The organism is Pseudomonas flavocrustae (assembly GCF_029872515.1).
GTDB classification, from domain to species: domain Bacteria; phylum Pseudomonadota; class Gammaproteobacteria; order Pseudomonadales; family Pseudomonadaceae; genus Chryseomonas; species Chryseomonas aestiva.
Genome location: NZ_JAPDIQ010000016.1, coordinates 1 through 56,490, shown reverse-complemented (window position 1 = coordinate 56,490; position 56,490 = coordinate 1). Strand labels below are relative to the sequence as shown.

The window sequence follows — 56,490 nt, the reverse complement described above, 5'->3', positions numbered from 1 at the left end:
CGATGCCCCCACGCAGGGCTTTTCCGCCTGGATCAACAACATGCCGCTCGGAGTGCTCTTCGTGCTGGTCGGCCTGGGTCTGGTCCGGCGCTTTCGCAGATCGCGCTTGGCCTGCCTGAGTGCAGCCCTGATCCTGCTGCATGGCCTGGCCAGCTTCGCCACCGGGCTTTTTCCGTGCGACCAGGGCTGCGCCCCGGTGCAGCCGTCGCGCTCGCAAGCGCTGCACAACCTGGCGGGCCTGGTGATGTTCCTGTCGCTGACCCTCGCCAGCGCACTCTGGGGCTGGCTCGGCAGGCGCCTGCTGGCCTCGCCGGGCTTTGCCTGCTTCTCGATCCTCTGTACCGGCATGGCGCTGGTCACCGCGGCCCTGATGGCCGGAGCGGTCACCGACGGCCAGGGCTTCGGCCTGTACCAGCGCCTCAATTACGCCGCGGGCGTCTGCTGGCTCGCGGTCCTGGTCTGGCTGGCCCGGCGCGAACGCGGGTAATCGACGACCCGCGGCGAGCGCCACAGCGGACGCCTCAGGCCTGTACGGTCAGGGCGACCAGCCGCGCCACCAGCGGTCGTACCAGCAACACGCAGACGAACGCCGAAGGCATCGCCACCTGATAGGCATTCATCACATTCCTCAAGTAATGGGCATCGAACCCGAACTCGGCCAGGGTGATCACCAGGCACATCAGCAAGGCCATGATGGTCGACATATAGAGCGCGAACACATAGGGCGTCACACCCTTGGGCAGGCGTCGTCTGGCGGGAAGCGCTGGAGTCTGGGAATTCATCGGCTAGTCTCTGGTGGATGAGCGAGGCCAAGCTAACAAGCACCGGAACCGGCCGGTAGCCGCCTCGTCGTTGGTTCACCTTCAACAGAAATCAACGAATACACCGACAGGAATCTCGTGGACATCCTGGGTTTGATCAGTACCTACATCAAGGTCGTGGAAGCCGGCAGCATCGCCGGGGCTGCCCGTGGCCTGGGCCTGAGTGCGGCCGCGGTGAGTCAGAGCCTGACCCGGCTGGAGGCCCATCTGGGCGTGCGCCTGCTGTCGCGGACCACGCGCCGCCTAGCCATGACGGAAAGCGGCGCCCGCTATTTCGACAAGGTCCGGCACATCCCGCAGGAGGTCGAGAGCGCCGCCCAGTCGGCGACCCTGGAAAGCGAACCCCAGGGCGCGCTGCGAGTGGCGACCACCGCCGCCTTCGGCCGGCATCTGCTGGCGCCGCTGCTGCCGACATTCAAGCGCCGCTATCCCGGCATCGACATCGAACTGATCGGCTCCGATTGGCGCCTGGATCATCGCCTGGAACAGATAGACGTCAGCCTGAGGATCAAGGCGCAGCTCAGCGACAGCCTGGTCGCCCGGCGCATCGCGTCCCGCGCCTTCCTGTTCTGCGCGGCGCCCGCGTATCTGGCTCACGCGGGCACGCCGCGCACTCCGGAAGACCTGCAGCAGCACGCCTGCCTGCTGTTTCGCTACCCTACCGACGGTCGCTATCTGCCCTGGCGGTTCGAGCGCGACGGCCAGGTCTTCGAGGCGGCCACGCGCCCCGGCTTCGTCTGCGACGACATCGACATGCTGGCGCAGATCGCGGTGAACGGTGGTGGCATCGCGCGCCTGGCGGACTTCGTCGCCCTGCCGCTGATCGAGGGCGGGCAGCTGGTACCGCTGTTCGGCGCAGAGGGCCAGGGCGTCACGTCGGCCCGGTCGGAAGCCATGGATATCTATGCCTGCGTCGCCGAACGCTCGGCGCTGACCGGCAAGGTGCGGGCCTTCATCGACTTTCTCGAACAGGCCTTGCAGCCGAAATCCGGCCAGGGCCCTGGTCGCGATCCTGACCAGGGCCGCGCGCTCAGGCGCGGAGTACCAGGATGTTGATGTCGGTGTGCCGCAGCATGTGAGAGGTCTGACTGCCCAACAGGAAGCGCCTGGCGGCGGAATGGCTGTAGGCGCCCATCACCAGCAGATCGGCCCGGGTAGCCTGGACCCGATTGGGAATCACCTCTTCCGGATGCCCGGGAACGAGCTGCGTCGTCACCACACTGCCACAGGACCTCAAGAGATCCGCGGCGGCTTCCAGTCCGGCCAGCCGGGCCGGAGTGGCGTCGCCGACCTGCAGGACCTCGCCTTCGAGCCCAGACAACAGCAGGCTCTTCGCGACACGCAACAAGCCCTGATGGGTGGCTTCGCTGCCATCGTAGGCGACCAGAAAGCGCCGGGGCTCGGTGAAGTCGGTAGCGCAGACCAGGATGGGTTTGTGCAGCGTCCGCACCACCGTTTCCAGCTGGCTGCCGATGCCACGACTGCCAGAATGCTGCCCGCGCTTGCCGATCACCAGCACACCCAGCTCCGCCTCCAGCTCGTGCAGGGTATCCGCCAGATAGTCATGGCGCTGGAGCGTCGTTGGGACCGCCGCCATGCCTCGCTCGCGCAACCGCTGCAGAGCCCCATCCAGCAGCGCCGCGCCGTCAGCCCGCGCCAGACGGGCACGCTGCTCGTCCAGGCGGGCCAGCTCTTCGAGCAGGTGCTCGCGCGAGCCGAGACCGATGGCGCCGCTGGTGTCGGGTGAGCTCGGATAGAGGCTGCGTTCCAGGACATGCAGCAGGGTGATGGGTAGCGTTAGGCGGTGGGCCAGCCAAGCGCTGTGGTCGCAGACGCTGCCCGCCAGGGGCGAGCCGTCGATACAGGCGATGATCTTGCTCATAGGTGTCTCTCCTCAGTGGCCCAGCAGTTCACTGCCGGCCCCCGGCTTGTCGTGGATGCCGAAGCGATCGACCAGGGTCGCGCTGGCCTGGTCGAGGTCGAGGACCTGCACGGTCACGCCTTCCCGGCGATACCTGAGCACGACCTTGTCCAGGGCGGCGACGGCGGTGATGTCCCAGAACTGGGCCGCCTTGAGATCGATGCGGACCTCGTCCAGCACCTCCTTGAAGTCGAAGGCGTCGATGAAGGCCGCGGTGGACGAGAAGAACACCTGGCCACGCACCTCGTAGACACGAATGCCGGGCGCTTCCAGACGGGACGTCAGCCTCAGCTGGTGCCCCACCTTGTTGGCGAAGAACAGCGAGGCCAGCAAGACCCCGACCAGCACGCCGAGCGCCAGGTTGTGGGTAGCGACCACGACCACCACGGTGGCCACCATCACCAGGTTGGTGGAGAGCGGATGGCGCCGCAGATTGCGGATCGAATCCCAGCTGAAGGTGCCGATGGACACCATGATCATCACCGCGACCAGCGCCGCCATGGGGATCCGCGCGAGCCAGTCGCCAAGGAACACCACCATCAGCAGCAGGAAGACACCCGCACAGAGGGTGGACAGCCGGGTTCGCCCGCCGGATTTCATGTTGATCACCGACTGGCCGATCATGGCGCAGCCCGCCATGCCGCCCAGCAGGCCGGCGGCGATGTTGGCGATCCCCTGCCCCTTGCACTCGCGATTCTTGTCGCTGGGCGTGTCGGTGATGTCGTCGACGATGGTGGCCGTCATCAGCGACTCCAGCAGCCCCACCACGGCCAGTGCCAGGGAATAGGGCAGGATGATCAGCAGGGTGTCGAGGGTCAGTGGCACCTGGGGCCAGAGCAGCACCGGAAGGGTATCGGGCAGCTGTCCCATGTCACCCACCGTGCGGATATCCAGCCCCAGGGCAAGGGAGACGCCCGTCAGCACCAGGATGCACACCAGCGGCGACGGCAGCAGCCGGCCCACCATCGGCAGCAGCGGGAACAGATAGATGATGCCCAACCCGGCGGCGGTCATGGCGTAGACCTCCCAGCCGACATGGGTCAGCTCGGGCAACTGGGCCAGGAAGATCAGGATCGCCAGGGCGTTGACGAAGCCCGTCACCACGGAACGGGACACGAAGCGCATCAGCGCGCCCAGACGCAGGTAGCCGGCGGCGATCTGCAGCACCCCGGTCAACAGGGTCGCGGCGAGCAGATACTGCAGGCCGTGCTCCTTGACCAGGGTCACCATCAGCAGCGCCATGGCGCCGGTAGCCGCCGAGATCATCCCGGGGCGACCGCCGACGAAGGCGATCACCACGGCGATGCAGAAGGAGGCATAGAGCCCCACCTTGGGATCGAGTCCGGCGATGATGGAAAAGGCGATGGCTTCGGGGATCAGCGCCAGGGCGACGACCAATCCGGACAATACATCGTTCTTCACATTGGAAAACCAATGTGTTCTGAGGGTATTCAACATAGACAACTCGCACCTGTGCCTGACCCGTCAAGCGAGTGGCAGACGCCGGATCAGGCGTGTATTCCAGGGTTGGCAGCCGCCAAGTCGCGGGCGCGACAGGACGGCAGAGGTCCTTGCAGCGAGGCAAGGACGAGGGAGGCGCGAGCTATGGGGGACTGGGTTGCCAGTCGCGGGAAGGGAAATGCATGCGCCGAGGGTATCACGAAAGAACGAGCGCTTGTAGACCGTGCCCGCCGGTGTGGCTGGGCGTCAACCTGCCCTCACCGGCTACCGCCATCGCTGACAAGGTAGGTAGCCCGGTCGATCCCACGCGGCAACCGGTCCGGCGTCCGGGTGATCAAACCGATGTCCTTGGCTGCGTCGTAGCCCAATCGTCGTCTGTTGCTTTCGGAGGACAGCAGGGTGGTGAGCTCCTCCGGGGTCAGCTTGAGACAGCCCTTGTAGATCTCGCGGAACTTGAGGTTCTCACGCTCGACGTCCTCGAACGCCTGCTTGGCCTGGTCCGGCTTCATGTAGCCGTTGACGGCGATGGCCGCCGCGGCCGGATGCAGGAGAAAGCTGGCGAGTGGCGCGGCATAACGATCTTCGGCCGCGCAATAGATCATGGTGGCGGATGAATCCGTCGCAGCGGCGTCGATGGTATTGATGTGCAGCGGATAGTGGCGGATGAACTCGTAGGCGACATAGCCCGCCTCCATGCTGCCGCCAGGGCTGTTTAGGTAGAGATTGACGTTCTTGGTCGCGGGATACTTGAGGGCGATGTCGCTCAGGGCAGCCAGCAGGGAGCTGACCGAGCGGTCGTTGATACCGCTGTTGAAGTACACCGACGCGGTGTCGGCACTGGCAGCAGAGCCTTCTCCGCGGATGACGGTCATCTCGGCGGAGGCCTCCGTCAGGCAGCCTGCGGCCAGCAAGGCCAAGGCCCCGGCGGACAATCGCTTCGCAACGTTCGAACGTCTCATCCCTGCTCGCTCCCAGGTCGGCAACCGGCCAAAGACCTGAAACGCTAGAGCGTGAGACTTAAGATCGGCTTAAGGCAGGGCGACCTGCCTTGATCGCCGCGCACTCAGTCCTTTTTCAGCAGCCCGGCCAGCCCGGCGAAGGGGTTGTGGGTGGCCTGGGCCACCTTGGGCGTGCTCAGCGAGCTGTCGCTGAAGTACTGCTGATCGGTGTAGCGGCTGTGCTCGTTGTCGTGGCAGTACAGGCAGAGCAACTCCCAGTTGGAGCCGTCCTGGGGATTGTTGTCGTGGTTGTGGTCACGATGGTGCACGGTCAGTTCGCTCAGGCGCTTGCCGGCGAACTCGCGGGCGCAGCGACCGCAGACGTGGGGATACATCTTCAGCGCCTTGTCACGATAGCCGCGTTCGCGCTCGCGCTGGGTCTCGGCGAGGATTCGATCCAGCTTCGAGGTATCGGTAGCCATGCTGCACCTGGGTAGTCGGGTAGAAAGGCCCAGTATAGCCCGGGCCCGGCCTGGCCTGTGAGCGCCCGTCATTGACTCCGACTGCCGAGCGCCCTGCCTGCCGGGAGCGCAGCGAAGTCCGGAAATCGTCCTTCGCTGCGGCCTGCCTTCGCCTAGAGGCGCATCCCCACTGCCAGCCGGTTGAAAGCATTCATCAGCGCCACCGCGAAGGTCAGGTCGGCGATTTCCGCGTCGCTGAACTGCGCCTTGAGTGGTTCGTAGGCCGCATCGGGCGCGCCCTTGTCGGCGACGGTGGTCAGGGTCTCAGCCCACTCCAGGGCCGCGCGCTCGCGGGCATCAAAGAGGTTGCTGATGCGCCAGCCGGCCAGACGATCCAGCTTGGCCTGGCTGACGCCCTGCTCGCGCAGGGTTTCGGCGTGCTTGCCCAGGCAGAAGGCGCAGCCATTGATCTGGGAGATGCGCAGATAGATCAGCTCCACCAGCTCCAGGCCCAGCGAACTCTGCGCCAGGGCCTGGCCCGTGGCGATCAGGCCCTGGTAGGCGGCGGGTGAAAGGGTGGAAAACGGCAGTCGCAGTTGGCTCATGGCTTACTCCAGGGTAGCGGTCACAGGGTTGGCGAGCGCGCGAAAGGGCACCTCGCGGGAGAGTTGTTCACGGACAGACGCCAGGGTGTCGGCCACATCAGCCGGGTCGCCGACCAGGCCTTCCAGATAGATGAAGTTCAGGTCGAACAGCCCGAGCGTGCCCAGGGCATGACGTAGGTAGGAGGTGAGGAAGTCCGGCTGCCGCGCCTGGGGGCCGCGGTGATGACCACCCGAGCCGACCAGCAGGTAGACCGGCCGGTCGGCCAGCAGACCGCGCTTGCCCTCCGCAGTGGACGCGAAGGTGCGGCCGATGCGCAGCACGTAGTCGAGCCATAGCTTGAGCGCCGCAGGCAGGGTGAAGTTGTGCAGCGGCGTATTGATCAGCAGCAGGTCGCTGGCCTCCAGTTCGCCAATGAGGGCTTCGGACAGGGTGAATACCGCTGCCTGCGGTGGCGTGCGCCGGGTCAGGGCCTCGGCATAGTCGGTGCTCAGCGGCGGCAGCGGCATGGCGGCCAGATCCCGCTCCAGTACTTCCAGGCGAGGCCAGCTCAGCCTCAGCGCGGCCCGGAGTTCACCGGCCAGCCGATAGCCCTGGGAGGTGGCCGGACGTGGACTGGCGTTGACATGGAGGGCGGTCTTCATGGCGTCACCGCCCCCGTCAGCCGCTCGGCGAAATGCAGGCCGCGGGCGAGCAGGCCCTGGCGGAAATAGAAGCGCTGGGCCAGCGGCATGTGCAGACCGGTATCCAGGATCAGGTGGGAGCAGCCGCGATCCAGGGCTTCGCTGCGGACCGCCGCCAGCAGCCGTCCACCCAGGCCGTCGCGCTGACGAGCCGGCTGCACGACCAGATCATCGACATAGAGGAAGCGGCCGTAGAGCAGATTCTCCAGCTCGCGATACCCGGCCAGGCCGATCACCTCGCCCTCCTCCAGGGCGGCCAGCAGCCGGTAGCCCTGGGCCGCCTGGCGCTGGAGTTGCGCCTGGTAACGTTCGGCATCGTCCAGATGCGGGCGCAATATCCGCATCAGCGTCAGGCTGGCCAGGCACAGCGGATGATCGGGCAACAAAGGCTGGAAGGTCAGGGGCATGACGGCTGTCTCCGGGAAAGATGACCCACTCTAGGCAGCCGATGGCCTAGGCTATAGAGCCAAGAAAGATACAAACGACCAGGCCATGACCCTCACCGCTGCCCTCGACAGTCGCCTCGCCCTGCCGCTCTACCGGCAGCTCTATCAGCGCTTTCGCCAGGCGCTGGACGAAGGGCGCCTGCGACCCGGTGACCGGGTGCCTGCGGTGCGCGCCCTTGCGGCGGAGCTGAACGTGGCCCGGGGGACGGTGGAGATGGCCTATCAGCAGCTGATCGCCGAAGGCTTTCTGCTGCCGCGCGGTCCGGCCGGGACCATCGTCTCGCCCCAGTGGCGTTGCCCGGCCGCTCCAGCACCGGCCGTACCCTCCTCACCGGACGCCGCGGCGATCCATGCCGGTGGCGCGCCGCTGCCCCTGCAGCTGGGCCTGCCGGCGCTGGACGCCTTTCCACGCAAAGGCTGGACGCGCCTCGCCGCGCGGCAGTTGCGCAGCCAGGGCCTGGAAGGACTGATCTATCCCGATGCCCGGGGTCACGCCGGTCTGCGCGCCGGCATCGCCACCTACCTGGGCCTGTCCCGCGGGATTGCCTGTCGTCCGGAGCAGGTGTTCGTCTGCGCGGGCTATCGCGCCTGCCTGGACCTGGTCGTCCAGACGCTGCTGGCACCTGGCGACGCCTGCTGGTTCGAGGAGCCCGGCTATTTCATCGCCCGCCAGGCGCTGCAGGGCGCCGGCCTGGATCTGGTGCCGGTGCCCGTGGACGCGGCGGGACTGGACGTCGCCGCCGGTCTCGCCCGGGCCCCGGCCGCCCGGTGCGCCCTGGTCACCCCCAGTCACCAGAGTCCGCTGGGCGTGTCCCTCGCCCTGCCTCGGCGGCTGGCACTGCTGAACTGGGCGATGCGGCAGAACACCTGGATCATCGAGGACGACTACGACAGCGAATACCGCTACCAGGGCAAGCCGCTGCCCGCGCTCAAGAGCCTGGATGACGGCGGTCGGGTGCTCTACACCGGGACCTTCAGCAAGGTGCTGTTTCCCGGTCTGCGCCTCGCCTACCTGGTGGTACCGCCCGCGCAGGTCGCCGCCTTCGGTCGCAGCGCCGACCGGCTGCACAACCATGCGCCCCTGCTGCTGCAGGCCACGGTGGCGAGCTTTCTGGAAGAAGGGCATTTCGCCCGCCATCTCAACCGTATGCGCAGTCTCTACCGACAGCGCCGCCAGTGGCTGGCCGAGGCGCTGGCGAACAGCCTGGGTGAAGCGGTGCGGATCGACCTGCAGGCCGGCGGGCTGCACCTGCTGGCGCGCCTGCCGCAGGGCGGTGATCGCCGCTGGGCGGAGGCCGCCCGGGCCGACGGCCTGGGGGTTCAGGCCCTGTCGCGCTGGTATCTGGAAACGCCCCAGGCCCAGGGGCTGCTGCTGGGGTTCACCAATGTCGCCAGCGCGGTGGAAGCCGGCGAACTGGCTCGCCGGCTGGCCCGCCTGGAACGCTGACGGCACCTTCTTCGCGCCTGTCCTTCGCGGCGGACCGTCCGCCAGTGCCTCTGCGAAGCGCAAAAATGTTTATTGCGTCACACAAAACTTTTTCAGGAGTGACCGCTCAAAGACCAGGCTCGGAGGCTCTAGCCTGCCACTCTTGCGCGGATATCGGCCTTTTTCGGCCTGCATTCGGCTAGGCGCGGCGCGACTGGAGTCATCCGCGGTATCGGCACTATCAGGAGCCACGCGTCCCCACCGTCGACGCAAGACACGGATCAGTCGCGTTCCCCTCCGCTAGCTTGCTGTACCCCAATCCTTTGCCCCCTGGGCGTGAGTCGACAACCTGGCGCGTGAGGCCTTCCCATGCTGCAACAGCTGACCATCGCGAACAAACTCAGACTCGGCTTCGGTGCCATTCTGGTCATCATCCTGGCGCTGATCCTGGCGGCCTGGCAGGGCTTCAACCAGGTCAACCAGGCTGTCCGGCAGAACATCCATTCCTACCACGTCCTGCAGGATTCGGATGCGGCCCTGCTGGCGCTGGTCAACATGGAAACCGGGATGCGCGGTTTCGCCCTGACCGGCAAGGAAGAATTTCTCGATCCCCTGAACAAGGGCGAGCAGCAGTTCGCCGAGCAGTTGCAGGAACTCACTCAACTCACCCGCGACAACCCTGAGCAGCAGGCCGGCCTGGCTCAGCTGGGCCAGGCCAAGCAGCAGTGGAACTCCGAGTCCGTGCAGCAGATCCTGGCCCTGCGCCGGCAGGTCAATGCCGGTACCCAGCCGCTGGACGCTCTGACCGCGCGCATCGCCACCGCCCAGGACAAGGGCAGGATGGATGGCATGCGCGAATTGCTGGCACAGCTCAAGACCCGCGAGAATCGCCTGCTGGACGGCCGCACCCAGTCGATGGACGACGCCAAGCAGCAGGCCCTGACGATCCTGATCAGTGGCGGCGTGCTCGCTACCCTGCTGGCGCTGGGCATCGCCTGGTCGCTGACCCGCACCATCGTGGGCCGGCTGGCCCAGACCGTCGCCGTCGCCCGTACCATCGCCGCCGGCCAACTGGATTCACCGATTCCCGCTGGCGGGCGCGACGAACTGGGCCAGTTGCTGACCGCCTTCGCCCAGATGCAGGACAAGCTGCGCGGCATGATCCAGGGGATCAAGCAGGGCACCGATCACCTGGTCGCCGCCTCCCATAGCATCTCGGCCAATTCCCAGCAGCTGTCCGCCGCCGCCCAGGAACAGTCCAGCGCCGCCTCCAGCATGGCGGCTACCGTGGAAGAGCTGACCGTCAGCATCAACCATGTCTCGGACAATGCCGGGGAGGCTCATGACCTCTCCAGCCAGTCGGGCCGGCTGGCCCAGGATGGCGGCCAGACCATCCAGGCCTCGGTGGACAGTATGAGATCCATCGCCGGTACCGTGCAGTCCTCGGCCACCCGCATCGGCGAACTGGGCGAGCATTCCGAGCGGGTGTCCTCCATCGTCAGCGTGATCAAGGGCATCGCCGACCAGACCAACCTGCTGGCGCTGAATGCCGCCATCGAGGCGGCGCGGGCCGGCGAACAGGGACGCGGCTTCGCCGTGGTGGCCGACGAGGTGCGCCAGCTGGCGCAACGCACCACCAATTCCACCCAGGAGATCGCCGCCATGATCGAGAAGATCCAGGCGGCGACCCAGGCGGCCATGAGCGACATGGAGGTGGGCGTCCGCCAGGTCAATGGCGGGGTCGACCTGGCCAACCAGGCGGGTGAGGCGGTGGTCAGCATCAACACCGCCTCGGACAAGGTGGTGCGGGTGGTCAACCAGATCTCCCTGGCCCTGCGCGAGCAGACCGCTGCCAGCCACGACGTCGCCCGTACCGTGGAGCGTCTGGCGCAGATGGCCCAGCAGAACAGCGAAGCCATCGGCGAGACGGTGCAGACCGCGGTGTCCCTGGACGCCCTGGCCAACGACCTGAATCGCCAGATCAGCCAGTTCCGCTGCTAGCGCCAGGCCTCCCCGTAGCCTGTCCCCTAGATCCCGGCACCTGGCCGGGATCGACTTGCCGAAACACCTCGCAACATTCATCCAGCGCAACGGTCACAAAGGCGTCTCCCTCAAGGCCTGCGCCCTGCATGAAAACCCCGCGTCCCGTCGATCGTCTCCCCCGCCTCAACCAACTGCGCAATCTGAAAATGGCCCGTTCCGCCCACGCCTATGTGCGCGGCAGCACGGTGCAGTTCTACGAGTGGCTGCACAGCCAGCCCGGCCGCAACCTGCCCAATGGGCCGGCGGTATGGATCTGCGGCGACTGCCATGCCGGCAACCTGGGCCCCACCGGCGACCTGCACGGTTCCACCGACGTCAACATCCGCGACCTGGACCAGACCGTGGTCGGCAATCCGGCCCATGACCTGGTGCGCCTGGCGCTGTCGCTGGCCACCGCGGCGCGCGGTTCCGACCTGCCGGGGGTGACCACGGCGCGGATGCTCGAAGAGATGATGCGCGGCTACGAGATAGCCTTCGAGGACGATCTCGAGCGCGAGGTGCCGCGGCCGGCCCAGGTCAAGGCCGGCATGCGCAGCGCGGTGCAGCGCACTTGGAAGCACCTGGCCAAGGAGCGCATGGAAAACACTCGACCCAAGCTGCCGCTGGGCAAGCACTTCTGGCAGCTGAGCAAGGCCGAGCGCCAGGCCATCGCCGAGTTGTGCGAGACGCCGGGCATCCATGCCCTGGTGACCTCGCTCAAGGGCCGCAGCCACGACAGCCGCGTCGAACTGCTCGACAGTGCCTACTGGGTCAAGGGCTGCAGCTCCCTGGGCCTGCGCCGCTACGCCGTGCTGCTGGGCGTGGACGATGGCGATGACCAGGACTACTGCCTGATCGACGTCAAGCAGGCGGTGGCCGCCGCCGCTCCGCGCGTGGCCCATGCCACCATGCCCCGCGACAACGGCAAGCGGGTGGTGGAAGGTGCCCGCCAGCTCTCCCCGGCCCTGGGCAATCGCATGCTGGCGGTGCGCCTGCTGGATCACTCCTTCTTCATCCGCGAATTGCTGCCCCAGGATCTCAAGCTGGAACTGGACGAACTCAGCGCCCGCGAAGCCATGAGCGCCGCGGCCTACCTGGCCCGGGTGGTCGGCCGCGCCCACGCCCGGCAGATGGACTTGGCCACCCGCGTCGAGTGGATGAGCGATCTGCAGCGCAATCGCACCCGCACCCTGGATGCGCCCTCCTGGCTGTGGAGCAGCGTGGTGCAACTGGTGGGCGCCCACGAGATGGGCTACCTGGCCCACTGCCGCGCCTATGCCCTGGAGCATGCGCAGGATTGAGGCCACCGTGAGACCGGCCCAAGGCTAACCGCCTCGGGCCGCGCTTCTCCCTCCCGCCCTTTCTCCAGCGGCCTGACCGGTCCAACCCTGGAGCGGCAGGCGGAGCCCACCTGATCCTCGACCACCTGCCCGCTTCGTCGATCCGCTCGATCACGCATTGTGCGCCCTTCAGCCTTTAACTAAAATGAGACGCTTTATCATTTAAGACCGGCGCTCGCGCCAAGGATCTTCCATGCGCCCTGCCCTGTCTTCCGGCTCGCCCACCGTCGCCCTGGATCGGCTCTATCGCGATCATCACGGCTGGCTCAGCGGTTGGCTGCGCGGGCGGCTGGGCAACGCGCCGGATGCGGCGGACATCGCCCAGGACACCTATCTGCGCATCCTCAGCTCCGGCCGGCTGCCGCTGCGTGAGGACTCGCGGCGCTATCTGGTGCAGGTGGCCAAGGGGCTAGTGATCGACCTCTGGCGACGCCAGGAGGTGGAGCGCGCCTATCGCGAAGCCATCGCCCATCTCCCTGAGGCCCAGGTGCCTTCGCCAGAGACGCACTGGCTGATCGTCGACGCCCTGCTGCGCATCGATGCCATGCTCGACGGCCTGCCCGGCCCGGTACGGGAAGCCTTCCTGCTGGCTCAATTCCAGCGGTTGACCCTGGCCGAGATCGCCGTGCGGCTGGATCTGGCGGTGATCACCGTACGTCGCTACATCCAGCGCGCCCTGGTGGCTTGCCTGGTGGCCGGCGAAGCATGAGTCCTCCCGCGCCGCAGCTGCTCGAAGAAGCGGCCGAGTGGCTACTCACGCTGAACTTCGACGACGCCGACGAGGCGCAGCGCCAGGCCTTCGAGCGCTGGCGAGCGCAGAGCGAGGCCCATCGCGCGGCCTGGGCACGGGCCGAGCGGGTCATGGGTACCTTCGCCAACGTTCCGCTGGATATCGGTCAGCAGGCGCTATGCCGCGCAGGTGACCGGGCCCTCAGCCGGCGGCGCACCCTGCGCCTGCTCACCGCCCTGCTGGTGGGGGCTCCCAGCGGCTGGCTAGCCCTGCGCACCCTGCGACTGGATACGCTGGGTGCCGAGCTGACGACCGCCATCGGCGAGCGGCGCTCCCTGCTACTCGCCGATGGCAGCCAGTTGGTGCTGAACAGCGACTCCGCCCTGGACGTACGCTTCGACGAAGGCACCCGCCGCCTGCACCTGCGACGGGGCGAGGTGCTGGTGACCACCCATGCCGATCCGGTCGTGCCGCGCCGACCCTTCGTGATCGACCTGGCACAAGGCGAGATCGAGGCCCTGGGCACCCGTTTCAGCGTGCGGTTGGAAGAGCCGCTGTGCCGGGTCGCGGTCTTCGCCCACGGCGTGGAGCTGCGTCCGCAACGGGGCGCTGCCGTACGGCTGGCTGCCGGGCAACAGGCCTGGTTCAATGCCTACGGCGTGCGGCGCCTTGCCTCGGTAGACGAGGATGCCAGCCTCTGGACGCGCGGCATGCTGGTCGCCCACGACCGCCCGCTGGACGAGGTGCTGGCAGAACTAGGTCGCCATCGCCCAGGCCTGCTGCGCTGCGACCCGGCCGTCGCCGGGCTGCGGGTGTCCGGCGCCCTGTCACTGGACGATACCGACCAGGCCCTGCTGGCGCTGCAACGCACCCTGCCGATCCGCATCACCCGTCGCACCCGCTACTGGGTGGCGGTGGGCGCCCCCTGAACGTCAACGACGTCGCCGAAAAAAGTCCCCGCCCCCTGAGCACTTTTCCGCGCTCGTCCGGGATAGCTGCAGACACCCTCATGGGGAGCGGTGGCAGCCCGCGCCTGGTGCGCTTTAGAGGACGGCAACACGACATGGCAAAGATCCACCGGCAGCAACCCGGCACCCGACGCTTCACTCCGTTGATCCTGGCCGTCGCCCTGCAGGGCGTGCCCCTGGCCGGTGCCGGACTGGCCCTGCTGCCCCTGCCGGCCCTGGCCGCCGCGGAGGGGCGTGACTACCGGATTCCCGCGGGTCCGCTGAACGCGGTACTGGCCCGCTTCGCCGCCACGGCCGGGGTCCAGCTGGTGTTCGATCCGGCGCCGCTGGCCGGTCGCAGCAGTCCGGGGCTGCAGGGCCGCTATACCCTCGACCAGGGCTTCGAGCACCTGCTGCGTGGCAGCGGCTATCGCTGGAGCGAACGCGGTGCCGGTATCTACGCCCTGGAAGGTGGTAGCGCCGAGGCCGCCCTCGCGATGCCCGAGACCGTCATTCAGGCCAGTGCCGCAGGCGGCGGCGCCGATGTCGGCTACCGGCGCCCGGTCAGCACCAGCACCACGCGCCTGGGACTGAGCGAACGCCAGACGCCCCAGGCGATCACCACCCTGACCCGCGACCAGGTCGAGGATTTCCGCCTGCAGAGCATCAAGGAAGCCCTGCGCGCCGCCCCGTCGGTGACCGTCGAGCAGACCGAGACCGACCGCACCCAGTTCACCTCGCGCGGCTTCGACATCAACAGCTTCCAGTACGACGGCATGGGCATGCCCTTCGTCAGCACCACCCTGGTGGGCGACCAGGATCTGGCGGAATACGAGCAGGTGGACGTCCTGCACGGGGCCAATGGCCTGATGAGCGGCACCGGCAATCCCTCCGCGGCGGTCAACTTCGTCCGCAAGCGGCCCACCGCCGAGTTCCAGGCCAGGCTCGGCGCCAGCGTCGGTTCCTGGGACAACCGTCGGGTGGATGCCGATGTCTCCGGCCCCCTGACCGAGACCGGCAACGTGCGCGGACGCTTCATCTACGCCCACGACAAGGGCAATTCCTGGCTGGATCGCTATGGCCATGAAAAGAACATAGCGGCCGGTCTGGTGGCCTTCGACCTCAGCGACGCCGACACCCTGACCCTGGGTTTCTCCCAGCACAACAGCGACGCCAACGGCAGCTCCTGGGGCAACCTGCCGCTGGCCGACGCGAACGGCGCTCCGCTGCACTACGGCCGTCGCAGTTCCAGCATCGGCCAGGACTGGACCTACTGGAATCTGGATACCCAGCGTGTCTTCGGTGAATTCACCCACGACTTCGGCAACGGCTGGCAGGGTACCCTCACGGCGACCGGCGTCACCGAGCGGCAGAACGCCGACATGTACTACATCTTCGGGGTCAGCGGCGACGACGCCACTGCCTTCGGCGACCACTCCGCCAGCAAGGCGCACCAGCTGATCGGCGAGGCCAGGCTGTCCGGTCCCTTCGAATTGTTCGGCCGCGACCACGAACTCACCCTGGGCGCCAGCTACGGCCGGACCCACCAAAAGTTGCGCGAAAAGATCCTCGCCGAGGACGGCTACTACCCCACCACCCTCTCCGGCTCCCTGGCCGGCGTCCCCGAGCCGTCGCTGCAATACACCGACGACAGCGGCCATACCCAGGACTTCATCGATCGCCAGAAGAGCCTGTTCGCCGGCGCCCGCTTCAATCTGATCGACGACCTGCACTGGATCGTCGGTGCGCGGATGCTCAGCGCCGATGCCAGCGGCCTGAGCTATGGCGACGACTACTACACCCGTGCCCATGGCGAGGTCACCCCCTATACCGGCCTGGTCTACGATCTGAATCCGCAGTGGAGTCTCTATGCCAGCTGGACCAGGATCTTCAGCCCGCAACACAGTTTCGGCCTGGATGGCCGGCTACTCGATCCGCTGGAGGGCAAGAGCCTGGAAGCCGGCATCAAGGGCGGCCTGTTCGACGATCGCCTGAGCCTGACTGCCGCGGTGTTCAAGACCACGCAGCGCAACGTGGCCGCCACCTCGGTGCTCGCCGGTTCGCGCTATCTCTATGACACCACCGACTACCAGAGCCATGGCCTGGAACTGCAGGTCTCCGGCGAGGCGCTGCCCGGTCTGGACCTGCTGGCCGGTTACACCTATGTCCGCATCGACGACGCGGACGGCGAGCGGGCGCGCAAATTCGTGCCCAGCCACAGCCTGCGAGGCCTGGCGACCTATCGCCTGCCAGGCCTGCCCCAGGCCAAGGTCGGCGCGCGGCTGAGATGGCAAAGCGGTATCGAGAACGACAACAACAGCCGCATCCGCCAGAACGCCTATGCGCTGGTGGATGTGCTGGGCAGCTACGATTTCGACGAGCACTGGAGCACCCAGCTCAATCTCAACAACCTCACCGACCGCAAATACCTGCTGTCGCTGTACAACAACGCCACCAGTGGCAACTACGGTGCGCCACGCAACGCGACGCTGTCGGTCAGCTACAACTTCTGAGACTGGGCAGGCGGCCGCTGAGACCTCCGTCCCGTCGTCCGCCATCGCCCGGCGATCCTTTGCGCCGTGCCGCGGTCCGAATCTGCACGCTCTCAGACAAGGTTTCCGCCCGTCATGCCCTCCTCCCCCCGTCCCGGTTTCGTCTCCGTCCGCGGTGCCCGCGAGCACAATCTGAAGAACGTCGATGTGGACATCCCCCGCGATGCCCTGGTGGTCTTTACCGGGGTGTCGGGCTCGGGCAAGTCGTCGCTGGCCTTCGGCACCCTCTATGCCGAGGCCCAGCGGCGCTATTTCGAATCCGTGGCGCCCTATGCGCGGCGGCTGATCGACCAGGTCGGGGTGCCCCAGGTGGAGGCCATCGAAGGCCTGCCACCGGCGGTGGCCCTGCAGCAGCAGCGTGGCCAGCCCAGCAGTCGCTCGTCCATGGGCAGCGTGACCGGGCTGTCCAGCCTGGTGCGCATGCTCTACTCCCGCGCCGGGCGCTACCCCGCCGACCAGCCGATGCTCTATGCCGAGGACTTCTCGCCCAACACGCCCCAGGGTGCCTGCCCGGAGTGCCACGGCCTGGGCCGGGTCTACGAGGTGACCGAGGCCTCCATGGTGCCGGACCCCTCGCTGACCATCCGCCAGCGCGCCATCGCCGCCTGGCCCACCGCCTGGGGCGGGCAGAATCTGCGCGATATCCTGGTCACCCTGGGCTATGACGTCGACACGCCCTGGCGCGACCTGCCGCAACAGCAGCGCGACTGGATCCTCTTCACCGAGGAGCAGCCCACGGTGCCGGTCTATGCCGGCCTCACCCCCGAGCAGACCCGCGCCGCGCTCAAGCGCAAGGCCGAGCCCAGCTATCAGGGCACCTACACCGGGGCGCGGCGCCATGTGCTGCACACCTTCGCCAACTCCCAGAGCGCCAAGATGAAGCAGCGCGCGGCGCGCTTCATGATCGGCCAGACCTGCCCGCTGTGCCACGGCAAGCGGCTGACCCGGGCGGCGCTCTCGGTGACCTTCGCCGGCCTGGACATCGGCGAGTTGTCGCGGCTACCGCTGGACGACCTCACCGTGCTGCTGCGCCGGGTCGCTGCCGGCGATTTCGACGAGGCGAAGGATGCCCGCGTGCTGGACGCCAAGGCCGGTAAGCAGGATCGCGCCCGGCGCAAGGCCGCCGGCGGCAGCGATCACGCCAGTGCCCCGGACGTGCGCCGTACCCCCGATCTTTCCCCGGAAAAGCGCCTGGCCGCCCAACGCATGGCCACCGAATTGCTGGAACGGCTGCAGACCCTGACTCGCCTCGGCCTCGGTTACCTGGCACTGGAGCGTAGCACCACCACCCTCTCCTCCGGCGAATTGCAGCGGTTGCGCCTGGCGACCCAGCTGGTGTCCCAGTTGTTCGGGGTGGTCTATGTGCTGGACGAACCCTCCGCCGGTCTGCATCCGGCCGATGGCGAGGCGCTGCTGGAAGCCCTCGACGGCCTCAAGGCCCAGGGCAATTCGCTGTTCGTGGTGGAGCACGACCTGGCCACCATGAAGCGTGCCGACTGGCTGGTGGATGTCGGTCCCGCGGCCGGCGAAGGCGGTGGCCGGGTACTCTACAGCGGCCCGCCCGCCGGTCTGGCCGAGGTCGAGGAGTCGGTGACGGCGCGCTATCTGTTCGCCGCGCCGCAACGCGAGACCCGGCCGCCCCGCGAGCCCCAGGGCTGGCTGCGGCTGGCCGGGGTCACCCGCAACAACCTGCAGGGTCTGGACGCCGCCTTTCCGCTGGGCTGCCTGACGGCGGTGACCGGCGTCTCCGGTTCGGGCAAATCCAGCCTGGTCAGCCAGGCGCTGCTGGAACTGGTGGGCGCCGACCTGGGCCAGCGCGCCGCCGAAGATGGCGACGAAGCCCCGGAACTGGACGGCGATGCCCTGCCCGCCACCACCGGGCAGGTGGTCGGTGGCCTCGGCGGCATTCGCCGGCTGGTGCCAGTGGACCAGAAGCCCATCGGCCGCACGCCGCGTTCGAACCTCGCCACCTACACCGGGCTATTCGACGGGGTGCGCAAGCTGTTCGCCGCCACCCCAGAGGCCCAGGAACGCGGCTTCGACGCCGGACGCTTTTCCTTCAACGTCGCCAAGGGCCGCTGCCCGACCTGCGAGGGCGAGGGCTTCGTCAGCGTCGAACTGCTGTTCATGCCCAGCGTCTATGCCGCCTGCCCCACCTGCCAGGGCGCGCGCTACAACCCCGAGACCCTGGAGGTGCGCTGGCAGGGCAAGACCATCGCCGAGGTGCTCGGCCTGACGGTGGACGAGGCCCTGGCCTTCTTCGCCGAGGAAGCCCCGGTGGCGCGCGCGCTGCGGGTGCTGGCCGACATCGGCCTGGGCTATCTGCGCCTGGGCCAGCCGGCCACCGAACTCTCCGGCGGCGAGGCTCAGCGCATCAAGCTGGCCACCGAACTGCAGCGCACCAGCCGAGGCACCACCCTCTATGTGCTGGACGAACCCACTACCGGTCTGCACCCGGCCGACGTGGAGCGCCTGATGCGCCAGCTGCACGGCCTGGCCGACGAAGGCAACACGGTGGTGCTGGTGGAGCACAACCTGCAGGTGGTGGCCGGCAGCGACTGGCTGATCGACATCGGCCCCGGCGCCGGCACGGCCGGTGGCCGCATCGTCGCCTGCGGCACGCCCCGCGCGGTGGCGGACGATCCCGCCAGCCCCACGGCGCCCTATCTGCGGCCCCTGTTCGACTAGCCTGCCAGCGGTGCCACGCTGCGGCGGCAGGCCGCCAGCACCAGCAGCGTCAACGTCGCCGCCAGGGCACCGAACTGGAAGGTGGCGGCGGAGCCGAGGAAGTGCCAGAGCGCGCCAGCAATGCTGCTGGCCAGCAGCAGGGCGACACCGCTGACCAAGTTGAACAGGCCGAAGGCGGTACCGCGCAATTCGGCCGGGGCGGTGCGGGCGACCATGGCGGCGAGCAGCCCCTGGGTCATGCCCATGTGCAGGCCCCAGAGCACGATGCCCAGCGCCAGACCGGTCCAGCCGCTGCTGAAGGCCAGGGCCAGGTCGGCCAGGATCAGCAGCACTAGGCCCCAGGCCAGCAGCGTGCGATGGCTGACCCGGTCGGACAGCGCCCCCAGCGGATAGGCCGACAGCGAGAACACCAGCTGCATGCCCACCATCACCAGCGGCACCAGCGCCAGGGGCACGCCCACCTGCTCGGCCTTGAGCACCAGGAAGGCCTCGCTGAAGCGCGCCAGGGTGAAGACGCCGCCGAGCAGCGCCACCTGCCAGAAGGCCGCCGGCAGCTTGCGCAGCTGACTGCGAGTGAGCGGATTGGTGCGTGCCTGGACGATGGCCGCCTGGGGCTCGTCCAGCCCGAAATACAGCAGGGCCACGGCGATAAAGGCCGGGATCACCGCCACCCAGAACACCGCGCGGAAATCGTTGGCCCAGAGCAGCATCAGCCCCACCGCCAGCAGCGGACCGAGAAAGGCGCCGAAGGTGTCCAGCGACTGGCGCAGGCCATAGGCGGCGCCGCGGATCTCCGGCGGCGTGACGTCGGCCACCAGGGCGTCGCGCGGCGCCCCGCGGATGCCCTTGCCGATGCGATCCATGAAGCGCGCGCCGAACACCAGGCCGGCACCGCTGGCCAGGGCGAACAGCGGCTTGCTCAAGGCGCCCAGGCCATAGCCCAGCACCGCCAGGCCCTTGCGCTTGCCCAGGTAGTCGCTGATGACGCCGGAAAAGATCTTGGTGATGAGCGCGGTCGCCTCGGCCACCCCTTCGAGGATGCCGATATAGAGCACGCTCAGGCCCAGGCCGGTGGCCAGGAACAGCGGCAGCAGGCTGTGGATCATCTCCGAGGAGATATCCATGAACATGCTCACCCCACCCAGAATCCAGACCCCGCGGGGTATCCGTCGCCAGCTCGCCGTCATCGTCACGCCCCTGTCCTCCTTGATCCTGTCCATCCCTGCCTGGCAGCAGGCAAACCGGTCGAAACTAGCATGACGATTGCCCGAGCCTCTACGGAGAAGACATCCCCCGTTACACTGGGCGCCGCTCTTTCCTTCGAGGCCACCCCATGAAAACCCTGCTGGTCATCGGCATCGGCGCTGGCGATCCCGACTACCTCACCCTCCAGGCCGTCGCCGCCCTCAATCGCGCCAGTACCTTCTTCCTGTTCGACAAGGGTACGGAAAAGGACAGCCTGATCCACCTGCGTGAAACCATCTGCGCCCGCCACATCCGCCAGGCGGACTATCGGTTCGTCACCGCGCCCATCCCCGAGCGCCGCCGCGAAGGCGACTATCGTCAGGCGGTGGACGATCTCAACGCCGCCAAGCAGGCGCTGATGGTGGAGATGATCGAGCACGAGCTGGCGGACGACGAATGCGGCGCCTTCCTGGTCTGGGGCGATCCGGCGCTGTACGACAGCACCCTGCGCATCCTGGCGGCGATCCGGCGCGAAGGCCGGCTGGACTTCGACTACGAGGTGATCCCCGGCATCTCCAGCGTCCAGGCCCTGGCCGCACGCCACCGGGTACCGCTCAATCGCATCGGCCAGGCCCTGGAGATCACCCCCGGCCGGCGCCTGGAGCGCTTCCCCGCGCACCTGGACAGCCTGGTGGTGATGCTCGATTCCCACGAAGCCTATCGCCGCCTGGACGAGCCCGGTCTGCATATCTACTGGGGTGCCTACGTCGGTACGGCGGACGAGATCCTCATCGCCGGTCCGCTGCAGGAGGTAGCCGAGGAGATCCACCGGGTGCGCAGCGCCGCGCGCGAAGAACACGGCTGGATCATGGACACCTATCTGCTCTGTCGGGGGCCGGCGGACGCCTGAGGGTCGTCCAGGCGTCGATCCAGGTGAAGGGTCTGCCAGGGCAAGGCCGTCTCCCGCGCGACGACTCGGAAGCCCTGGTCCAGCCAGAAGGCCTCGGCCCCGGGCAGGAAGGGATGGGTGTGCAGATAGAGGCGCTCGACCGCGTCGCGCCGCGCCTGGGTCAGCAGCGCCGCGAACAGCCGCCGCGCCAGGCCCTGGCGCCGCTGCCGGGGCACCACGAACAGCCGCACCACCTCCACCACCCGTTCGCCGGGATAGGCCAGCTGGGCAAAGCGCCGGTCGTAGGGCCGGTAGCCGATGCTGCCGAGGGGCTCTCCGGCGGCGTCCCGGGCGATCAGCAGGCAGCCATGACCCGCGCCATAGTGGTCGGCGAAGCGCCGTAGATCCCGGGGTACGGCCGTCGCCTCGACCCGGCTACCGAACAGCTCGTGATAGCTCACCAGCAAAAAACTCAGCGTCTCGTCATCTGCCACGGTGAGCCGTTCGAGGGTAATGGGTGGCGCTTCGCTCATGGTCCTGTGCGTCTCTCTGGCAGTGGCAGGGGCGCGACATTTCGGCGCAGGGCCGCGCCGGCCGGGCTGTGCGCCGCCCGCGACGATGATACAGTCCCTCGCCATGAAAACCGTCCGTTCACCGCGCGCCTCGCTCGCCTGGATGCTGCTCGCCTGCATCCTGCTGAACGGACTCGTCTGCGCCCTGGGCCACGGTCAGATGCTGGCGCGCTTGACCCTGCCGGTCCTGCCGCCCCTTACCCAGGCACACGAGCACCATCACGGTCTGCACGCCCAGACCGCCCAGGGTGACATGGCCGGCATGCATGCGGGCCTGCCGAGCGGCAGCGTGACCACCCTTTCCCCCACGGGTGATTGCGTCTTCGCCGCCACCCTGTTCCTCGCCACGCTGGCCGCCGTCGTGCTGCAGTGGCTGCTGCGCTCCGGCGATCCTCATCGTCCTCGCTACCAGAGCGCCCTGCCGCCGCCACCGCGCGCACGACGCTCCACGCTCCATCCCCAGGCCCCCTGACACCCCGGCGACGAAAGACGGCTGTCCTCCTTTTTCGTAATCCCGCGCGTGGCCTCTCGCTGGCTGCGCGTCGCTCCGTGGTGAACGCTATGACTTCGCACCCCTCCGTTCCGGCCGCCAAGACGCCGGGGCCGCTGCTGCAGCTGCTGGCGCGGCTGCATTTTCTCATCGGTCTGTTCGTCGGTCCCTTCCTGCTGGTGGCCGCCGCCAGCGGCCTGATCTATGCCCTCACGCCGCAACTCGAGGCGCACCTCTATGCCGAGGCCCTGCACACCCCCAGCCGTGGCAAGCCCCTGCCGCTGGCCGAGCAGGTCCATATCGCCCAGGCCGCGGTAGGTCCCACCCTGACCCTGGGCGCGGTGCGCCCGGCCCCTGCCGAGGGCGATACCACCCGGGTGATGTTCAATGATCCGGCGCTGGGCGAGTCGACCCATCGAGCGCTGTTCATCGACCCGGTCACCGGCGCCATCCGCGGCGATCTGGCGGTCTATGGCACCAGCGGCATCCTGCCGCTGCGCACCACCATCGACCAGTTCCACCGCAGCCTGCTGCTGGGCGAGCCCGGTCGTCTCTACAGCGAGCTGGCCGCCTCCTGGCTGTGGGTCGCGGCCCTCGGCGGCCTGACCCTGTGGCTGGCACGCCGCCGCCAGCGCCGCCCGGCCCGGGGCCTGCGCGGCCTGCACGCCTGCACCGGCGTCTGGCTGCTGGGTGGCCTGCTGTTCCTCTCCGCCACCGGCCTGACCTGGTCGCGCTTCGCCGGCGACAACATCGGCGTGCTGCGCGCCCACTACGGCTGGTCCACGCCAGGCGTGAAGACTGCCCTGGGCACCGCGCCGGCACCCACCATGGCCCATGACGAGCATGCCGATCACCATGGCGCCATGCACATGGCCATGGGGCCGGCTCTGGATCCGGCCACCTTCGACCGGGTACTGGCCAGCGCCCGCGCCGCCGGCATCAACGCCGGCAAGCTGGAGATCCGCCCGGCCCGCAGTGCCGACAAGGCCTGGACGGTCAGTGAGATCGACCGGCGCTGGCCGACCCGGGTGGATGCCGTCGCCGTCGACCCGACCAGCTTCAAGGTGATCGATCAGGTGCGCTTCGCCCAGTACTCGCTGCCGGCCAAGCTGACCCGCTGGGGCATCGATGCCCACATGGGCGTGCTGTTCGGCCTGGCCAACCAGCTGGTGCTGGCGGCCATCGCCCTCGGCCTGCTGGTGATGACCGTCTGGGGCTATCTGCTCTGGTGGCGCCGCCGGCCCAGCCGCGATCCGGCGCAACCCGGGCTGCTCGCCCTCTGGCGCCAGCTGTCGCCGCTGCCGCGTCTGCTGGTGCCGGCGACGGCCCTGCTGATCGGTCTGTGCCTGCCGGTGCTGGGCGGCAGCCTGCTGCTGTTCCTGCTGCTGGACACCCTGCTCGGCCTGCGCGGCCCGGCACTGCGCACGGAGGCCGGCTCGGCTTGAGGTGGGCTGGGTAGCTGTAGGGCTTCGCTGCGCTCAACCCAACCTACATAGCCTCCCCTCACCCAGCCGTAGCTTGGAAAATCGCGCAGCGTTCGCCACCTGTGCGACGCCGAACGCGTGGACAAGGCTACGCCGTTGTCCACTCTACAGCGCACGCAGGCTCCCGCTCACACCAAACCACCCCCTCTCCCTCCGGGTGAGGGTCCGTCCCAAATCGCAGCCGTAGCGTGGAAAACCGCGCAGCGTTTTCCACCTGGGTCCATCCCGAACGCGTGGAATGCAGCCTCCTGCCCGCGCCAGACCACCCCCTCTCCCCCTGGGAGAGGGGGTGGGGTGAGGGTCCGCCCAACACGGTTTGTCAGGCCGAGAATCCCCCCAGACCATCCATCGGCACACCCCCCTTCGAGGCTGGCGCTCCCCAGCGAGACGCTTATAGTTATCGCAATCCCCATCCCTCGAGGATCCGCCCATGCCCCGACTGCTGCACGTGATAGGTTCGCCCCGCCAGGATCGTTCCGCCTCGCTGGAAGTCGCCACCGCCTTCATCCAGGCCTGGCAGGGCGAACATCCCGACGCCGAGGTGGATACCCTCGATGCCTGGCATTGCGACCTGCCGGAATTCGACGGTCCCATCCTCGACGCCAAGTACGCCGGCATCCAGGGCGAGTCCCTCAGCGCCGAGCAGGCCCACGCCTGGACAGTGGCCAAGGCGCTGGCACAGCGCTTCAAGGCCGCGGATGTGCTGGTGTTCGGCGTGCCCTGCTGGAATTTCGGCATCCCCTACAAGCTCAAGCAGCTTTTCGATGTGGTCAGCCAGAAGGACCTGCTGTTCACCTTCGACGAGCGCGGCCTCAATGGCCTGCTCGGCGGTCGCCAGGCACTGGTGATCGCCGCCCGCGGTGCGGCCCTGGATCGCCAGGAGCACCAGGAATCCTATCTGCGCACCTGGTGCGAGATGGTCGGCATCGACCGGATGCATACCGTGGTGGTGGAAAAGACCCTGTTCGGTGCCGAGGTCGACCAGGCTTCACGCGACCAGGCCAAACAGGATGCCGTGGCGCTGGTGGGCAAGCTCTGATCGCTGGCTGCAGGGGCTACCCTCACCCCAACCCTCTCCCAGGGGGAGAGGGGGCAGTCTCGTAGGTTGGGCTGAGCACCGCGAAGCCCAACACCCGCTGCCAACTCACAACACCCTCACCCCAACCCTCTCCCAGAGGGAGAGGGGGCAGTCTCGTAGGTTGGGCTGAGCACCGCGAAGTCCAACACCCGCTGCCAACTCACAACACCCTCACCCCAACCCTCTCCCAGAGGGAGAGGGGGCAGTCTCGTAGGTTGGGCTGAGCGCAGCGAAGCCCAACACCCCTCCCCACTCCACGCCCCTCAGCGATGCCGGGTCGTCGAACTCAGCTTGTACCTGTCGCCCGGATGCAGCAGCCGCACATAGCTGACCAGGTGTTCGTCCGACCAGGTCCGGCGGATCATCGACAGGCAGGCCGCGCCTTCGGCGATATCCAGCCAGAGTGCGGTCTGGGCATTGGCCAGTACCGCCTCGACGATGTGCTCCACATCGCTGATCGGACAGCTGGCCACCAGCACCTCGTTGGGGGTCTGGCGGCTGAAATCGCTTTCCAGGTAGTGCGGCACCCAGCGCGGATTGACGTAACGATCTTCCAGCTGAATGGGCAGGCCGTTCTCGCGATGCACCAGGATGCTGTGGAACACCTGGCTGCCGATCCGCAGCCCCAGGCGCAAGGCCACCTCGTCGTCGGCGGCGATGGCCTCGCTGCGCAGCACCTCGTTGGAATACGCATGCCCCCGGGCGCGTACCTCGGCGGCGATGTTCATCACCTCGTGCAGCGAGGATTCGGCCTTCCGCTCGATGACGAAGGTGCCGAGCCCCGCCTGGCGCATCAGGTAGCCCTGCTGCACCAGGCGGGTGATGGCCTTGTTGGCGGTCATGCGGCTGACGGCGAAATCCCGCGCCAGCTGCTCCTCGGTGGGAATCTGGTGATGCACCGGGTAGGCACCACCCTGGATGCGTTCGAGCAGGAAGTCCTCGATCACCTTGTAGCGCGGGGGTGTCGTGCTGCTCACGCGAACTCCAGGCCGGAAAATGGGACGCCGATGATAACGCGCGGTCCGGCGTTCTGGCTGCCGGACCGCGTCCCTCTCAGAGACTGGGCAGCAGCCGCGGCGTGACCAGCGCGTTCAGGCAGCCGCTGGCCAGCAATGCGCTGGCGGCCTCGATGTCGGGGGCGAAGAAGCGGTCTTCCTGGTAGTAGGGCACCTGTTCGCGTAGCAGGCTGCGCGCTCTTTCCAGGCGTTCCGAACTCTTCAGGCCGTGACGGAAGTCCAGGCCCTGGCAGGCGCCCAGCCACTCGATGGCGAGGATGCCGCGCACGTTCTCGGCCATGGCCCACAGTCGCTTGCCGGCATTGGGCGCCATGGACACATGGTCTTCCTGGTTGGCCGAGGTGGGCAGGCTGTCGACGCTGGCCGGATGAGCCAGGGCCTTGTTGTCGCTGGCCAGGGCCGCGGCGGTGACCTGGGCGATCATGAAGCCGGAATTGATCCCGCCGTTCTCCACCAGGAAGGGCGGCAGCTGGGACATGTGCCGGTCCATCATCAGCGAGGTGCGCCGCTCCGACAGGGCACCGATCTCGGCCAGCGCCAGGGCCAGGTTGTCGGCGGCCATGGCCACCGGCTCGGCGTGGAAGTTGCCACCGGAGATGACGTCGCCCTCCTCGGCGAATACCAGGGGGTTGTCGGACACGGCGTTGGCTTCCACCTCCAGGACCTCGGCGGCCTGGCGCAACTGGGTCAGGCAGGCACCCATCACCTGGGGCTGGCAACGCAGCGAATAGGGATCCTGGACCTTGTCGCAGTTGGCATGGGAACGGGAGACCTCGCTGCTGTCAGTGAGCAGCTCGCGATAGGCCGCGGCCACGTCGATCTGGCCGCGCTGGCCCCGCGCGGCATGGATGCGCGCATCGAAGGGTGCCCGGGAGCCGAGCATGGCCTCGACGCTCAGGCCGCCGCAGACCGTGGCCGCGGCGAACAGGTCTTCGCCCTCGAACAGCCCGCGCAAGGCATAGGCGGTGGACACCTGGGTGCCATTGAGCAGCGCCAGGCCCTCCTTGGCGGCCAGGGTTATGGGTTCGAGACCCGCCACCGCCAGCGCCTCGCGGGCCGGCAGCCACTGGCCCCGATAGCGCGCCTTGCTCTCGCCGATCAGCACCAGCGACAGGTGCGCCAGCGGCGCCAGGTCACCGGAGGCCCCTACCGAACCCTTGAGCGGAATGTGCGGATAGACCTCGGCATTGATCAGGCCGATCAGGGCTTCGATGACCTGGCGGCGGATGGCGGAAAAGCCACGGGCCAGGCTGTTGACCTTGAGCAGCAGGATCAGCCGCACCAGGTCGTCGTCCAGTGCCTCGCCCACCCCGGCGGCATGGGACAGCACCAGGGAGCGCTGCAGCTTTTCCAGATCCGCCGGCGCGATCCGCGTCGAGGCCAGCAGGCCGAAGCCGGTGTTGATGCCATAGGCGGTCCGGCCTTCGGCCAGGATGTTTTCCACGCAGGCCACGCTGGCATCGATGGCCGGATAGGCCGCCGGATCGAGCTCGACGCGCAGCGGCTGCTGATAGGCCTGGCGCAGCTGGGTCAGATCGAGGGTGCCAGGTTTGAGGATCAGGGTGTGCATCGATCAGACTCCTTTGCCGATCATGGGCAGATTCAAGCCCTGCGCGCGGGCACAGTCGATGGCAATGTCGTAGCCGGCGTCGGCGTGACGCATCACCCCGGTGGCCGGGTCGTTGTGCAGGACCCGGGCGATACGGGCCGCAGCGGCGTCGCTGCCGTCGCAGACGATGACCATGCCGGAGTGCTGGGAGAAGCCCATCCCCACCCCGCCACCGTGGTGCAGCGAGACCCAGGTGGCACCGCTGGCGGTATTGAGCAGGGCATTGAGCAGCGGCCAGTCGGAGACGGCATCGGAGCCGTCCTGCATGGCCTCGGTCTCGCGGTTGGGGCTGGCCACCGAGCCGGAGTCCAGGTGGTCGCGACCGATGACGATGGGCGCCTTGAGTTCGCCGCTGCGCACCATCTCGTTGAAGGCCAGGCCCAGCCTGGCCCGCTGGCCCAGGCCGACCCAGCAGATGCGTGCCGGCAAGCCCTGGAAGGCGATGCGCTCGCGGGCCATGTCCAGCCAGCGGTGCAGGTGGGCATCGTCGGGGATCAGCTCCTTGACCTTGGCGTCGGTGCGCTGGATGTCCTCGGGATCGCCCGACAGCGCGGCCCAGCGGAAGGGGCCGATGCCGCGGCAGAACAGCGGGCGGATATAGGCCGGGACAAAGCCCGGGAAGGCGAAGGCATCGGCGACGCCGGCTTCCTGGGCCATCTGACGGATGTTGTTGCCGTAGTCGAAGGTCGGGACGCCGCGCTTCTGGAAGTCGAGCATGGCCTGGACGTGCACGGCCATGGACTGCTTGGCGGCCGTGACCACCCCCGCCGGATCGGTGACTGCACGATCCCGGTACTCGGCCCAGGTCCAGCCGATCGGCAGATAGCCGTTGAGGGGGTCGTGGGCGCTGGTCTGGTCGGTGACCATATCCGGGCGCACGCCGCGGCGGACCAGTTCGGGCAGGATCTCGGCGGCGTTGCCCAGCAGGGCGACGGAGACCGCGGCACCGGCGGCGGTGTGCCGGGCGATGCGCGCCAGGGCGTCGTCCAGGTCGCTGGCCTGTTCGTCCACATAGCGGGTCTTGAGGCGGAAGTCGATACGGCTCTGCTGGCATTCGATGTTCAGCGAACAGGCGCCGGCCAGGGTCGCGGCCAGCGGCTGGGCACCGCCCATGCCGCCGAGACCGGCGGTGAGCACCCAGCGGCCACGCAGGTCACCCTGGTAATGCTGACGCCCGGCCTCGACAAAGGTCTCGTAGGTACCCTGGACGATGCCCTGGCTGCCGATGTAGATCCAGCTGCCGGCGGTCATCTGGCCGTACATGGCCAGGCCCTTGGCATCCAGTTCGTTGAAGTGCTCCCAGCTGGCCCAGTGCGGTACCAGGTTGGAGTTGGCGATCAGCACCCGCGGCGCGTCGGCGTGGGTCCTGAATACCCCCACCGGCTTGCCCGATTGCACCAGCAGGGTCTCGTCGTCGCCCAGTTCCTTGAGGGTGGCGACGATGCGGTCGTAGCTTTCCCAATCGCGCGCCGCCCGGCCGATGCCACCGTAGACCACCAGCTCCTCGGGATTTTCCGCGACCGCGGGATCGAGATTGTTCATCAGCATGCGCAGTGGCGCCTCGGTCAGCCAGCTTCTGGCATTGAGCTGGGTGCCGCGGGGCGCGCGGATCTCACCTTCACGAAAGCGGGTCATGGAATCTTCCTCTCTTGTTGTTCGCGGCAGGCCCTAGAGGTCCAGTGCCAGGGTATGGATCAGCCGCGCCGCGACCCGGGCCGTACGGCCGTCCTGGTCGAGCGCGGGATTGAGTTCGGCCACATCGGCCAGGCGCAACTTGCCGCTGGCCTTGAGCCGACGGATCAGGGGTTCCAGCAGCGCGAGGCTCACGCCATGGGCGGCGGGGGCGCTGACCCCGGGTGCATCGCCGGCGGGCAGCACATCCAGGTCGAAGGTCAGATAGAGGGCATCGCAGCGAGCCGCGAAGGCGTCCAGTTCGGCGCCAATGCGCTCCAGGCTGCCTTCGCGGATCTCATGGTCTTCGCGGATCAGCACGTCCAGCTCGGCGGCACGCCTGAGCAGGGTGCGGGTATTGGCCGCCAGGCTCAGCCCCAGGCAGGCATAGTGGAAGGACCAGTCATGGCGGGCGCAGTGCGCGGCGACCTGGGCGAAGGGCGTACCGGAGGTCGCTCCCCGAGTCGGGTCGCGCAGGTCCAGGTGGGCGTCGAAATTGACGATGCCGATGCGCGGCTTGGGCAGGGTCCTGGCCAGGTGCAGCGCCAGGCCCGACCAACTGGCCCAGGCCACCTCATGACCGCCGCCCAGTACCAGCGGCAGGTGACCGGCCTCCAGCAAGAGGCACACACCCTCGGCCAGGCGCTGCTGGGCGCCGTCCAGATCACCGTCGGCGCAGCGGATATCACCGGCGTCATAGGCCGGGCCCTGGCGTTGCCAGGCGACATTGGCCAGGGCACGCCGCAGGGCGCCAGGACCCTCGGCAGCGCCGGGGCGACCCTGGTTGCGCCGCACGCCCTCGTCACAGGCGAAGCCCAGCAGGGCCACGCCGGGCGCGCTGTCCGCGGCGAGTGGCTGGATGCATTGATGCCAGCGCAAGGCATCCGGCTCAGGATCGATGCGACCGCTCCAGGTTTCCAGGGCCTGGCGATCAGCGAACATGCTGCACCTCGCCGCCGAAGACGCGCTGACGCAGGCGGCCCGGACGTACCTCATAGGCCAGCTCCGCCGGCTGACCGACGTCCCACAAGCAGAGCTCCGCCGGGGCGCCCGCCTGGATGCGGCCCAGCTCCGGGCGCCCCAGGGCCTGGGCGGCGTGGGCGGTCATGCCGGCCAGGGCCTCGCGGGGCGTGAGGCGAAACAGGGTGCAGCCCAGGTGCGCGATCAGGGTAGGCAGATAGAGCGGCGAGGTGCCGGGATTGGCGTCACTGGCCAGCGCCATGGGCACCCCGTGGCGACGCAGCAGTTCGACCGGTGGATGTTGAGTCTCGCCCAGCATCAGGAAGGCGCCGGGCAGCAGCACGGCGACGGTGCCGGCGGCCGCCAGGGCGCGCACCCCGGCTTCGTCGAGATACTCAACATGGTCCGCCGACAAGGCGCCCAGGCGCGCGGCCAGGGCGCTGCCGCCCAGGTTGGACAGCTGTTCGGCATGGGCCTTGATCGGCAGACCGTGCGCGTGCGCCGCCTGGAAGACTCTTTCGCACTGGGCCGGCGAAAAGGCGATCCCCTCGCAGAAGACGTCCACCGCATCGGCCAGCCCTTCGGCCACCGCGGCCGGGATCATCTCCTGGCAGACCAGCTCGACATAGCCGTCGGCATCGCCCTGAAATTCCGGCGGCACGGCATGGGCGCCCAGCAGCGTGGTGATCACCCGGACCGGCAGCGCCTTGCCTAGCTGGCGGGCGACCCGCAGCAGCTTGAGTTCGTCGGCCACTGTCAGGCCATAGCCGGACTTGATCTCCACGGTGGTAACGCCCTCGTTGGCCAAGGCCTGCAGGCGCGGCAGGCTCAGGGCGAAAAGGTCCGCCTCGCTGGCTGCACGGGTGGCCCTTACGGTGCCGAGGATGCCGCCACCGGCGCGGGCGATTTCCGCGTAACTAGCGCCCTCCAACCGCTGCTCGAATTCTCCGGCACGCTGACCGGCATAGACCAGATGGGTATGACAATCCACCAGGCCGGGCGTCATCACCCCGCCCTCCCCGGCCAGTTCGGCGCCTTGGGCCAGCTCGGAATAAAACTCGGACTCCGGCCAGACACCGGCAATCTGGTCATTCTTGACCCAGACCGCCATGGGCTTGGGCAGGGTCTGCAGGCCATCGAACAGGGTAACGTGACGCCAGAGCAGCGACTGGGTAGCGGCGGACATGATGACCCCTCCGGTTAATGTATATACATTTAATCCAGAGTTGATTGATCGTCAAGCACATGAAGCCTCTCCTTGCCTTAGAAGCCAGCAGAACGCTGACGGTGACGCAATGGAAGCTCAGCACCGGGGAAAGGCGACACTCATTTTGTATAGACAATAAGGACTCTGCGGGGACGCAACAGCGAGTTGCCTGTTGCCACGACTCAGCCAACGCCGGCCGCACCTATGGCGCCACTTTAAAAATCGCCACGGTCAGCGTCGCCTCTACAAGCCGGTGCGATAGCTGATGCCGATCTTGCCCGGCCTGATAGCGCTGAGCGCCTGCTCGAACAACCCCCTCTCCCCGCGGGAGAGGGCTGGGGTGAGGGCGCCCCTTGCCACGCGGCCCCAGTGGAAAAGGCTGCGCCGTTTTCCACGCTACGGCGCTGCAAGCAGGCGTTTCGTAGATAGCGCTGAACGCCTGCTCGAACAACCCCCTCTCCCCGCGGGAAAGGGCTGGGGTGAGGGCGCCCCTCGCCACGCAGTCCCAGTGGCAAAGGCTGCGCCGTTTTCCACGCTACCGTGCTGTAGCTAGGTGTTCCTTAGCTGGAATTCCTGCCAAGTCAAAAACGCTACAGCGGCGTCACCGTCACCTCGACCACCGGATCGTGATCGCCGCCGCCGAGGATCACCCCGCGCAATGGCGAGACGTCGGTGAAGTCGCGGCCCCAGGCCAGGGTGATGTGCTCCAGGTCCGGCAGGACGTCGTTGGTGGGATCGAAGTCGACCCAACCCTGCAGCGGGCAATGCACGCTGACCCAGGCGTGGGAGGCATCGGCGCCGATCAGCCGCGGCTTGCCGGGTGGCGGCCGGGTCAGCAGATAGCCGCTGACGTAGCGCGCCACCAGCCCCAGGCCACGCAGGCAGGCCAGCATCAGATGGGCGAAGTCCTGGCAGACGCCATGGCGGTGCTCCAGCACCTCGCGCAGGGGCGTCGCCACCTGGGTGGCGGTGGCGTCGAAGCGGAATTCGCGGTGGATCTTTTCCATCAGCGCCCGGCAGCCCAGCAACAGGGGACGGCCCGGTGGGAAACACTCCTCGGCGAAGCGGGCGAAGATGCCGTCCAGCGGCACCGCTGGGGATTCGAAGCGGAAGTGATGGACGTCCAGCGACACCTGGGCGGCGGGATAGCGCAGGCCGTCACGGACCTCCTCCCAGGCGGGCGAATCCGCCAGCCTTAGACCGGCACGGGAATCCACCTCCACTTCCAGCTCGGTGCCGACATAGAGTTCGTCGTGGGGGCGCTCGAAGGACAATCGCGTCAGCGGATTGCCGAAGGCGTCCCAGGCGTCCTGGCGCTGGGTCGGCTGCGGCAGGATCACCAGTTGCCGGGACAGGCAGCGTTGCCAGGCGCAGTCGCGCGGCAACAGGTGCAGCAGCTGCTGCGACAGCGACACCGGCGTCGCGTAGCGATAGTGGGTGTCGTGCTGGATGCGATAGCGGACCTGATTCATCACATGGACACCGTGCGCTGGCTGACGGCGTCGACATGGGCGAAGCAGCGATAGATGACCCGCTCGGACAGCTGGCTGCTGGCCTCGGCGACCTGCCGCAGCAGGCGCGCCAGCCCCTGCTGCACCTCGACCCGACCGGCGTCGCCGAACAGGGTGTTCTCCAGGGTCGCGAGGTCGAAGCGGCGCAGGCGATCGTAGGTATCGTGCAGCGCCGGATCGCGGGGCAGGCCGTAGTAGCGTTCCAGGTGCTCCACGGCGTTGATCAGCGCATGCAGCTGGAAGCGGATCGAATAGGGGTTGTGCTCGTGCAGCATCAGCAGGTCCAGCACCGGGATCAGCTGGGGCGCCGCCTGGTAGCGCGACCGATAGGTGATGATGCTGTTGCCCAGTTCCAGCAGCCATTCCAGGCCGGCCGCGTCCCAGGTGGCGCCGCCTTCGAGAAAGTGCGCCAGGCTGCCGGCGAGGAATTGCACCCGCTCGATGCGCCGGCCGATCATCAGGAAGCGCCAGCTCTCGTCATGGGTCATGTCGTCGAAGGTGAAGCCGGCCACCGCCGCCAGCGCCATCACCAGGCGGTTGAGACTCTGCAGCGCCTCGCCCGGCTCGCTGCCGACCTGGCCCAGACCATGGGCCTCGCGCTCCACCTCGCGAATGGCGCGCCAGTTCTCCGGCGACAGCCGGCCACGCACCTGGGCCGCGGCCCAATGCAGGCGCTGCAGATTGGCGCCCAGGCCGCTGGGAAAGTCACCCGGCCCCAGGGCCGCGCGCAGTTGCTCCGCCAGCCGGCCACCCGCCGGCAGCAATTCCAGGGCCGTGGCCAGATCGATGGCCGACTGCACCGCCGGCCCGCCGTCATCGGCATCGAGGTGGCGACTCAGGACGATCCGCAGCAGGCGCGCGGCATCCTCGCAGCGCTCGCTGTAGCGACCGTACCAGAACAGATTCTCGGCGGTACGCGAGGGCAGGAAGGGGTCCTTGCGCACCAGGTCGCGCACCCCCAGCACCCGCGCTCCGGGCACCTCGGCGGCGCCGCGACTGCCACCCAGCACCCAGGTGTCCTTGCTCGACCCGCCGCGCTGCATGGACACCACCGCGGCGCCCTCGTGGGCGACCCGGGTCAGACCGCCGGGCATCACCCAGTAGCCGTCCTCGCTGGCCACCGCATAGACGCGCATGCCGATGGCGCGCGATTGCAGACTGCCGCCCTGCCAGACCGGCGCCTGGGACAGCTGGATGCGCTCCTGGGCCACATAGGCATGGGGCGTGGCCAGGATGCGCGCGCGCAAATCGACCAGTCCCGCGGCATCCAGCGCCTTGCCGAACACCGGCTCGAAGCCCTGGGCCGGATAGGCCGGCTTGATCACCAGCTCCGCCAGCCGCGCCAGGGCCGCTTCCCGCACCGGCGTCTCGCCGCACCACCAGGTGGCGACGGAGGGCAGCGCCAGGGTCTCGCCCAGCAGCGCCTGGCAGACGCCGGGCAGAAAGCCCAGCAGACCGGGCGATTCCAGCAGGCCGCTGCCCAGGGCGTTGGCCATGATGACGTTGCCCTGGCGCACCGCTTCCAGCAGGCCGGGTACGCCCAGCGCCGAATCGGTGCGCAATTCCAGCGGATCGCAGAAGTCGTCGTCCAGCCGGCGGAACACCGCGTGGACGCGCCTCAGCCCGCTCAGGGTCTTCAGATAGAGGCAGGCGTCGCGCACCGTGAGGTCCTGGCCTTCCACCAGCGGAAAGCCCAGTTGCCGGGCCTGGTAGAGGTGCTCGAAGTAGGTCTCGTTGTAGCGTCCCGGCGTCAGCAGCACCGCCAGCGGTGCCTCCTCGCCGGTGTCCAGGCCGGTGCTCAGGGTGCGCTGCAGGGCCTGGAAGTAGCCATTGAGTGGCTGGACCTGCAGATCGCGGTGCAACTCGGGAAAGGCCCGCGCCACGATGTGGCGGTTTTCCAGGGCATAGCCGGCGCCGGAGGGCGCCTGGGTGCGATCGGCCAGCACCCACCAGCGGCCATCGGGCGCGCGCGCCAGATCCACCGCATAGACGTGCAGCCAGGTATCGCCCGGCGGGCGCATTCCCTGGCAGGCCCAGAGGAAGTTGTTGTGGCCGAACACCAGCTCCGGCGGCAGCAGCCGCTCGTGCAGCAGCCGCTGTTCGCCATAGAGATCGCCCAGTACCCGGTTCAGCAGACGCGCCCGCTGCGCCACGCCCGCCGCCAGGGGCGCCCACTCCTCCGCCGAGATCAGTTGCGGCAGCAGGTCCAGTGCCCAGGGCCGGTCGCTGCCCTTGGGATCGGCATAGACATTGTAGGTCACGCCGTTTTCCTGGATCTGCCGGGCGATCAACGCCTGGCGCTGATCGAGCTGCGCGGGTCGCAGTCCGGCCAGATGGCCGTAGAAGCGGCGCCAGGGCGGCCGCACGCCACCCCGCGGACTCCAGAGTTCGTGGTAGCTGCCGGTCATGTCACTGGCATTGCGGGAAGCGTTCGGGGGCATGGTCGGAGGACGGCTGACAGGGTGCGCGAGCAGGTTCGGAGAGGTCGCCTCGACGGGCACGCCGGACCGCACGCGCCGGTCGCGACCGGTAACCTAGGGTAGTGATGTGCGTCGGGATGCGCCACCGCTAACGCTGGCCGCCGCTGCCTGTGGCGCGTCGCCCGGTGCGGGAGCCGATCCCAGAGCCCTCGCCGGCCGTCCCAGGCGACGAACAACCCGGAACTCCCGGGTCGAGCCGCTCTACTAATCCGCTAGCAAGACGCCGGCGCTCCGCCGACGTCCGACGCGGCCGCTCTCGCCAGGTATCAGCCCCATGCGCAATTTTCTCGGAAGCTACAGCTCGAATCGTCAGCAACGCAACGCCCTGCGCGCCCTGCCCGTCCAGCGCAAGGTCGCCAACTGCACCTGCGGCCAGGCCATCTTCTTTCCCAACAGCGAGTGCCTGGCCTGCGGCAACGCCCTGGGTTACGCCCCGGACCAGGGCACGCCGACGGCGCTGCTGCCGGGCGAAGGCGGCCTCTGGCAACTGCCCGAGGCGACCAGCGCGCTCTATCGCCGCTGCGCCAACCTGGACATGCCCGCCGCCTGCAACTGGCTGGTACCGGCCGACTCGGGAGAAAACTTCTGCGTGGCCTGCCAGCTCAATCACACCATCCCGGACCTGTCCTTCGACGGCAACGGCGAGCGCTGGCGCAAGCTGGAGCTGGCCAAGCGGCAACTGGTCGCCCAGTTGCTGGGCCTGGGGCTGCAGGTGATCCCCCAGACCGTGGATGCCGAGCACGGCCTCGCCTTCGACTTCCTCGCCCCCGATGCCACCGGCACCCCCACCACCGGGCACGCCAATGGCCTCATCACCCTGAACATCCTCGAAGCGGACGATGCCCACCGGGAAAAGGTCCGCGCCGACATGCACGAACCCTATCGCACCCTGCTCGGGCACTTCCGCCACGAGGTCGGCCACTACTACTTCGATCGCCTGGTCGCCGGCACCGACTGGGAAGAACCCTTCCGCGCCCTGTTCGGTGACGAACGCGCCGACTATGGCCAGGCGCTCCAGCACCACTACGAGCAGGGCGCACCGGCAGGCTGGGAGAGCCAGTACGTCAGCGCCTACGCCACCATGCACCCCTGGGAGGACTGGGCGGAAACCTGGGCGCACTACCTGCACATGATGGACACCCTGGCCACCGCCGCCAGCCTGGGCATGAACGCCGGCAGCCTGCAGCTGGACTTCCAGCCGTTCACCCGCGAGGCGCTGTACGAGGCCGAGGATCGCAGCGACGACGAATTCCTCGGCTTCGCCAATGCCTGGATCGAATTGGCGGCCATGCTCAACGAGCTGTCGCGCAGCATGGGCCAGCCGGACTTCTATCCCTTCGCCCTGCCCGCCCCGGTGATCGCCAAGCTGCACTTCATCCACAAGGTCATCCACTCGGCCCAGCCCAGCGTGCTGGAACAGGGCCTGGCCGCGGATGACACCACGGCGGGTGCCACCCTGGGCGCTACCCTCTGACCGGGGTCCTGCTCACCCGAGCAGGACGATGCCCCAGACCACGGCGATGATGATCATGGCCACGAACTGCGCAGCGCTGCCCAGATCCTTGGCGTTCTTCGACAGTTCGTGCCAATCCAGGGAAATGCGGTCCACCACCGCCTCGATGGCCGCGTTGAACAGTTCGACCACCAGCGACAGCAGGCAGACCGCCACCAGCAACGCCCGCTCGCCGCGACTGACGTCCAGCCAGAAGGCCAGGGGCACCAGCACCACATTGAGCATCACCAGCGAACGAAAGGCCGCTTCCTGGCGAAAGGCCGTGCGCAGGCCGGCCAGGGAATAGCCGGTGGCATTGATGACCCGGCGCAGGCCGGTCTTGCCTTTGTAGGGAGAGATCACCGAAAGCTCCATCCAGCAGGGGCGAACCGCCGATCCGGATGGACGGCAGCTGCCAGAAAGTGAAAGTCGAGGGTCGCGCCCGGTTCAGGCGCCGACAGCGCCTGGGTCAGCTGGAGGTGCTCTCCAGTTGCTGCAGCAGCAGCGCCGCCTGGGTGCGGGTGCGGACGCCGAGCTTGCGGAAGATGGCCGTGGCATGGGCCTTGACCGTGGCCTCGGAGACATTGAGCTCGAAGGCGATCTGCTTGTTGAGCAGGCCTTCGCAGAGCATGGTCAGCACCCGGAATTGCTGGGGGGTGAGACTGGCGAGTCCGGCGCTGGCGGCCTTGGCTTCCTCGCTCAGGGCGGGAGCGCCTTCCACCTGGGGCGGCCACCAGGTATCGCCATCCAGCACCTGACTGACCGCCTGCTGCAGGGTGCTCAGATCGCTGGACTTGGGAATGAAGCCACTGGCGCCGAATTCCCGGGCGCGCTGCACCACCGCCGGTTCCTCCTGGGCCGAGATCATCACCACCGGCACCTGGGGATACTGGCCCCGCAGGAGGACCAGTCCGGAAAAGCCATAGGCGCCGGGCATGTTGAGATCGAGCAGGACCAGATCCCAGTCGGTGCGCTCGGCCAGGCAGGCCTGGAGTTCGGCGATGTCGGCCACCTCGGTGAGCCGTGCCTGGGCGCCCAGGCCCAGGGTCAGGGCCTGCTGCAGCGCGCTGCGAAACAGCGGATGATCGTCGGCGATCAGTATCTGGTAGGCAGCCGCCATGGTGTAGCTTTCCTTGTTGTCGTGAGCGCCCACGTCGACCAGGTAGCTGGCGCACGGGCTGCACGCAAGCATGCCGAACGGCGCGGACGGGGGCAAGGCCGGGCGGACCGCGGACGGTAGGCAAGGCCCTGCGGTTTGCGGCACAGTTGCCGTTTTGCCCAAGAGACGTCCCATGCCCAGCGCCGCCCTGCGTGCCGATCTGCTCATGCTGCTCACCGCCCTCATCTGGGGTAGCGCCTTCATCGCCCAGACCGGCGGCATGGAGCACATCGGTCCCTTTCTCTATACCGGCCTGAGATTCGCCCTGGGCGCCCTCACCCTGGTCCCGCTGCTCCTGTTCCTGCGCCGCCGCGGCCGCCAGCAGCGTCTGACCCGCGACACCTTCAAGGGCGGCCTGCTGATGGGCCTGGTACTGACCCTGGGCATCAACCTGCAGCAGGTCGGCCTGCTGTTCACCAGCGTGACCAATTCCGGCTTCATCACCGGCCTCTATGTCATCGTGGTGCCGCTACTGGGGCTGCTGCTCGGCCAGCGCAGCCACCTGGGCACCTGGATCGGCGCCAGCCTGGCGGTGGTCGGCATGGGGCTGCTGAGCATCGGCGACAACTTCCACGTGGCCTCGGGCGATCTGCTGCAACTGGCCGGCGCCCTGGCCTGGGGGATCCATGTGCTGCTGGTGGGGCACTATTCCAGTCGCCACGACGCCACGGTGCTGTCGATCCTGCAATTCGGCGTCTGCGCCGTGCTCAGCCTGGCGCTGGCACTGGCTTTCGAGCCGATCCAGTCGACCGGGATCGTCCTCGCCCTGCCCGAGCTGCTCTATGGCGGCTTGATCGCCGCCGGCATCGGCTACACCCTGCAGGTGTTCGCCCAGCGCGGCGCCATCGCCTCCCATGCGGCGGTGATCTTTTCCCTGGAGGCGGTGTTCGCCGCCTTCTTCGGTGCCTGGCTGCTAGGCGAGGCCCTCAGCGGTCGTGGCTACCTGGGCTGCGGCCTGATGTTCGCCGGCATGCTCGCGGCCCAGCTCTGGCCGCGCCAGGCGCCGGTGGAGATCAAGCCGGTCAACTAATCTCGCAGGGCCTTCAGTTGCCGGCTGGCCGGGCTGTCCGCCGCCAGCGGCAGGTGATGCTTGGCGTCCAGGTAGCGCTCGCTGAAGACATCCAGATAGGCCTCCAGCAACCGACCGGCCGGTGCCTCGCCGGCCAGTTCCAGGCACAGGGCGGCGACCTCGGCGGTGCACAGGTGCTCGCCCCGGGTCGAGCGCCGCAGGCGATAGCGCGACAGGGCGTTGGGCTGGAAGCTCAGCACCGGCAGGCGGTCCAGATAGGGACTCTTGCGAAACATCTTGCGCGCCTCGGTCCAGGTGGCATCCAGCAGCACGAACAGCGGGCGCTGACCGGGCGCCAGCGGCAGGCTCTCGACCACCCGCTCGGGCGCGGCGTACTCGCCGGGAAACACCAGCAGCGGTTGCCATTCCGGCTGCGCGAGCAATGCCGGCAGCCCCGGATCCACCGCCGTGCGACTCCAGCCGAAGGCATGAGTGTCGGCCACCACGTCGGCGATCAGCCAACCGGTGTTGCTCGGCTTGAGCGGCTCGACGTCGTGCATCAGCAGGCACATGCCGGCGTGGGTCTGGCGCAGGGGACGCAGGTCGCAGAGGCAGTGGCTGGGTGCCAGGCGGCAATTCGGGCAGCGCGCCATGCGCGAGCCACGGGCGATGAAGGGCTTGATGCTGCGCGCCAGGCGCTCCTGGCGCAGACGGGCCACGGCATGCAGAGGGGTGTCGCTGATCGGGGTCATGCCGGGCTCGCGGGGCAAAAGCGCAGTTTACCAGAGCGATCGGGATGCCCGCGGCGGCCAGGCAGGTTACCCTGCGCAGACGCCCTGCGAACCCCCGCCCGCGACCACGGTCGAAACGGGCTCCTCTACGCTGGAGAACACGATGCCTCGTTTTGCTTTGCTCGCCCTGACCCTCGCCCTGCCCTTCACCGTCCAGGCGGCCGAGTCGCTCAAGGACCACGAGCTCAACCAGATGCTGCGCAAGGTGGCGACCGAGAGCAGCCAGGGCACGCCCCGCGCCATCAACGAAGACATCCTCGACCGCGGCTATACCGTGCAGGGCAAGCAGCTGATCAACAACCTCAGCGTCCGCCCGGCCCATGCCGCCCGCATGCGCGAGAATCCGGCCACGGTGCGGGTACAGCTCGCCGAAAGCGTCTGCCAAAACAATGGTTATCGCCAGCTGCTGGCCCGTGGCGCCACCCTGGTCTATGACTTCACCGAATACCAGACCAACAAGCCGGTCATGGTCGAGCGCTTCCAGGCGGCCGACTGCGGCCTGGGCAAGTAAGCGGAGACCGCGGCCATGACCGAGGACAGCGACGACAGCTACCTGGCCCGCCACGTGGAGCCCAGCGCCGCCGACCTCGGTCAGCGCATCGACGAATTGCTGGAGCACGCCCTCCCGGGCGGCAGTCCCAACCTGGGCCTCTACCGCGAGATGCTGGTGACGGTGGTGCGCATGGCGCAGACCAATCCGGCACGCTGGGACGCCAAGATCATGCTGCAGACGCTCAAGGAGCTGGAGCAGGCCTTCCGCACCCTCGAGCGTTTCCGCAGGCGACGCAAGGTCACGGTATTCGGCTCGGCGCGGACCCGCATCGATCATGGCCTCTATGCCCTCGCCCGCGAACTGGGCAGTGCCCTGGCCCGCCGCGACATGATGGTCATCACCGGCGGCGGCGCCGGCATCATGGGCGCGGCCCACGAAGGCGCAGGGCCCGAGGCCAGTCTCGGCTTCAACATCACCCTGCCCTTCGAACAGCGCGCCAATCCCACCATCGAGGGCACGGATCACCTGCTGTCCTTTCACTTCTTCTATGTGCGCAAGCTGTTCTTTCTCAAGGAGGCGGATGCCCTGGTGCTCTGCCCCGGCGGTTTCGGCACCCTGGACGAGACCTTCGAGGTGCTCACCCTGATCCAGACCGGCAAGAGTCCGCTGGTGCCGCTGGTCCTGCTGGACACCCCCGACGGCCACTTCTGGGACGACACCCTGGCCTATCTGCAGCGCAATCTGCTGGAGGAAGGCTACATCCTGCCAGCCGATCTCAAGCTGGTCCGGCTGGTACGCTCACCGGAAGCCGCCGCCGCCGAGATCGAGCACTTCTATGGCAACTACCACTCCACCCGCCGACGTGACGGCCTGTTGCATATCCGCCTCAAGCACGCCCTGACACCGGCCTGTCTTGAGCGCCTGGCAACGGATTTCGGCGACCTCTGCCGGACCCCGGGCTTCACCCAGCTGGCGCCCGGGGAAGGCCAGCCCGACGAAGCGGAATTCGCCCATCTGACGCGCCTCGCCTTCGACTTCCATGGCCGTCACTACGGTCGTCTGCGCGAACTGGTGGACGAACTCAATCGGCCGGAGCATTGGGCAGTCACGTAGGTTGGCGCTGAGCACTGCGAAGCCCAACGTATCCAGACTCTGCCGCCATGTTGGGCTTCGACGATGGGGCCGTCTCAACCCAACCTGCAGCACTCTCCCGTAGGTTCGGTTGAGCGCAGCGAAGCCCAACGATATCCAACACCAGAACCGATGCTAGGCGCCACTGTGCTCAGCGCGAACCTGCGGTGCGGGACCGAAGTGATCGCTGCCATCGCGGCCATGGGCCGCTCTTACAGACACTGATTTGACTGTAGGAGCGGCCCATGGCCGCGATGGCTCTGAACTCGATTCGTGTCCTGGCAAACGCACGGAAAATGGCGCCTCCTTTCCATTCGGCATCACCGCGAAGCACCCCCTCACCCCAACCCTCTTCCTCAGGGAGAGGGGGTTAGTCGTGCGCGCGTTCATTTCCCGCAATCAATCACTCACCTTGGGCGGGATGGACCTGCAGGCTGGCGCTGATCACAGCGAAGCCCAACACCGCAAGCCACACCCCACTACCGCCGACTCAGCACCCGGTTGATCCCGTCCATGGCATAGCCTCGGTAGGCCAGGAAACGCCCCTGCTTGGCACGCTCCTTGGCGTCGGCCGGCGGCGTACCGAATTTCCGGCGCCATACCTCTTCCAGCTGCGCCTGCCAGTCCACGTCCGCTTCGCGCAGGGCCATCTCCACCTGCTCTCTTTTCAGGCCACGCTGGCCCAGTTCCTCGCGGATGCGCATGGGCCCGTAACCGGAGCGGGCACGGCTGGCGATATAGCTCTCCAGATAGCGACTTTCATCGAGCAGGCCATCCTCGGCTAGGCGATCCAGCACCGGACCGAGCAGTTCCTCCTCGGCCCCGCGCCGACGCAGCTTGCGCGACAGCTCTTCACGGCCATGCTCGCGACGCGCCAGCAGATCCATGGCAGCGAAACGGATGGCAGCGGTGGTATCCAGCGGATTGCCCAAGGGTGATCCTCCTCATACGAAAACCCCCGCACGGGGCGGGGGTCGTCTGGAACACTGGCAGGCGATCAGAGATCGACGTCAGCGCCTTCTTCAGCAGCCACTTCGGCTTTCTGATTGGTCGGCTGGCTCAGCAGCTTTTCGCGGATCGCCTTGTCCACGGCGCCCTTGATCTCGGGATTGTCTTCCAGGAACTTGGCAGCGTTACCCTTGCCCTGGCCGATCTTGCTGCCCTGGTAGCTGTACCAGGCACCCGACTTCTCGATCAGACCCAGCTGCACGCCCAGATCGATGATCTCGCCGTTCAGGTAGATACCCTTGCCATAGAGGATCTGGAACTCGGCCTGGCGGAACGGCGGTGCCACCTTGTTCTTGACCACCTTGACGCGGGTTTCGCTGCCGATCACCTCGTCGCCTTCCTTCACCGCGCCGATGCGACGGATGTCCAGGCGGACCGACGAATAGAACTTCAGGGCGTTACCGCCGGTGGTAGTCTCGGGGTTGCCGAACATCACCCCGATCTTCATGCGGATCTGGTTGATGAAGATGACCAGGCAGTTGGCGTTCTTGATGTTGCCGGTGATCTTGCGCAGCGCCTGGGACATCAGGCGCGCCTGCAGGCCCACGTGCATGTCACCCATCTCGCCTTCGATCTCGGCCTTGGGCACCAGAGCGGCCACGGAGTCGACGATGATGACGTCGACGGCGTTAGAGCGCACCAGCATGTCGGTGATTTCCAGGGCCTGTTCACCGGTATCCGGCTGGGACACCAGCAGGTCGTCGACATTGACGCCCAGCTTGCCGGCGTAGTCCGGATCCAGGGCATGTTCGGCGTCGACGAAGGCGCAGGTGGCGCCCTGCTTCTGGGCCTGGGCGATGACCGACAGGGTCAGGGTGGTCTTGCCCGAGGACTCGGGACCGTAGATTTCGACGATCCGGCCCTTGGGCAGACCACCGATGCCAAGGGCGATGTCCAGGCCCAGGGAGCCGGTGGAAATCGCCGGAATGGCCTGGCGCTCGTGATCGCCCATGCGCATCACGGTGCCCTTGCCGAATTGCTTTTCGATCTGTCCCAAGGCCGCGGCCAGGGCACGCTTTTTGTTGTCGTCCATTAGATTCCTCTCGGAGAAAGAAGGGCCAGACGGCCGTGGATACCTGTATAAGTGAACAGTATTAAACCATATTCACCCCCTGGTTGCTACACCTGAGGGCCTTTTTCCTCGGTCAGGAAGGCCAATAAAACCTCCAGCGCGCGGACCTGGGTCTGCTGGCGAACGGCGGCGCGATCACCCGCAAATACCTGCCGTTCGGTGTGCAATTTTTCGCCGTCGCGCCAGGCCAGCCAGACGGTACCGACCGGCTTGCCCGGCACCGCGCCGCCCGGCCCGGCGATACCGCTCACCGCGACCGCGAAGCGGGCACCGGCACGCTGTTGCGCGCCCAGCGCCATGGCCGCCACCACCTCCTCACTGACCGCGCCGACCTGCTCGAACAGCGCCTCGGGCACGCCCAGTTGCAGGGTCTTCTGGCGGTTGGAGTAGGTGACGAAGCCGGCCTCGAACCAGGCCGAGCTGCCGGCGACGCGGGTGATCGCCTCGGCGATGCCGCCACCGGTGCAGGATTCGGCAGTGGTGACCTGGGCGCCGGCCGCCTGCAGGGCTTCACCCAGTTGTTGGGCGAGACTGTCGAGGGAGTCCATCGAGACCTTCCTGTGCAAAGGAGAACATAAAAGGTGACCGCGGCCAGCGACCGCCTGCGGCGACCACTGGTCGGCCTGCACCTTAGACCGGCTTGCCGGTCCGCGTGAGAAAAGATTTACTGAAACCGGTTTCAGGCACCTACAAAATCCTAACAGCGGTACGCCATGAACGATGTCTTTCTCCCCGGTCCGCGCGCCACCCGTGCGACCATCGCCGAAGTGGCCGCCGCCGCCGGCGTGTCCAAGGCCAGCGTGTCTCGCTACATCAGCGACGATCGCCGCCTGCTGTCCGATTCCCTCGCCGCGCGTATCGAGCAGGCCGTGGTCGCCCTCGATTTCCAGCCCAACCAGATGGCCCGTGGCCTCAAGCGCGGTCGCAGCCGCCTGATCGGGATGCTGGTGGCCGATCTGCTCAATCCCTACTCCACCGCGGTGATGCATGGCGTGGAAACCGCCTGCCGCCAGCAGGGCTATTCGCTGCTGATCTGCAACACCGACCAGGACGCCCGCCAGGAGCGCCAGCAACTGGCCGCGCTGCAGTCCTACAGCATCGAAGGCCTGATCGTGAACACCTTTGGCCAGCACGCCGCCGACCTGCGCCACCTGGGCAGCCGCCTGCCGCTGGTGCTGCTGGATCGCGAACTGCCGGGCGTCGAGGCCGATCTGGTCGGCCTCGACAACCACCAGGCCATCGCCGAAGGCGTGGCCCACCTGCAGTGTCAGGGGTATCGCGACCTGTTGCTGGTCAGCGAACCTCTGGACGGCACCAGCTCCCGCCGCCAGCGGCTGACGGCCTTCGACGCAGCCCTGGCCGACCATCCTGGCTGTCGTGGCGGGCATTGCGCCCAGGCCGACGATGCCCTGGCCTTGCAGACGGCACTGGCCGCCTTTCTCGCCAGCCCCGGACCCGGCCCCAAGGCGCTGCTCACCGCCAATGGCGTGGCGACCCTGGCGACGACCCTGGCGCTGCAGGCCCTGGGCGAACCCCTGTTCGAACGCCTCGGCCTGCTCGCTCTCGACGACCTCGACTGGTTTCCCCTGGTGGGTGGCGGCATCAGCGCCCTTGCCCAGCCGACCCATGCCCTGGGCATAGCCGCCTTCGAGCGGTTGCAGCGGCGGATCGACGGGGATCGCAGCGCCCCGGTGCAGCAGACCTTCGGCGCGGAATTGCGCATCCGTCAGTCGACTCGCGCCCGAACCTAGAGGCACCTTTCGCCCTTTTGCTCGTCTTTTGTTGAAACCGGTTTCAGGAGAACAACAATGCCACCGGAGATCGCCATCACCACCTCGGCCTTTGGTGCCGACGGGGTCCGTACCCAGGGTCAGGCCGCCTGGCTCGACCTGATCGCCGCCGCGGGCGCCACCCATGTGGAAATCCGCGCCGAACTCTTTACCGAGGCGCCCGATTTCGCCGCCCTGGGCGCCGCCATCCAGGCAGCTGGTCTGGGCTGTGTCTATTCGGTCCCCCTCGAACTCTGGCCCGACGCCGGCGCGGCCCTCTCGCCACGTCTGCCCTCGGCCCTCGCGGAAGCCCGCCTGCTGGGCGCCGATACACTCAAGGTGTCCCTCGGGCACTACCGCGCGGCGGCCGATCTGGCGCCGCTCGCCAGCCTGCTGACAGGCGACGGCCCACAGCTGCTGGTGGAAAACGACCAGACCGCCCAGGGCGGCCGGGTCGAGCCACTGCGCGCCTTCATCCAGGCGGCCCGGGCAATCCAGTTGCCGGTGGCGCTGACCTTCGACGTCGGCAACTGGCGCTGGCAGGACGAAGACCCTTTGCAGGCTGCTCGCCTGCTCGGCCCCGACGTCCGTTACCTGCATTGCAAGGCGGTGCGCCGGCGGGCCGGTGGCCTGCACGCCGTACCGCCGGAAGCCGCCGACCTGCTGGCCTGGCAGGGCCTGATGGCGCACTTCCCCAGCCGCCTGCGCCGCGCCATCGAATTTCCGCTGATGGGGGCGGATCTGCTGGCCGAGACCCGCCGCCAGGTAGCGGCGCTACGCACCCTGGATGGGCAGGCCCGGGAGGAGCGCCGGCATGGCTGACATCGACATCCTCGCCTTTGGCGAAACCATGACCATGTTCGTCGCCGAGACGCCTGGTGAGCTGGCCACGGTCGACCAGTTCGGCAAGCGCATCGCCGGCGCCGATAACAACGTGGCCATCGGCCTGAGTCGCCTGGGCTTCAAGGTCGCCTGGCTGTCGCGGGTGGGCGATGACTCCTTTGGCCGCTTCGTGCGCGCCAGTCTCGAGGCCGAGGGCCTGGACTGCCGCCGCCTCACCGTCGATCCCCGGCACCCCACCGGCTTCCAGCTCAAGTCCCGCGCCACCGATGGCAGCGATCCGGTGGTGGAGTACTTCCGCCGCGGCTCGGCGGCCAGCCACCTCAACATCGAAGAAGACTTCGACCCCAGCCTGCTGCAGGCGCGTCACCTGCATGCCACCGGTATTCCGCCAGCGCTGTCGGACAGCGCTCGCGCCTTCAGCCGTCATCTGCTGCAGGCCATGCGCGACGCCGGTCGCAGCATCTCCTTCGATCCCAATCTGCGGCCGTCGCTGTGGGACAGCGAAGACCAGATGCGCCGTGAACTCAACGACCTCGCCGCCCTGGCCGACTGGGTGCTGCCCGGCCTGGCCGAGGGCCGGCTGCTGACCGGCTACGACACCCCGGCGGACATCGCCGCCTTCTACCTGGATCGCGGCGCCAAGGCCGTGGCCATCAAGCTCGGCCCCGAGGGCGGCTACTGGCGCACGCCCGACGCCGAGGGCGAGGTCCCCGGCGTAGCGGTGGCCGAGGTGGTCGACACCGTTGGCGCCGGCGATGGCTTCGCCACCGGCTTCGTCAGCGCCCTGCTCGACGGTCTCGACGTCGCCGCCGCCGTCGCCCGCGGCAACTGGATCGGCGCCCGCGCCGTGCAGGTGGTCGGTGACATGGAAGGATTGCCCTACCGCCACGAACTCCCCTGATCGACGCCAACCCCCTGACAAGAACAATCAAGCAGGTGACCCCATGAACGCTTCCCCTCTCGCTCCACGCCGCTGGTGGTATCTGATGCCGGTGGTCTTCATCACCTACAGCCTGGCCTATCTCGATCGGGCCAACTACGGCTTCGCCGCGGCCTCGGGCATGGCCGACGACCTGGGCATCACCCCGGCAATGTCCTCGCTGCTCGGCGCGCTGTTCTTTCTCGGCTACTTCTTCTTCCAGGTGCCCGGCGCCATCTATGCCGAGAAGCGCAGCGTCAAGCGACTGATCTTCTGGAGCCTGATCGCCTGGGGCGGTCTGGCGACCCTGACCGGCTTGGTACCCAACGTCACCCTGCTGATCGCCATCCGCTTCCTGCTCGGCGTCGTCGAGGCGGCGGTGATGCCGGCGATGCTGGTCTATCTCTGCCACTGGTTCACCAAGCGTGAGCGTTCCCGGGCCAATACCTTTCTGATCCTCGGCAATCCGGTGACCATCCTCTGGATGTCGGTGGTCTCGGGTTATCTGATCCATGCCCTGGACTGGCGCTGGATGTTCATCATCGAAGGCCTGCCGGCGGTGATCTGGGCCTTCATCTGGTGGCGCCTGGCCGCCGAGCGGCCCAAGGATGCCAAGTGGCTCGCCGCTGACGAAAAGGCCCGCCTGGAAGAGGCGCTGAAGGCCGAGCAGCAGGGCATGAAGCCGGTCAAGAACTACGCCGAAGCCTTCCGTTCGCCCAAGGTCATCCTCCTGTCGCTGCAGTATTTCTGCTGGAGCATCGGCGTCTATGGCTTCGTCATCTGGTTGCCGTCGATCCTGCGCCAGGGCGCCCATCTGGACATCGTTCAGGCCGGCTGGCTGTCTTCGCTGCCCTATCTGGCCGCGGTACTGGCCATGCTCGGGGTGTCCTGGGCCTCGGACCGCATGCAGAATCGCAAGCTGTTCGTCTGGCCGCCGCTGCTGATCGCCGCCCTGGCCTTCCTCGGCTCCTTCGCCCTCGGCACCCAGCACTTCTGGTGGTCCTATGCCCTGCTGGTGGTCGCCGGTGCCTGCATGTACGCCCCCTACGGCCCCTTCTTCGCCATCGTTCCGGAGATCCTGCCTGGCAACGTCGCCGGCGGCGCCATGGCGCTGATCAACAGCATGGGCGCCCTGGGCTCCTTTGCCGGTTCCTACCTGGTGGGCTATCTCAACGGCGTGACCGGTGGTCCCGGCGCGTCCTTCGGCTTCATGGGCGGCGCCCTGCTGGTGGCCGTGGTCCTGACCCTGCTGCTGCGCCAGGAACAGGTCACCCGCGCCGCGGCGCTCAAGCCCGCCACCAGTCACTAGAGGAAGCGCTGTCCATGAAAAAGAAGGTGATCCACTACAAGGCCCTGTCGCCGGCGCTGACCGCGCGACTGGACGAAGCCTTCGATCTGGAATACGTCGACGTCAAGGCGCCGGGCGGGGAGGCCCGCCTGCGCGAACGCCTGCCCGAGGCCCAGGGGCTGCTCGGCTCCAGCTACAAGCTGACGCCCGAACTGCTGGACCTGGCTCCCCGGCTGGAAGCCATCGCCAGCGTCTCGGTCGGCTTCGACAGCTATGACCTGCCCTATCTGGAGCGGCGTGGCATCCTGCTCTGCAACACCCCGGATGTGCTCACCGAAAGCGTCGCCGATGCCGCCTTCGCCCTGTTGCTGGCCACCGCGCGGCGCATTGTCGAACTGGCGGACTGGGTCCGCGCCGGCCAGTGGCAGGCCAGTCTGGGCGAGGCGCATTTCGGTTGCGACGTCCATGGCAAGACCCTGGGCCTGGTGGGCATGGGCCGCATCGGCCAGGCCATCGCCCGCCGCGCCCACCTGGGTTTCGGCATGCAGGTCAACTACACCGCCCACGCCGCCAAGCCCGAGGTGGACGAGCGCTTCGGCGCGCGCTTCCTGCCGCTGCCCGAGTTGCTGGCGAGCTGCGACTTCCTCTGCATCACCGTACCCCTGAGCAACGAGACCCATCACCTGCTGGGCGCCGCCGAACTGGCCCGGTTGCCGGCCCACGCCATCCTGATCAACGTCTCGCGCGGCCCGGTCATTGATGAGGCCGCCCTGATCGCCGCCTTGCAGGAAGGCCGGCTGCGTGGCGCCGGGCTGGACGTCTTCGATCGGGAACCCGTGGCGCCGGACTCGCCCCTGCTGCAGCTGCCCAACGTGGTGCCCACGCCGCACCTGGGCTCGGCGACCCGGGAGACGCGCGAGGCCATGGCCCGTTGCGCGGTGGACAACCTGCTGGCCGCCCTGGGCGGTCAGCGACCGGCAAATCTGGTCAATCCGCAGGCCTGGACGCGGCGCGAGTGAGCCTTGGCCGTCATTTGTGGTCAGACAAGTATCATCACAACGGAGAACGCCCCATGACCGCCTTCGACGATCCCCAAGCCTTCGTCAACCGCGTGCGCGAGCAGGCCGCCGATGCCGAACGCAGCGGCGACATCCCGCGTCTGCTGCAACTGGTCAATGAGCTGGCCACCGCCTTCGAGCGCCAGGCCCGCAGCACGGCGGCGGACAACGCTGGCGTGGTACGCGCAGTCGAGGAATTCGAGCGGCACGAGGGCACCTGAGCCGGCCTGCCGGTCGTGACCCGTTCGATACCGTGAGCGATCAGCGCCCCGAGGTCTAGCGCCAGTGCCCATTGCCACCCATACCCTGCTCGGCCGGCTGCTCAAGCTGGTCCCGCGGGAGACGCCGGCGCCCTTGCGCTTTCTGGGCGCTACCCTGCTGATCGCCATCGCGGCCGGAATCCGCCTGAGCCTGGGCATCGACAGCCTGCCCTATCTGCTGTTCATTCCCTTCATCATGGCCGCGGCCTTCTGGTTCGGCCTGGGTCCCGGCATCTTCGCCACCCTGTTGTCGGTGCTGCTGGCCGAGACCCTCTTCGTCAAGGCACCCGCCTATTTCGCACTGTTCTCGGAACGCTGGGTGTCCCATGCGCTGTTCGTGCTGGTCAACGTCATCATGGCGGTGGTCTGCGCAGCCCAGCGCCGCAGCCTGGAGTCCCTCTATCGCTTCGCCGGCAATCTCGGCGAACAGGTCACCCTGCGCACCCGCCAGCGTGATCTGATCTGGCAGGCCAGCCCCGATCTGCTCTGTACGGCGACCCTGGAGGGCCAGCTGCTGGACCTCAATCCAGCCTGGACCAGCACCCTGGGCTGGAGCGAAGAGCAGTTGCGCCACGAGCCTTTCATGGCCTTCGTGCATGTCGAGGATCGCGCCCGCACCGAGACGGCCCTGGAACGCCTGAAGCACGGCGAACCGGTGTTCGGCTTCGAGAATCGCTATCGGCATCGAGAAGGCGGCTATCGCTGGTTGTCGTGGAATTCGGTGTTGCAGGATGGCCTCATCTATTCTGCGGTGCGCGAAGTCACCGCCATCCGTGAGCAACAGGAAGCCCTGCGCCAGACCGAGGAACAGCTGCGCCAGAGCCAGAAGATGGAAGCCGTGGGCCAACTGACCGGAGGCATCGCTCATGACTTCAACAACCTGCTGACCGGTGTGATCGGCAGTCTGGACATGCTCAGTCTGAGACTCGAACAGGGCCGCTTCACCGATCTCGAGCGCTATGCCAGTGGCGCCAAGGGTGCCGCCGAGCGCGCCGCGGCCCTGACCCACCGCCTGCTCGCCTTTTCCCGTCGCCAGGCGCTGGATCCTTCGGCCACCCAGACCAACGCACTGGTGCTGGGCATGGAGGAACTCATCCGCCGCTCGGTCGGCCCCCAGATCGAGATCCATATCGAACTGGCGGAGGCGTTGAATCTCACCCTGTGCGATCCCCATCAGCTGGAGAACGCCCTGCTCAACCTGTGCATCAACGCCCGGGATGCCATGCCCGAGGGCGGGATGCTGCGCATCGTCACCGCCAATCGCCGACTCAACGACGCCCAGGCCGCCGCGCTGGAATTGCCGGCTGGCGACTATGTGACCCTGGCAGTGCTCGACACCGGTTCCGGGATGCCGCCCGCGGTGCTGGCGCGGGCCTTCGATCCCTTCTTCACCACCAAGCCGGTGGGCATGGGCACCGGGCTTGGCCTGTCGATGATCTATGGCTTCGCCAGGCAATCCGGCGGGGTCGCCCATATCGCCTCGGCACCCGGCCAAGGCACCACCGTGACCCTCTATCTGCCGCGCCTGGTGGAGCCTTCAGCGTCGTCAGTGGAGACGCCGTCGGCTCCAGCGCTGCGCTATCCCGACGGCATGACCGTCCTGGTGGTGGACGACGAACCTCTGGTGCGCATGCTGGTGGACGAAGCCCTGCGCGAACATCGCATCCATACCCTGGAGGCACCCGATGCCGCCGCGGCGCTGCAGGTACTGGAATCGGATATCTCGCTGGACTTGCTGATTACCGATGTCGGCCTGCCGGGCGGGCTGAGTGGCTGCCAGCTCGCCGCCCTGGCCCGGGAACGCCGCCCGGGTCTGATGACCCTGTTGATCACCGGCTATGCCGAGGCAAACCTGCCTGGCGAGGCCTTGCCTGTTCCAGATGTCGAGGTGCTGGCCAAGCCTTTCACCCTGGAACGGCTGATGGCCCGCATCGATCAGCTGCTGGCTGCCCGCGAACAAGGGCCGCAGGCCTGATACCGCTGCACTGAGCCGAGCGGGGCCGACAAACGCCGCCAGTTGGTGGACAATACGCGGCTATCCACAGGCAACCGGATCGAAACACCCGCATGAGCGATCTCTCCGCGCACACGCCCATGATGCAACAGTACCTCAAGATCAAGCATCAGCATCCCGAGCAGCTGCTGTTCTATCGCATGGGCGATTTCTACGAGCTGTTCTATGACGACGCCCGGCGTGCCGCCAAGTTGCTCGACATCACCCTGACCGCCCGCGGCGCCTCGGCCGGCAAGTCCATCCCCATGGCCGGCATCCCCTTCCACTCCGCCGAAGGCTACCTGGCCAAGCTGGTCAAGCTCGGCGAATCCGTGGTGATCTGCGAGCAGATCGGCGACCCCGCCACCAGCAAAGGCCCGGTGGAACGCCAGGTGGTGCGCATCATCACCCCTGGCACCGTCAGTGACGAAGCGCTGCTGGACGAGCGCCGCGACAACCTGCTGACCGCCGTGCTGGGCGACGAGCGCCTGTTCGGCCTGGCCGTGCTGGACATCGCCAGCGGCCGCTTCACCGTGCAGGAACTGGCCGGCTGGGAGACCCTGCTGGCCGAGCTTGATCGTCTCAATCCCGCCGAGCTGCTGATCCCCGACGACTGGCCCGCCGGCCTTCCCGCCGAGAAGCGCCGCGGCGTGCGCCGCCGGGCGCCCTGGGACTTCGACTGCGATTCGGCGCTCAAGAGTCTCTGCCAGCAATTCGGTACCGGCGACCTCAAGGGCTTCGGCTGCGACAAGCTGGGCCTGGCCCTCGGCGCCGCCGGCTGCCTGCTGGCCTATGCCAAGGAAACCCAGCGCACCGCCCTGCCGCACCTGCGCAGCCTCAGGCACGAGCGCCTGGACGACACCGTCATCCTCGACGGCGCCAGCCGCCGCAACCTGGAGCTGGACGTCAACCTGGCCGGTGGCCGCGACAACACCCTGCAGTCGGTGGTGGACCGCTGTCAGACCGCCATGGGCAGTCGTCTGCTGACCCGCTGGCTGAATCGGCCGCTGCGCAATCGCGCGGTGATCGAGGCGCGCCAGGACGCCATCACCTGCCTGCTGGAAGGCTATCGCTTCGAGACGCTGCAGCCGCAACTCAAGGACATCGGCGACCTGGAGCGCATCCTCGCCCGTATCGGCCTGCGCAACGCCCGCCCGCGCGACCTCGCGCGCCTGAGAGACGCCCTGGCCGCGCTGCCGGCGCTGCAGGAGGGGTTGACGCAGATGATCGCCCCGCACCTGCTCGACCTGGCCAAAAGCATCAAGACCTATCCGGAACTGGCTGCGACCCTGGCTCGCGCCATCATCGACAATCCGCCGGCGGTGATCCGCGACGGCGGCGTCATCAAGCGCGGCTACGACAGCGAGCTGGACGAGCTGCAGACCCTGAGCGAAAACGCCGGCCAGTTCCTCATGGACCTGGAGGCCCGGGAAAAGGCCCGCACCGGCCTGCAAGGCCTCAAGGTCGGCTACAACCGCGTCCACGGCTATTTCATCGAGATCCCCAGCCGCCAGGCCGAGTCGGCACCGGCCGACTACATCCGCCGCCAGACCCTCAAGGGCGCCGAGCGCTTCATCACCCCGGAGCTCAAGGCCTTCGAAGACAAGGCGCTGTCGGCCCAGAGTCGCGCCCTGGCGCGGGAAAAGGCCCTCTACGAGGCGCTGCTGGAGGAACTCATCGGTCACCTGGCGCCCTTGCAGGACAGCGCCGCGGCCCTGGCCGAACTGGACGTCCTGGCCAACTTCGCCGAGCGCGCCCTCAACCTGGACCTGAACAAGCCGCGCTTCGTCGCGGAGCCCTGCCTGAAAATCGGCCAGGGACGTCACCCGGTGGTGGAGCAGGTGCTGGAAACGCCCTTCGTCGCCAACGACGTCACCCTCGACAACGACACCCGCATGCTGGTGATCACCGGCCCGAACATGGGCGGCAAGTCCACCTATATGCGCCAGACCGCACTGATCGTGCTGCTGGCCCATGTCGGCAGCTTCGTCCCGGCGGCGAGTTGCGAGCTGTCCCTGGTGGATCGCATCTTCACCCGCATCGGCTCCAGCGACGACCTGGCCGGTGGCCGCTCCACCTTCATGGTGGAGATGAGCGAGACCGCCAACATCCTGCACAACGCCAGCGAACACAGCCTGGTGCTGATGGACGAGGTCGGCCGCGGCACCAGTACCTTCGACGGCCTGTCCCTGGCCTGGGCCGCCGCCGAGCAACTGGCGCGCCTGCGCGCCTGGACGCTGTTCGCCACCCATTACTTCGAGCTGACCGTGCTGCCGGAAGGCCAGCCGAGCGTGGCCAACGTCCACCTCAACGCCACCGAGCACAACGACCGCATCGTCTTCCTGCACCATGTGCTGCCCGGTCCGGCCAGCCAGAGCTATGGCCTGGCCGTGGCCCAACTGGCCGGCGTGCCGGAGGACGTCATCCTGCGCGCGCGGGAGCATCTCGCCCGCCTGGAAGCGGCCAGTTTCAACGGTGAGGTGGGTGCCCCCCTGCCGGTAAGCGCGCCGGCCAAGGGTCGTCCGTTGCAGGCCGATCTGTTCGCCAGCGCCACCCATCCTCTCATCGAGGAACTGGAACGCCTGCAGCCGGACGACATCACACCCAGACGGGCCCTGGAGCTTATCTACGAATGGAAAAAGCGTATCTGAGTTAACGGATACGAGGGTTCCGGCAATGCTGCTAGAATCCGCCGCCTTAGCCTGAGGAGAACGAGCAGATGACCTTCGTCGTCACTGACAACTGCATCAAATGCAAATATACCGACTGCGTGGAAGTCTGCCCGGTGGACTGCTTCTACGAAGGCCCCAACTTCCTGGTAATTCACCCGGACGAGTGCATCGACTGCGCCCTGTGTGAGCCCGAGTGCCCGGCCCAGGCGATCTTCTCGGAAGACGAGGTACCGGCCGGCCAGGAAGCCTTCATCGAACTTAACAGTGAGCTGGCCAACATCTGGCCGAACATCACCGAGAAGAAGGAAGCCCTGCCCGACGCGGCCGAATGGGATGGCAAGACCGGCAAGCTCGCCCAGCTCGAGCGCTAGGCCGCGCCTGGAAATCCAGGCCAAAAAAAAGGGGGCGGATCGCTCCGCCCCCTTCGTCCCTGTCCCTGTAATCCTGTCACCGTCCTGGTGAACCTCGTCCCGAGGTGTTCCCGATCCGCTTCCTGCCGATCCGCGTCGTCCCAGACACAGCGCCGATAGTACGCTTCTGCCGAAGGCTGGCAATCTGCCACAGTCGGTCACGGCGAACTCGCTAAGCACGCCCCTCGAAACAAAAAAACGTTACGCGGCAAGCACTTGGCTATTGGTCGAGCTGCTCAAGCGATACTTTCCGGCAGCCTGAAGCGATGCATGCTTACGCGGACTGTAAGCCTTGGCTTACAACGACACGCAGAAAAAAGCCCGGATAAATCCGGGCTCCGTTTGGCTGACATTCAGCTAGGCATGTTCAGAACAGCGAATCACTGGACAGGCCATTGCGCTCGAAAATCTCGCGCAACCGCTTGAGCGCCTCGACTTGGATCTGCCGGACCCGCTCGCGGGTGAGCCCTATCTCCTGCCCGACCTCTTCCAGGGTGCAGGCTTCATGACCACGCAGGCCGAAGCGACGCACCACCACCTCGCGCTGCTTTTCCGGCAGCTCCAGCAGCCACTGGTCGATGCTCTGGTTGAGATCCGAATCCTGCAGCAATTCGCAGGGATCGGTGGGGCGGTCGTCGGTCAGGGTGTCGAGCAGGGTCTTGTCGGAATCGGGGCCGAGGACCATGTCAACCGAGCTGATCCGCTCGTTCAGGCCCATCACCCGCTTGACGTCCGCTACCGGCTTTTCCAGCAGGGCGGCGATTTCCTCGGGTGAAGGCTCGTGGTCGAGCTTCTGGGTCAGTTCGCGCGCGGCGCGCAGATGCAGGTTGAGTTCCTTGACCACATGGATCGGCAGGCGAATGGTGCGGGTCTGATTCATGATCGCCCGCTCGATGGTCTGCCGGATCCACCAGGTGGCATAGGTGGAGAATCGGAAACCTCGCTCGGGATCGAATTTCTCCACCGCGCGAATCAGGCCGAGATTGCCCTCCTCGATCAAATCGAGCAGCGACAGACCGCGATTGATGTAGCGTCGAGCGATCTTCACCACCAGGCGCAGGTTGCTTTCGATCATGCGCTTGCGACCGGCGGGATCGCCACGCTGGGCAAGACGGGCGAAATGCACTTCCTCCGCTGGTGACAGCAGCGGCGAAAAGCCGATTTCGTTGAGATAGAGCTGGGTAGCGTCGAGCGCTCGGCCGTAGTCGGCCAGTTTCGCCCCCCGCAAGACCTGATTGCCGCGCCCGGAGAGCGCCTTGGTCATGGCTGAATCGGCGGATTCCTCACCGAAGGGATTGGAATCGAGAAGCAGGACATCATCGCCGAGGTCGTACTCGGTTTCTTGTTTGTTCTGGATCATCTTGAGTAACCCTTGCTCGTCTGCGCTTCGAGCCAGGGCGTATCGATACGTTGCCGATGCGCCATGACTCGCCCCCAAAAAAGCTGCGGGATCGAGTCGGCGCCTAGCGAATCAGCGATTGGGCAAAAACTGCAAGGGATCCACCGGCTTGCCCTGACGGCGAATCTCGAAATGGAGCTTGACCCGATCAGTCCCGGTCGAACCCATCTCGGCAATCGTCTGCCCTATCTTGACACGCTCACCTTCCCGAACCAGCAACCTACGATTGTGACCGTAGGCACTAACGTAGGTTTCGCTGTGTTTGACGATAACCAGTTCACCATAACCCCGTAGACCATTTCCCGCATAGACCACGGTACCGTCGGCAGCGGCCATCACGGGCTGACCTTCCTGCCCGGCGATGTCTATTCCCTTGTTTAGGCTGCTGCTGGCCGAGAAGCGGCTGATCAACGTACCTTTCGTCGGCCAGGCCCAACCGGATGCGGATTGGGGGACATCACGGGTCGGCGTCTGAGCGGGCGTTACCGGCGTCGGCGGGGGCGCGGCGGGCAGATTGGGGGTCACCACCGGGG

At 67.5% G+C, this 56,490-nt stretch carries 52 protein-coding genes and 1 pseudogene (1 of these 53 only partly in view); 28 read left to right on the top strand and 25 right to left on the bottom strand.

The features are described from left to right. On the top strand, window positions 1-487 hold the 3' portion of the coding sequence (locus OMP44_RS23775; protein ID WP_423815028.1) for a DUF998 domain-containing protein. Its footprint begins 155 nt before the window's first position; only the last 487 of its 642 coding nucleotides appear in the window; its start codon lies beyond the left edge, outside the window; the stop codon is at window positions 485-487. Between the two features lie 34 nt (window positions 488-521). Here the strand turns inward: OMP44_RS23775 and OMP44_RS23770 are convergent, their stop codons facing one another. Next, the gene (locus OMP44_RS23770) at window positions 522-782 is read right to left on the bottom strand and encodes a DUF2798 domain-containing protein (protein ID WP_187978741.1); all 261 of its coding nucleotides are present in this window, start codon (window positions 780-782) and stop codon (window positions 522-524) included. A gap of 117 nt (window positions 783-899) precedes the next feature. Here OMP44_RS23770 and OMP44_RS23765 point away from each other — a divergent pair, with 117 nt between their 5' ends. Further along, on the top strand, window positions 900-1,877 hold the full coding sequence (locus OMP44_RS23765; RefSeq protein WP_280311483.1) for a LysR family transcriptional regulator: 978 nt from the start codon (window positions 900-902) through the stop codon (window positions 1,875-1,877). Here the strand turns inward: OMP44_RS23765 and OMP44_RS23760 are convergent. From OMP44_RS23760 to OMP44_RS23730, 7 genes are all read right to left on the bottom strand, one after another. Beyond that, the gene (locus OMP44_RS23760; RefSeq protein ID WP_280311482.1) at window positions 1,852-2,703 is read right to left on the bottom strand and encodes a universal stress protein; all 852 of its coding nucleotides are present in this window, start codon (window positions 2,701-2,703) and stop codon (window positions 1,852-1,854) included. The two genes, OMP44_RS23765 and OMP44_RS23760, sit on opposite strands and share 26 nt — an antisense overlap. Before the next feature lie 12 nt (window positions 2,704-2,715). After that, window positions 2,716-4,200 carry a SulP family inorganic anion transporter gene (locus tag OMP44_RS23755; protein WP_273862611.1) on the bottom strand — a complete coding sequence of 495 codons (1,485 nt, stop codon included), beginning with the start codon at window positions 4,198-4,200 and terminating at the stop codon, window positions 2,716-2,718. A 260-nt stretch (window positions 4,201-4,460) separates the two neighbouring features. Next, window positions 4,461-5,075, bottom strand: a complete 615-nt coding sequence (locus OMP44_RS23750; RefSeq protein WP_166655861.1) for an ATP-dependent Clp protease proteolytic subunit — start codon at window positions 5,073-5,075, stop codon at window positions 4,461-4,463. A gap of 191 nt (window positions 5,076-5,266) precedes the next feature. Beyond that, on the bottom strand, window positions 5,267-5,623 hold the full coding sequence (locus OMP44_RS23745; protein ID WP_133859758.1) for a YajD family HNH nuclease: 357 nt from the start codon (window positions 5,621-5,623) through the stop codon (window positions 5,267-5,269). Between the two features lie 152 nt (window positions 5,624-5,775). Continuing rightward, the gene (locus tag OMP44_RS23740) at window positions 5,776-6,207 is read right to left on the bottom strand and encodes a carboxymuconolactone decarboxylase family protein (RefSeq protein ID WP_280311481.1); all 432 of its coding nucleotides are present in this window, start codon (window positions 6,205-6,207) and stop codon (window positions 5,776-5,778) included. A 3-nt stretch (window positions 6,208-6,210) separates the two neighbouring features. After that, the gene (locus tag OMP44_RS23735) at window positions 6,211-6,849 is read right to left on the bottom strand and encodes an FMN-dependent NADH-azoreductase (protein ID WP_280311480.1); all 639 of its coding nucleotides are present in this window, start codon (window positions 6,847-6,849) and stop codon (window positions 6,211-6,213) included. After that, entirely contained in the window at window positions 6,846-7,295 is a 450-nt protein-coding gene (locus OMP44_RS23730; RefSeq protein ID WP_273862612.1) for a GNAT family N-acetyltransferase, read from the bottom strand. The genes OMP44_RS23735 and OMP44_RS23730 overlap by 4 nt, the downstream gene beginning before the upstream one ends. Window positions 7,296-7,380: 85 nt before the next feature. On the opposite strand from OMP44_RS23730, the gene pdxR reads away from it, so the two are divergent. The 8 genes and pseudogenes from pdxR to OMP44_RS23695 all read left to right on the top strand — a co-directional run bounded on the left by pdxR (window position 7,381) and on the right by OMP44_RS23695 (window position 19,039). Further along, on the top strand, window positions 7,381-8,781 hold the full coding sequence (pdxR, locus tag OMP44_RS23725; RefSeq protein WP_280311479.1) for a MocR-like pyridoxine biosynthesis transcription factor PdxR: 1,401 nt from the start codon (window positions 7,381-7,383) through the stop codon (window positions 8,779-8,781). Window positions 8,782-9,129: 348 nt separating this feature from the next. Then, window positions 9,130-9,903: pseudogene (locus OMP44_RS25200) on the top strand (CHASE3 domain-containing protein); the annotation flags it as partial. Further along, window positions 9,898-10,761, top strand: a complete 864-nt coding sequence (locus tag OMP44_RS25195; protein WP_410003723.1) for a methyl-accepting chemotaxis protein — start codon at window positions 9,898-9,900, stop codon at window positions 10,759-10,761. The pseudogene OMP44_RS25200 and the gene OMP44_RS25195, both read left to right, overlap by 6 nt. Window positions 10,762-10,889: 128 nt before the next feature. Continuing rightward, window positions 10,890-12,083 (top strand): DUF2252 domain-containing protein, encoded by a 1,194-nt coding sequence (locus OMP44_RS23715; RefSeq protein ID WP_133859764.1) that lies wholly within the window; start codon window positions 10,890-10,892, stop codon window positions 12,081-12,083. A 232-nt stretch (window positions 12,084-12,315) separates the two neighbouring features. Continuing rightward, on the top strand, window positions 12,316-12,831 hold the full coding sequence (locus tag OMP44_RS23710) for a sigma-70 family RNA polymerase sigma factor (protein WP_074584476.1): 516 nt from the start codon (window positions 12,316-12,318) through the stop codon (window positions 12,829-12,831). After that, window positions 12,828-13,781 (top strand): FecR domain-containing protein, encoded by a 954-nt coding sequence (locus OMP44_RS23705; protein WP_280311478.1) that lies wholly within the window; start codon window positions 12,828-12,830, stop codon window positions 13,779-13,781. The genes OMP44_RS23710 and OMP44_RS23705 overlap by 4 nt, the downstream gene beginning before the upstream one ends. A 134-nt stretch (window positions 13,782-13,915) precedes the next feature. Then, entirely contained in the window at window positions 13,916-16,312 is a 2,397-nt protein-coding gene (locus OMP44_RS23700) for a TonB-dependent siderophore receptor (RefSeq protein ID WP_273862617.1), read from the top strand. Between the two features lie 114 nt (window positions 16,313-16,426). Further along, window positions 16,427-19,039 (top strand): excinuclease ABC subunit UvrA, encoded by a 2,613-nt coding sequence (locus OMP44_RS23695; RefSeq protein WP_280311477.1) that lies wholly within the window; start codon window positions 16,427-16,429, stop codon window positions 19,037-19,039. Here the strand turns inward: OMP44_RS23695 and OMP44_RS23690 are convergent. Next, window positions 19,036-20,169: an MFS transporter gene (locus OMP44_RS23690; RefSeq protein WP_280311487.1), complete on the bottom strand. Its 1,134-nt coding sequence runs from the start codon at window positions 20,167-20,169 to the stop codon at window positions 19,036-19,038. The two genes, OMP44_RS23695 and OMP44_RS23690, sit on opposite strands and share 4 nt — an antisense overlap. Here OMP44_RS23690 and OMP44_RS23685 point away from each other — a divergent pair. Together OMP44_RS23685 and cobF are read left to right on the top strand one after the other, a co-directional pair. Continuing rightward, on the top strand, window positions 20,162-20,299 hold the full coding sequence (locus OMP44_RS23685) for a hypothetical protein (protein WP_263259209.1): 138 nt from the start codon (window positions 20,162-20,164) through the stop codon (window positions 20,297-20,299). The genes OMP44_RS23690 and OMP44_RS23685 overlap by 8 nt on opposite strands. A 73-nt stretch (window positions 20,300-20,372) precedes the next feature. Beyond that, the gene (gene cobF / locus OMP44_RS23680) at window positions 20,373-21,134 is read left to right on the top strand and encodes a precorrin-6A synthase (deacetylating) (protein WP_273862621.1); all 762 of its coding nucleotides are present in this window, start codon (window positions 20,373-20,375) and stop codon (window positions 21,132-21,134) included. Here the strand turns inward: cobF and OMP44_RS23675 are convergent. Beyond that, window positions 21,101-21,646, bottom strand: a complete 546-nt coding sequence (locus tag OMP44_RS23675) for a GNAT family N-acetyltransferase (protein ID WP_280311476.1) — start codon at window positions 21,644-21,646, stop codon at window positions 21,101-21,103. The two genes, cobF and OMP44_RS23675, sit on opposite strands and share 34 nt — an antisense overlap. A 103-nt stretch (window positions 21,647-21,749) precedes the next feature. Between OMP44_RS23675 and OMP44_RS23670 the strand changes: the two genes are divergently transcribed. From OMP44_RS23670 to OMP44_RS23660, 3 genes are all read left to right on the top strand, one after another. Further along, window positions 21,750-22,157: a hypothetical protein gene (locus OMP44_RS23670; protein WP_280311475.1), complete on the top strand. Its 408-nt coding sequence runs from the start codon at window positions 21,750-21,752 to the stop codon at window positions 22,155-22,157. Window positions 22,158-22,246: 89 nt separating this feature from the next. Next, window positions 22,247-23,620: a PepSY-associated TM helix domain-containing protein gene (locus tag OMP44_RS23665; RefSeq protein ID WP_280311474.1), complete on the top strand. Its 1,374-nt coding sequence runs from the start codon at window positions 22,247-22,249 to the stop codon at window positions 23,618-23,620. A 469-nt stretch (window positions 23,621-24,089) separates the two neighbouring features. Next, the gene (locus tag OMP44_RS23660; protein WP_187978730.1) at window positions 24,090-24,698 is read left to right on the top strand and encodes an FMN-dependent NADH-azoreductase; all 609 of its coding nucleotides are present in this window, start codon (window positions 24,090-24,092) and stop codon (window positions 24,696-24,698) included. Between the two features lie 302 nt (window positions 24,699-25,000). Here the strand turns inward: OMP44_RS23660 and hutC are convergent, their stop codons facing one another. The 7 genes from hutC to OMP44_RS23625 form a co-directional block, all read right to left on the bottom strand. Then, complete coding sequence (gene hutC, locus OMP44_RS23655) at window positions 25,001-25,714, bottom strand: histidine utilization transcriptional repressor HutC (protein WP_133859773.1); 714 nt, start codon at window positions 25,712-25,714, stop codon at window positions 25,001-25,003. A 76-nt stretch (window positions 25,715-25,790) separates the two neighbouring features. Then, window positions 25,791-27,323 (bottom strand): histidine ammonia-lyase, encoded by a 1,533-nt coding sequence (hutH, locus tag OMP44_RS23650; RefSeq protein WP_280311473.1) that lies wholly within the window; start codon window positions 27,321-27,323, stop codon window positions 25,791-25,793. 3 nt (window positions 27,324-27,326) lie between these two features. Then, window positions 27,327-28,997, bottom strand: coding sequence for a urocanate hydratase (gene hutU / locus OMP44_RS23645; RefSeq protein WP_280311472.1), 1,671 nt, complete (start codon window positions 28,995-28,997; stop codon window positions 27,327-27,329). Between the two features lie 33 nt (window positions 28,998-29,030). Further along, complete coding sequence (gene hutG / locus OMP44_RS23640) at window positions 29,031-29,975, bottom strand: formimidoylglutamase (RefSeq protein WP_280311471.1); 945 nt, start codon at window positions 29,973-29,975, stop codon at window positions 29,031-29,033. Continuing rightward, window positions 29,965-31,179 (bottom strand): imidazolonepropionase, encoded by a 1,215-nt coding sequence (hutI, locus tag OMP44_RS23635; RefSeq protein ID WP_280311470.1) that lies wholly within the window; start codon window positions 31,177-31,179, stop codon window positions 29,965-29,967. The genes hutG and hutI overlap by 11 nt, the downstream gene beginning before the upstream one ends. A 611-nt stretch (window positions 31,180-31,790) precedes the next feature. After that, window positions 31,791-32,672 carry a transglutaminase family protein gene (locus OMP44_RS23630; RefSeq protein WP_280311469.1) on the bottom strand — a complete coding sequence of 294 codons (882 nt, stop codon included), beginning with the start codon at window positions 32,670-32,672 and terminating at the stop codon, window positions 31,791-31,793. Further along, complete coding sequence (locus OMP44_RS23625) at window positions 32,672-35,152, bottom strand: circularly permuted type 2 ATP-grasp protein (protein WP_280311468.1); 2,481 nt, start codon at window positions 35,150-35,152, stop codon at window positions 32,672-32,674. The genes OMP44_RS23630 and OMP44_RS23625 overlap by 1 nt, the downstream gene beginning before the upstream one ends. 313 nt (window positions 35,153-35,465) lie before the next feature. On the opposite strand from OMP44_RS23625, the gene OMP44_RS23620 reads away from it, so the two are divergent. After that, window positions 35,466-36,665, top strand: coding sequence for a zinc-binding metallopeptidase family protein (locus OMP44_RS23620; protein WP_280311467.1), 1,200 nt, complete (start codon window positions 35,466-35,468; stop codon window positions 36,663-36,665). A gap of 12 nt (window positions 36,666-36,677) precedes the next feature. Here the strand turns inward: OMP44_RS23620 and OMP44_RS23615 are convergent, their stop codons facing one another. Together OMP44_RS23615 and erdR are read right to left on the bottom strand one after the other, a co-directional pair. Then, window positions 36,678-37,058, bottom strand: a complete 381-nt coding sequence (locus OMP44_RS23615) for a diacylglycerol kinase (RefSeq protein WP_178083871.1) — start codon at window positions 37,056-37,058, stop codon at window positions 36,678-36,680. Window positions 37,059-37,152: 94 nt separating this feature from the next. After that, window positions 37,153-37,803: a response regulator transcription factor ErdR gene (erdR, locus tag OMP44_RS23610; RefSeq protein WP_133859994.1), complete on the bottom strand. Its 651-nt coding sequence runs from the start codon at window positions 37,801-37,803 to the stop codon at window positions 37,153-37,155. Between the two features lie 172 nt (window positions 37,804-37,975). On the opposite strand from erdR, the gene OMP44_RS23605 reads away from it, so the two are divergent. Continuing rightward, window positions 37,976-38,872 carry a DMT family transporter gene (locus tag OMP44_RS23605; RefSeq protein WP_280311466.1) on the top strand — a complete coding sequence of 299 codons (897 nt, stop codon included), beginning with the start codon at window positions 37,976-37,978 and terminating at the stop codon, window positions 38,870-38,872. Here the strand turns inward: OMP44_RS23605 and OMP44_RS23600 are convergent. Next, entirely contained in the window at window positions 38,869-39,603 is a 735-nt protein-coding gene (locus tag OMP44_RS23600) for a tRNA-uridine aminocarboxypropyltransferase (protein WP_187978720.1), read from the bottom strand. The genes OMP44_RS23605 and OMP44_RS23600 overlap by 4 nt on opposite strands. 142 nt (window positions 39,604-39,745) lie before the next feature. On the opposite strand from OMP44_RS23600, the gene OMP44_RS23595 reads away from it, so the two are divergent. Continuing rightward, on the top strand, window positions 39,746-40,153 hold the full coding sequence (locus OMP44_RS23595) for a quorum-sensing-regulated virulence factor family protein (protein WP_027597050.1): 408 nt from the start codon (window positions 39,746-39,748) through the stop codon (window positions 40,151-40,153). A 15-nt stretch (window positions 40,154-40,168) separates the two neighbouring features. After that, window positions 40,169-41,248, top strand: a complete 1,080-nt coding sequence (locus OMP44_RS23590) for an LOG family protein (protein ID WP_187978719.1) — start codon at window positions 40,169-40,171, stop codon at window positions 41,246-41,248. A gap of 497 nt (window positions 41,249-41,745) precedes the next feature. Here OMP44_RS23590 and recX read toward each other — a convergent pair whose 3' ends face one another. The 3 genes from recX to OMP44_RS23575 form a co-directional block, all read right to left on the bottom strand. Then, on the bottom strand, window positions 41,746-42,198 hold the full coding sequence (gene recX / locus OMP44_RS23585) for a recombination regulator RecX (protein WP_158895966.1): 453 nt from the start codon (window positions 42,196-42,198) through the stop codon (window positions 41,746-41,748). Between the two features lie 65 nt (window positions 42,199-42,263). Continuing rightward, a complete protein-coding gene (gene recA / locus OMP44_RS23580) occupies window positions 42,264-43,307 on the bottom strand; it encodes a recombinase RecA (protein ID WP_133859788.1) in 1,044 nt (347 codons plus the stop codon). Between the two features lie 86 nt (window positions 43,308-43,393). Further along, complete coding sequence (locus OMP44_RS23575; RefSeq protein WP_187978718.1) at window positions 43,394-43,894, bottom strand: CinA family protein; 501 nt, start codon at window positions 43,892-43,894, stop codon at window positions 43,394-43,396. A gap of 165 nt (window positions 43,895-44,059) precedes the next feature. Here OMP44_RS23575 and OMP44_RS23570 point away from each other — a divergent pair, with 165 nt between their 5' ends. From OMP44_RS23570 to fdxA, 9 genes are all read left to right on the top strand, one after another. Further along, complete coding sequence (locus OMP44_RS23570) at window positions 44,060-45,097, top strand: substrate-binding domain-containing protein (RefSeq protein ID WP_187978717.1); 1,038 nt, start codon at window positions 44,060-44,062, stop codon at window positions 45,095-45,097. A 57-nt stretch (window positions 45,098-45,154) separates the two neighbouring features. Then, complete coding sequence (locus OMP44_RS23565; protein WP_280311465.1) at window positions 45,155-45,937, top strand: sugar phosphate isomerase/epimerase family protein; 783 nt, start codon at window positions 45,155-45,157, stop codon at window positions 45,935-45,937. Beyond that, window positions 45,930-46,859: a sugar kinase gene (locus OMP44_RS23560; protein WP_280311464.1), complete on the top strand. Its 930-nt coding sequence runs from the start codon at window positions 45,930-45,932 to the stop codon at window positions 46,857-46,859. Before OMP44_RS23565 ends, OMP44_RS23560 begins: the two co-directional genes overlap by 8 nt. Window positions 46,860-46,902: 43 nt before the next feature. Further along, a complete protein-coding gene (locus tag OMP44_RS23555) occupies window positions 46,903-48,186 on the top strand; it encodes an MFS transporter (protein WP_187978714.1) in 1,284 nt (427 codons plus the stop codon). A gap of 14 nt (window positions 48,187-48,200) precedes the next feature. Next, on the top strand, window positions 48,201-49,184 hold the full coding sequence (locus OMP44_RS23550; protein WP_280311463.1) for an NAD(P)-dependent oxidoreductase: 984 nt from the start codon (window positions 48,201-48,203) through the stop codon (window positions 49,182-49,184). Between the two features lie 53 nt (window positions 49,185-49,237). Continuing rightward, a complete protein-coding gene (locus OMP44_RS23545) occupies window positions 49,238-49,444 on the top strand; it encodes a hypothetical protein (protein WP_158895980.1) in 207 nt (68 codons plus the stop codon). A 64-nt stretch (window positions 49,445-49,508) separates the two neighbouring features. Further along, window positions 49,509-51,458, top strand: a complete 1,950-nt coding sequence (locus tag OMP44_RS23540; protein WP_280311462.1) for an ATP-binding protein — start codon at window positions 49,509-49,511, stop codon at window positions 51,456-51,458. A 92-nt stretch (window positions 51,459-51,550) separates the two neighbouring features. Further along, window positions 51,551-54,127: a DNA mismatch repair protein MutS gene (mutS, locus tag OMP44_RS23535; protein ID WP_280311461.1), complete on the top strand. Its 2,577-nt coding sequence runs from the start codon at window positions 51,551-51,553 to the stop codon at window positions 54,125-54,127. Between the two features lie 68 nt (window positions 54,128-54,195). After that, window positions 54,196-54,519, top strand: coding sequence for a ferredoxin FdxA (gene fdxA, locus OMP44_RS23530; protein WP_059314069.1), 324 nt, complete (start codon window positions 54,196-54,198; stop codon window positions 54,517-54,519). A gap of 406 nt (window positions 54,520-54,925) precedes the next feature. Here the strand turns inward: fdxA and rpoS are convergent, their stop codons facing one another. Then, window positions 54,926-55,918: an RNA polymerase sigma factor RpoS gene (gene rpoS, locus OMP44_RS23525; protein WP_133859798.1), complete on the bottom strand. Its 993-nt coding sequence runs from the start codon at window positions 55,916-55,918 to the stop codon at window positions 54,926-54,928. A 111-nt stretch (window positions 55,919-56,029) separates the two neighbouring features. Beyond that, window positions 56,030-56,490: peptidoglycan DD-metalloendopeptidase family protein (locus tag OMP44_RS23520; protein ID WP_280311460.1), on the bottom strand; the 461-nt coding region annotated here is incomplete at its 5' end.

Bases quoted from the DNA above. Each gene is read 5' to 3' on its own strand.
- OMP44_RS23770 (WP_187978741.1), bottom strand. From the start codon at position 782: ATGAATTCCCAGACTCCAGCGCTTCCCGCCAGACGACGCCTGCCCAAG.
- OMP44_RS23760 (WP_280311482.1), bottom strand. From the start codon at position 2,703: ATGAGCAAGATCATCGCCTGTATCGACGGCTCGCCCCTGGCGGGCAGC.
- OMP44_RS23755 (WP_273862611.1), bottom strand. From the start codon at position 4,200: ATGTTGAATACCCTCAGAACACATTGGTTTTCCAATGTGAAGAACGAT.
- OMP44_RS23750 (WP_166655861.1), bottom strand. From the start codon at position 5,075: ATGACCGTCATCCGCGGAGAAGGCTCTGCTGCCAGTGCCGACACCGCG.
- OMP44_RS23745 (WP_133859758.1), bottom strand. From the start codon at position 5,623: ATGGCTACCGATACCTCGAAGCTGGATCGAATCCTCGCCGAGACCCAG.
- OMP44_RS23740 (WP_280311481.1), bottom strand. From the start codon at position 6,207: ATGAGCCAACTGCGACTGCCGTTTTCCACCCTTTCACCCGCCGCCTAC.
- OMP44_RS23735 (WP_280311480.1), bottom strand. From the start codon at position 6,849: ATGAAGACCGCCCTCCATGTCAACGCCAGTCCACGTCCGGCCACCTCC.
- OMP44_RS23730 (WP_273862612.1), bottom strand. From the start codon at position 7,295: ATGCCCCTGACCTTCCAGCCTTTGTTGCCCGATCATCCGCTGTGCCTG.
- pdxR (WP_280311479.1), top strand. From the start codon at position 7,381: ATGACCCTCACCGCTGCCCTCGACAGTCGCCTCGCCCTGCCGCTCTAC.
- OMP44_RS25195 (WP_410003723.1), top strand. From the start codon at position 9,898: ATGCAGGACAAGCTGCGCGGCATGATCCAGGGGATCAAGCAGGGCACC.
- OMP44_RS23715 (WP_133859764.1), top strand. From the start codon at position 10,890: ATGAAAACCCCGCGTCCCGTCGATCGTCTCCCCCGCCTCAACCAACTG.
- OMP44_RS23710 (WP_074584476.1), top strand. From the start codon at position 12,316: ATGCGCCCTGCCCTGTCTTCCGGCTCGCCCACCGTCGCCCTGGATCGG.
- OMP44_RS23705 (WP_280311478.1), top strand. From the start codon at position 12,828: ATGAGTCCTCCCGCGCCGCAGCTGCTCGAAGAAGCGGCCGAGTGGCTA.
- OMP44_RS23700 (WP_273862617.1), top strand. From the start codon at position 13,916: ATGGCAAAGATCCACCGGCAGCAACCCGGCACCCGACGCTTCACTCCG.
- OMP44_RS23695 (WP_280311477.1), top strand. From the start codon at position 16,427: ATGCCCTCCTCCCCCCGTCCCGGTTTCGTCTCCGTCCGCGGTGCCCGC.
- OMP44_RS23685 (WP_263259209.1), top strand. From the start codon at position 20,162: ATGAACATGCTCACCCCACCCAGAATCCAGACCCCGCGGGGTATCCGT.
- OMP44_RS23690 (WP_280311487.1), bottom strand. From the start codon at position 20,169: ATGTTCATGGATATCTCCTCGGAGATGATCCACAGCCTGCTGCCGCTG.
- cobF (WP_273862621.1), top strand. From the start codon at position 20,373: ATGAAAACCCTGCTGGTCATCGGCATCGGCGCTGGCGATCCCGACTAC.
- OMP44_RS23675 (WP_280311476.1), bottom strand. From the start codon at position 21,646: ATGAGCGAAGCGCCACCCATTACCCTCGAACGGCTCACCGTGGCAGAT.
- OMP44_RS23670 (WP_280311475.1), top strand. From the start codon at position 21,750: ATGAAAACCGTCCGTTCACCGCGCGCCTCGCTCGCCTGGATGCTGCTC.
- OMP44_RS23665 (WP_280311474.1), top strand. From the start codon at position 22,247: ATGACTTCGCACCCCTCCGTTCCGGCCGCCAAGACGCCGGGGCCGCTG.
- OMP44_RS23660 (WP_187978730.1), top strand. From the start codon at position 24,090: ATGCCCCGACTGCTGCACGTGATAGGTTCGCCCCGCCAGGATCGTTCC.
- hutH (WP_280311473.1), bottom strand. From the start codon at position 27,323: ATGCACACCCTGATCCTCAAACCTGGCACCCTCGATCTGACCCAGCTG.
- hutU (WP_280311472.1), bottom strand. From the start codon at position 28,997: ATGACCCGCTTTCGTGAAGGTGAGATCCGCGCGCCCCGCGGCACCCAG.
- hutG (WP_280311471.1), bottom strand. From the start codon at position 29,975: ATGTTCGCTGATCGCCAGGCCCTGGAAACCTGGAGCGGTCGCATCGAT.
- hutI (WP_280311470.1), bottom strand. From the start codon at position 31,179: ATGTCCGCCGCTACCCAGTCGCTGCTCTGGCGTCACGTTACCCTGTTC.
- OMP44_RS23630 (WP_280311469.1), bottom strand. From the start codon at position 32,672: ATGAATCAGGTCCGCTATCGCATCCAGCACGACACCCACTATCGCTAC.
- OMP44_RS23625 (WP_280311468.1), bottom strand. From the start codon at position 35,152: ATGCCCCCGAACGCTTCCCGCAATGCCAGTGACATGACCGGCAGCTAC.
- OMP44_RS23620 (WP_280311467.1), top strand. From the start codon at position 35,466: ATGCGCAATTTTCTCGGAAGCTACAGCTCGAATCGTCAGCAACGCAAC.
- OMP44_RS23615 (WP_178083871.1), bottom strand. From the start codon at position 37,058: ATGGAGCTTTCGGTGATCTCTCCCTACAAAGGCAAGACCGGCCTGCGC.
- erdR (WP_133859994.1), bottom strand. From the start codon at position 37,803: ATGGCGGCTGCCTACCAGATACTGATCGCCGACGATCATCCGCTGTTT.
- OMP44_RS23605 (WP_280311466.1), top strand. From the start codon at position 37,976: ATGCCCAGCGCCGCCCTGCGTGCCGATCTGCTCATGCTGCTCACCGCC.
- OMP44_RS23600 (WP_187978720.1), bottom strand. From the start codon at position 39,603: ATGACCCCGATCAGCGACACCCCTCTGCATGCCGTGGCCCGTCTGCGC.
- OMP44_RS23595 (WP_027597050.1), top strand. From the start codon at position 39,746: ATGCCTCGTTTTGCTTTGCTCGCCCTGACCCTCGCCCTGCCCTTCACC.
- OMP44_RS23590 (WP_187978719.1), top strand. From the start codon at position 40,169: ATGACCGAGGACAGCGACGACAGCTACCTGGCCCGCCACGTGGAGCCC.
- recA (WP_133859788.1), bottom strand. From the start codon at position 43,307: ATGGACGACAACAAAAAGCGTGCCCTGGCCGCGGCCTTGGGACAGATC.
- OMP44_RS23575 (WP_187978718.1), bottom strand. From the start codon at position 43,894: ATGGACTCCCTCGACAGTCTCGCCCAACAACTGGGTGAAGCCCTGCAG.
- OMP44_RS23570 (WP_187978717.1), top strand. From the start codon at position 44,060: ATGAACGATGTCTTTCTCCCCGGTCCGCGCGCCACCCGTGCGACCATC.
- OMP44_RS23565 (WP_280311465.1), top strand. From the start codon at position 45,155: ATGCCACCGGAGATCGCCATCACCACCTCGGCCTTTGGTGCCGACGGG.
- OMP44_RS23560 (WP_280311464.1), top strand. From the start codon at position 45,930: ATGGCTGACATCGACATCCTCGCCTTTGGCGAAACCATGACCATGTTC.
- OMP44_RS23555 (WP_187978714.1), top strand. From the start codon at position 46,903: ATGAACGCTTCCCCTCTCGCTCCACGCCGCTGGTGGTATCTGATGCCG.
- OMP44_RS23550 (WP_280311463.1), top strand. From the start codon at position 48,201: ATGAAAAAGAAGGTGATCCACTACAAGGCCCTGTCGCCGGCGCTGACC.
- OMP44_RS23545 (WP_158895980.1), top strand. From the start codon at position 49,238: ATGACCGCCTTCGACGATCCCCAAGCCTTCGTCAACCGCGTGCGCGAG.
- mutS (WP_280311461.1), top strand. From the start codon at position 51,551: ATGAGCGATCTCTCCGCGCACACGCCCATGATGCAACAGTACCTCAAG.
- fdxA (WP_059314069.1), top strand. From the start codon at position 54,196: ATGACCTTCGTCGTCACTGACAACTGCATCAAATGCAAATATACCGAC.
- rpoS (WP_133859798.1), bottom strand. From the start codon at position 55,918: ATGATCCAGAACAAACAAGAAACCGAGTACGACCTCGGCGATGATGTC.